This is a genomic window from Vibrio sp. vnigr-6D03, from assembly GCF_002835515.1.
In the GTDB taxonomy this organism is placed as follows: Bacteria; Pseudomonadota; Gammaproteobacteria; order Enterobacterales; family Vibrionaceae; genus Vibrio; species Vibrio penaeicida.
Genome location: NZ_PIZL01000001.1, coordinates 576,717 through 634,387 on the forward strand (window position 1 = coordinate 576,717; position 57,671 = coordinate 634,387).

The following is a 57,671-nucleotide window of genomic DNA, read 5'->3' on the forward strand; positions in this document are numbered from 1 at the left end:
TGAAGGCGGTATCGAGGCTCAAACCCGACAAACTTTCGCAAACTTAAGCCATACCCTTGAGTGCGCTGGCGAATCCATGGATTCAGTCTTTCAAGTTTTGATTTACGTGACCGACCGCGAGTATCTTCAAACAGTTAACCGTGTTTATGCCGAGTACTTTAACGCCCCCTTCCCTAACCGTGCAGCTATGGTTGTAGCAGGTTTGGCTAGAGAGGAAATGTTGGTGGAGTTCGTTGTGTACGCTTCTGCGACTCAGGCTCAGTAGCTTGTTTTTAGGCAGCAACCAATAACGTAAGCCTCAATAAACACGACATATATTCGAACACGCTGCAAAACGTCTATAACAATAAGAGATGAGCAGCCAAAGAACAGATAAGGACACAACAATGACGACTCAATTGCCCTACGAAAACGCACTCTACATTGGTGGTGAATGGCATACAGGTGAAAGCACTGTTGCTAACATCAACCCATCGGACATTTCCGACACCATTGGTTCCTTCGCACAAGCAAGCGAGCAACAAACTCAACAGGCTATCAGCGCAGCAAGACACGCACAGCCAGAGTGGGAAAAAGCCCCGATGGAGCGCAAGCAAGCTGTCTTGCAAGCGATTGGTGATGAGTTGATAGCGCGATGTGACGAATTGGGTACGCTGCTTTCTCGTGAAGAAGGAAAACCTTTTGCTGAAGGTCGTGGAGAAATCTACCGCGCTGGGCAGTTCTTCCAGTACTTTGCGGCGGAAGTTCTTCGTCAAATGGGGGACACAGCCGATTCTGTTCGACCTGGTGTTTCTGTTGAAGTCACGCGTGAAGCGGTTGGTGTGGTTGCCATCATTTCCCCATGGAACTTCCCTACCGCCACCGCCGCTTGGAAAATCGCGCCAGCGCTCGCGTTTGGTAACAGCGTCATTTGGAAACCCGCTAACCTCACTCCCGCCAGTGCCGTTGCACTGACTGAAATTATTCACCGCCAAGGATTGCCAGCCGGCACATTCAACCTCGTTCTAGGTAGTGGCTCTAAAGTTGGTAACACTCTGATTAATTCTAAAGAGATTAACGCGGTCAGCTTTACAGGTTCTGTTGAAACCGGTCGTAAAGTTGCTGCTGCAACCGCACCCAACTTTGTGCGCAGCCAATTGGAAATGGGCAGTAAGAATGCCTTGGTGGTTGCCGACGATGCCGATATTCAAACAGCGGTTGATGCCACTATTGCCGGTTCTTTCTCTGGTGCTGGTCAAAAATGTACCGCATCTTCTCGCCTTGTCGTCATGGATGGTATTCACGATCAATACGTGGAAGCGCTAATCAAACGCATGAGCGAGCTGAAAGTCGGCCACGCACTCGAAGACGGCGTATTTATGGGACCGGTTGTCGATGGTAATCAGCTGGACGCCAACTTCGCATGGCTTGATAAAGCCCGAGAAAGTGGTGCGGAATTGGCGTTTGGTGGAGAACGTCTAAACCTCGCTCACGAAGGTTACTACATGTCACCGACTCTGTTCTTGGATACTCAGAATCAATGGGAAGTGAACCAAGAAGAAGTGTTTGCGCCAATGGCAAGCGTCATTCGTGTTGCTAACCTCGAAGAAGCCATTGCCGTCACCAACGACACTCGTTTTGGTCTGACTGGCGGCATCATCACCCAAAGCCTGCGCACCAGTGCCATTTTCAAACAGCAAGCGCAAACGGGATGCGTCATGGTTAACCTGCCAACAGCTGGTACCGATTATCACGTGCCGTTTGGTGGGCGCAAAGAATCGAGCTTTGGTCCACGTGAACAGGGTCAGTACGCCAAAGAGTTTTACACCGTAGTGAAGACGACTTACCAGCGTCCTTACTGATCATATCGTGAACACCAACTAGGAAGGAATAGGCATGTATCAGCAAAGGATAGTGATTGATGGCTTGCAGTACTGCAACTGGAATCGCGAGTATTTTCAAACTCTAAAAGCCAGCGGTATTACCGCTGTGCACGCCACTGTGGTGTATCACGAAAACACCCGCGAGACGCTTACGCGTTTTGCGGAGTGGAACCTGAGATTCGAACAAAATGCCGATCTCATTATGCCTATTCACACCATGGCAGATGTGGAAGAAGCAAAAACCACGGGCAGAGTCGGTATTTTCTTTGGGGCACAAAACTGCTCCCCAATAGAAGATGAGATTGGGTTAATCGAAGTAATGAAACGCCAAGGTTTGCTGATCATGCAGCTTACCTACAACAACCAAAGTTTGTTGGCGACAGGCTGCTACGAGCAGCACGATATGGGCATTACTCGATTTGGTAAACAAGCCATTCAGGAAATGAACCGAGTAGGCATGATCATCGATATGTCTCACAGCGCAGAACGATCAACGCTAGAAGCCATCGATATGTCTTCTCGTCCGATTTGCATTAGCCACGCTAACCCAAGTTTTGCACATAAAGCCCTTCGCAATAAGTCGGATCATGTCATTAAGTCGCTTACTGAGCGTGGTGGGCTACTTGGTTTTAGCCTTTACCCTTTCCACCTTCCAAAAGGCAGTGATTGTACCTTGGAAGACTTCTGCCAAATGATCGCCAAAACCGCCGACATGGTCGGTGTTGAGCATCTTGCTATCGGGTCTGACTTGTGCCTGAACCAGCCTCAGTCTGTGCTGGAGTGGATGCGTAACGGGCGCTGGTCAAAAGCCATGGACTATGGTGAAGGCTCGGCAAGCAATTCGGGCTGGCCAGACTCACTGCCGTGGTTCGCTGGCAGCGAAGGAATGGAAAACATTTATAACGGATTACTACGTCATGGGTTCAACGAACCCGAGGCAGGACAAATTATCGGTGATAACTGGTTCAACTTTTTGAAAAGCGGGCTAGAGCCTATCACATAAAGCCTTTGTGATATGTAGAGCCTTGCCACACATAGAACCTGAAGCTCACCTAACAAGGAACAGCCTGCCTAACAAAATCAATAATAAGGGCAGGTGTTAAATACACCTTTGCAACGGCAAAGAAAACTTCTGGAGTCAGCACATGTCTGATCTAACCAATAGCATGAAAAATACTGAAGCTACTAACCCTGCATCTTCAGTATCGGACAACACCAAATCAGCACAAAGCGCAACGGATGCGTTAGGGCTGACCAACCCTGCATTATGGTACAGCGGCGGCTTTATTGCCCTGTTCGTTCTACTTGCTTTGTTCAATGGAGAACTGCTCTCCACGCTCGTGAACACGGGGTTTGCGTGGTCTGTTAAAGTATTTGGACCGTATTGGCAATTACTGCTTCTTTTAACCTTTGTGATTGGTCTCGGTCTTGCCGCAGGCAGAACAGGGAAAGTCATTTTGGGCAATATCTCTGCACCGGAAATGAACGGATTTCGCTGGATGGCGATCATCTTCTGTACCTTGCTCGCCGGTGGCGGTGTCTTCTGGGCAGCGGCAGAACCAATAGCACATTTTGTTAGCCCACCTCCTCTGTACGGCGCGCAAGAAAATGCCCAACAAATGGCGATCAACGCGCTTTCTCAATCATTTATGCACTGGGGCTTTCTAGCTTGGGCGATAGTGGGCAGTTTGACTTCTATCGTTGTCATGCACCTACATTACGACAAAGGGCTGCCGTTAAAACCTCGCATTTTGCTCTACCCTGTTTTAGGTGAACGCGCACTGAAAGGTCAAACTGGGGCACTCATTGATGCTTGTTGCATTGTGGCCGTTGCTGCCGGAACCATTGGTCCTATCGGTTTCTTAGGCCTACAAGTCAGCTATGCCCTTAATGCTCTGTTTGATATCCCTGACGGCTTTACCACTCAGCTGATCATTGTGATGTTCGCTATCGCTCTTTATACCCTTTCTGCCATCAGTGGTTTGAACAGAGGTATGCAGATGCTAAGCCGATTCAACGTTATCCTTGCTTGTGTATTGATGGTCTACATTCTGCTATTTGGTCCAACTAACTTCATCTTCAATGGCTACATTCAAGGCGTTGGCACCATGTTGGATAACTTCATTCCAATGGCAACATACCGCGGTGACGAAGGCTGGTTAAGCTGGTGGACTGTGTTCTTCTGGGGCTGGTTCTTAGGCTATGGACCAATGATGGCCATCTTTATCGCGCGTATTTCTCGTGGTCGAAGCATTCGTCAAATCATTTCGACCATCAGCATCATAGCGCCTTTGGTGACGTTCTTTTGGTTCACGATTGTCGGCGGCTCTGGTCTGGCATTTGAAATTGCCGAACCTGGTACCGTCAGTAAAGCTTTTGAAGGATTTAACCTTCCTGGAGCACTACTGGCAGTAACTCAACAGCTACCGTTACCAATGCTTGTCTCGATCCTATTTTTGATTCTTACGACAATTTTCATCGTAACAACAGGTGACTCCATGACCTACACCATCAGTGTGGTGATCAGCGGAGAAACTGAACCCAATGCCATTATCCGTACTTTCTGGGGCGTAATGATGGGGGTTACAGCGCTGATTCTTATCTCTCTTGGCTCGGGTGGGATATCCGCATTGCAATCGTTCATCGTGATTACTGCGGTGCCTGTTTCGCTGATCTTGCTGCCTTCTCTATGGAATGCGCCGCAAATAGCGATGAAATTAGCTAAAGAACAAGGCTTAAATTAGAGGCTGTAGACCTAGCCCAATATTCGGGTGGGCGTTTGCCCTCCCTATTTTTTATAACCATTTGTCTTATAAAAATTTTGACTTATAACAACATAGTGGTGAGCAAAAATGGATGCACATCGTTCAACTCATTTTAACGCCCAGTATCGCAATGCCAATGTCGTCATGGCGCCTGAACGCTTAGGCGCTATGCACCAAACCCGGATCAGTTTTGTTCGAACCTTGATCCGAAAAATGGCCAATCAAAAATGGAGCGTAACAAATCACCAGTGGGAGCTGTGTCCACAGGGCTTTGGTCACGTCGTTTATCAATTAAAAACACCGGAAAACATCTACCATCTGGTGGTGTTCTGCACTGAAATTGAAGACGATGAACGTAACGACAGAGTGATCGCTGAGAAGTGGGATGTCACTTTTGCACTGGTTAAAGGCGAAGTATCTCAGGTGCTCTTAAACAGGCTTCGTGAAAACGTGCCATTGCAAGAAGCTGGCCGCAACCCCAATAACGTTTTGGTGTTGGCTCGTGCGAACAAAAGCGTGCGAGTGTTCGACCACATTGTGTCAAGTTTATCTAATGGTATTCAACCTGAAGCGAATGAGTTAGCCAAAGTCGGCTACATATTGCGAACCACTGCGGTGTATGGCAATGGCAAATTTGGCATTGCCGATTTTAAGCTGCTAGAAAATAACCCAGACTTTAAACAGTCTTTCAGTGCGCAAATGTGTGCGGTTTACCTACTGCGTGAATTCAGCCTAGACTGGGTTCATTACCTCGCTAAACTGCAAGGCGGAGATCGTTTCGTCGAACTCGATCGCTCACTTCAACGCTACCTTGGTGTAGGCAATGCGACGGGGCTCGGCATGGCTCCGTACCTCATCAATCACCCTTGTATTGTCGACCAATGGTTAACCACGAGAGAGTCGGCATTGGCAGAAGTGCTGTGTCAATCGCCTGATGATCAAAGCCGCTCAAGGCTCGTGACTTTGTTAAATAAAGCCATTCGCCATTTAGATCAAGTGGTCACCATTGACGAGCCACAAAAGCAGCTTAACGTCGCAGCCGTTCAAGAGCTTCAACGCGTTGTAAGAGAGATGGATACCATTCCGGACACTCATCAAAGCTGGGGAGAGTGGCTAGAGCAGTGCACTCATTTCAGTTTAGAAACGCAGGAATCAATAACAAGCTGCTTAATGGAGCTGTACCCTGAAAAAGTAGACAAATACCAAGACAGAATGAATTGTGATGAGTCATTGCACTTGGAAGGTCATAGAACCGTTCAGCAGTTTATTGACTTGCTCGAAACACGCTATCACTGGGCAATTAACACCGATTATTCTCAGCACGACAACCGCTATTGGTTTTGGTATCGCTCGCAAGACAAAGAAGAACCACGGCTCGGTGTGCGAGATGAAGAGCCCGGTGAAGAGAAGGAACTGCCACTGGATATTGGGCGTCAGGTGAACAAACTTTATCATTCCCTCATCGCCGAAAATCCAAGTATATCTATGGCGGAATTTTCACTGAAGCACCCAAAACACCGTGCCATTGCTCGCAGAGCATGGACATTAGGGAACAAAGTGATGGGCGACATTCAAATGAATGTGTTGCACAAAGATGCACTGCCTATGCACTTATTAAGATGTAAATTGGCGATGTTCGGTGCGACTAAGTTTGACCCCAGGTCAGATCGCTGGGTAAGAGTAACGTTCTTTCAAGGCGCACCACTTCTTGATGAGATCAATGAAGACGAGTGGATCTTTCCTACGTTACCGTCATCAACCGAATACACCGGAGGCAAAGCGCCATGATAGTCTCTCATAACGAATTGGTGGCAACCGTCACCAAAGCATTTTTGGGAATGCGCAGAAACTGTGGTGAAGCCGATATCATCGCGAATATGGTCGCAGATTTGCAAATGGTTGGGCTAAATGGTGTCAAACATTTCAACAATGGCAGCCGATTCATGAGCAAGGAAGAAGATTGCCCAGTGGATGTTTACGAACTTGGTAATAGTAGCCTTGAAATTGATCTACATGGATCAAGCCTTGCGTGTCATTTACCCGTTGTATTGGATTTCGCACTAGAGAAAATGGTCAATCACCGTCAAATTACATTGAAGTTAACACGGTGCCATAACCGCTGGCTCGCCTACAGTGAATTAGCCAAACTGTCGTCTAAAGGCATTGCCTGTAAAGCCTATTGGGAAAACGGGTCTGATCCTAAAAAAGTGCTGCTGGTGCTAAACAAAGGGCGTATATCACCTGAGCTCTTCTTTTCAGAGCAGGCGTCGCCAGAATCGTTGATCATTCACGATATGACTATTGTTCTTTCGATTGATGACTTTGATTTTTCGGAAGTTGCCGACGGTTACAATATCCACATTTCGGCAAAGCAACTTTCTCGCACCCAAAAAGCCTCGTGGGAGAAAGGCATTGAAGTGGATGAACAAGAATGGCAAACGCTAAAAGAAACGGCGACAGAAATTCTGGTTGAAAATAGCGAACAATCAAGGCTTGGAGCAGGCGAATAATATAGGCGTATTAGGGTCTGATGACCTAGCCTAACGATCGTCGTAATTTCAACTGTTCTAACGCAACAATGGCCAACGCTACGATAATCGCAAGATAGGTTGGCCACTGGATCAACGCAATACGCTCCCCTAATACCAACGCAACACAAAAAACCAGCACAGGCTCCAAATACCCCAGTAGTCCAAATAGAGTCATTGGCAATAGCTGCGACGCATAGAAAAAGAGAATAATTGGGATAATACCCGTAAAAGCCAAACCGAGATAATACAGCCATGCGCTTGGTGCAATGGATCCCCAAGACTCAATTGGGTAAGTCAGAGCCATACCAATAATGGCAAACGGCAATAGAAAAACATTCTCTAAACTGAAAGACATGTCGCTGCTGATTTTATATTTACGGCGAAACATAAAATACATGGGATAACCAAAGCAAATCAAAAATACTATCCAAGAAACTCCGTCGGCCATCGCGTAAGCGTAAGCTACTCCACAGGCGGCGAAAGCGCATGCGATCAACTGTTTCCGAGTAATGCTTTCCTTATAAACAAAATGTGCAACTGCAGCTAATGTGAGGGGCAAGCAAAAATAGCCAAGCGCAACAGAAAGTGTTTCCCCTTGAAGGGGTGCCCAAACAAAAACCCAGAGCTGAGGGGCAATAAGAATCGCGGATAACATGTATCTCGGCCACAGTCGCCACTGGGAAAAGAAAGACCAAAACGTGGGTAATCGTCCAAATAGGGCAAGACCAAATAATAAGAGTATCGAACCCCATAATATTCGCTGACCAGCCAACCAATTCCCCATACCAAAATCGGTCGGAATGCCTGTAATCTCTGGCTGAAAAGTCACATAGGCGGGCATCATGGCAAACCCAATGGAAGCCATAATAGATGCCATTATTCCACGGGATTCATCGGTCGAAGTATTTTTCACTTGGTTCATTCTAGTCAGTCAGTTTTTATTAATATAATAGGGTCTGTTGACCTAGTAACTTACACTCAATTCTTAGAAGAGGGAATTGATTAAAAATAAGCCTAATTACGAAATTACTTTCTCTACATTGCTGCTGCTTAATTGGAGATTTTCGAGTAAATTGGCGACCTTTATTGATAGATGTCACAGAAAAACGTTCAATGCCACTTTGAGTAAAAAGTGATGTCACGCAAGCAAAGCCACATTGCACTTCGTATGGAAACCCCATATTCGATTTACCAATCAAATACTTAAGTATTCATGTCTTTCCTTTCTCCTCGCCACATTCAGATTGTGATCGGCTTCTAATCTCAGCACTTAACTATGATCCAAGCCTTATTTTATATATTTAAAACATCGTTTCTATTTTAAAAAACCACCGTTTTTATAACATTGTCAATGTGATTATTCACAGACTAATCAATAACTGATGGATATGGTTATGAATACGATAAACAAAGCACCACTTTCCCTACTCAGTACCTCCATTTTGGTTGCAATGGTGGCACTTCCTGTACACGCAAATGACAATGATCCAAATGATGTACTCAACCAAAGTGCTGCGGCACTGAACCTTGCCGATGAAGCAAAACAAGCCTTTTATGAAGACTCTTCATCCAAGCTGCACTCTTTCTTATACATCCGAGATCGTCAGCAAAAAGACGACAACGGTGAGTACGTTCCGAATATTGAAAATCAAACCCTACAATTGGCTTGGGATTACCGTTCTGGGTATTTCAAAGATACGGTTGGCATCGATATTTGGGCGAACACCAACTTGCAGTTAGGCGACACAACGGGTCAATCCGAAATTCTTTACTACGATCACACCTGTGAAAACAACCCATCTTACGATGGCAAAGCGTGCGAAAAATCTTATGTGGCAGTTCCAGTAGCGTCGCTTAAAGCCAAATTTGGCGACGACGATACAGGTCTTGCGCTTCGCGGTGGTTATACCCGAATCAATATCGGTACCATCCGTTCAAGCTGGGGATTAAACCCACATTCTTACCGTGGCCTAGAAGCCAAAGCGCACTTTGGTGATTTCGTTGTCGGTTACGCCATTGCGGACAAGTTCAAAAATGACTGGCGTAAAAACTTCCACGATATGACGACAACTTGGCACCAAAACCAGCACCCTGGTGGCAAACAAGGCAAGATCATCGACTACATTCACACAGTCGGTGGCATCTATAAGTTTGATGGTGGTCAGATTGATTTAGGCTACGGTGAAGGTAAAGACTACCGTACTAACTGGCAAGTTTTGGGTAAATACGGCTTCGACATGGGCGATGCAAAAGTCAACCTGACCGGTTTTTACCACGGCAGTATCCGCGCCGAAACTGAGCTGACAGGTCTTAAAGATCAAGAAGCGCAAAGTTACGTTGGCTTGGGCGCGAACATCAAAAGCGGTAACTTCACCTGGATCGCAGGCTTGAGTGCAACGGATACTAAAGGTCAAGAAGTTGGTTATAACTTCCGCCTTACGCCTTGGGCAAACTCTGACAACCGAAATTTCCAACAAACCACCTCTCAGCTAGAGGACTATAACGTTGATGGTACAAAAGCCGCGAAGCTTGCTGTGAACTACAACTTTGCTGATTTTGGTGTTGCAGGCTTAACCGCTGGTGTAGGCGCTAACTACGGGACGAATGTCATGTCTGATTTCGCTAAGAAAGAATACGACGCGACAATGAAATCACTGGACTGGAATGTTGGCTACAAATTCTTGGAAGGTGGGCTTAAAGGCTTGAACGTTCGTATGTTCCACGGTTACTACGATCATGGTGATTCCATTTCTCGTGGTCCGAAAAACAATGACCGCACAGACGTGAAGCTGCTTATCTCGTACAGTGTGAACCTGAAATAATTTCTATAGCTGCCTTTGTGCCCTGCATGGTTTCCCGCTTGCAGGGCATTTTTTATAGAAGAAGGCACTGGCTAAGCGCGATTCGCCATCATCTCTTTCAGTTCTTTAATCAACCAGCTTTTTACTTCGCTCGCTTGGCTATCAATTCGCTTTACTAGCCCAACTTCTACCATCATGTCTGCAAAAGAATCTTTACATGCCATGGTTTTGACCTGTCCTAAAAACCAATCTGAGTCAGCGATGTGCTGAGGAACAATAGCCCAACCTTGGTTACGCGCCACCAAATCGCAAATTAAATAATAACTGTCTATGTGCCAATGGTTCGGCGTTAATGCCTTATCGCCTCCCTCTCCGGAGCGGTCGCAAATAACGAATTGCCTGTCTCCATACAAATCCGATAACGAGACTTCTTGCTCACCCGCTAACGGATGATCTTCGCCAATAATCAGCACCTTTTCAAAGTACCCAATGGATTGAAAATCCACTTCTGTTGGTAAATCACTTTGGCGAAACATAAGCCCGATATCGGCTTTCTTTTCTGCAATCGCTACCGAGATATCATCACGCGAACCGTTGGTGATTGTCAGCCTAAGATTAGGAAAACGCTCTCCAAGGTTGGTGAATATTGAATGCGCGGTATCAAGTGGGATTGCTTCATCTACCGTGAGCTTTAAGGTGATAGGTTCACCAGAAGAAGCCGTCAGTGCTCGGCTATTCAGCTTTTGGCTTTGCTGTAAAAGCGCTTCTGCGTCGATGAGCATTTGCTTGCCCAACTCGGTTAAAACAGGAAAGCGAGCGGAACGATCAAAGAGTTCAAACCCCAGATCCGCCTCTAGATTTGAGATGGCACTGCTCACCCGAGATTGCGCCTTTCCCATTTTTCGGGCTGCGGCAGAAAATGACCCAGTATGAGCAGCCGTCACAAACGCTTCAATCTGATCCAAAGTCCAATTCACGTTACCACCTCAATCTATCCGAAATACGGATAGATAGTAACTTTATCTATCCATAATAGAAATATAATCGATTTCAAATTTGATCAACGTAATTAGGTATCGCGCCATGTCTCAAATCACTGCCTCTCAAAAAAATGACTCTGTAACGAGTACGTTTTGGCGTTACGCCATTCCGTCTATCGTTGCTATGGTAGTGAGTGGTCTTTATCAAGTCATTGACGGAATTTTTGTCGGTCATTACGTTGGAGGAGAAGGGCTTGCGGGGATCAATATGGCATTCCCTGTTCTAGCAGTTGTTATTGGGATTGGGTTATTAATTGGCATGGGTGGCGGCAGTGTTATATCCATCAAGCGTGGAGAGGGAAACACTCAGTCAGTTAACCATTCATTATTCACATCCATCTTTCTTGTTCTCATTACAGGGATTGTAGGGGCAATATTCCTGGTGATTTCGAGCGACTCAATATTGTCCATACAAGGTGCTTCAAATACACCAAGAGCATTCGCAGAAGATTACATTGACATATTAACCATGGGAACGGTGTTGACTATTGGCGCTGCCGCACTTCCGATGTTAGTTAGAAACGATAATAGCCCTAATCTAGCGACAGCCTTTATTGTCGTTGGAGCGTTAGCCAATATTTTACTGGACTATGTGTTTTTGGCGCACCTCAATATGGGATTAAAAGGGGCAGCCATCGCTACGTTAATAGCACAACTAGCAACGTGCCTTTTAGCCCTTTGGTATTTTATCAGCAAGCATTCCGAAGCTTCTTTGAACCAAGGAAAATTCTCATTCAAAATTGCTAAGCGAATCTTTGAATTGGGCGCATCTAGCTTAGTTATGTTCATATACTTCGGCTTTGTATTAGCCCTGCACAATAAGCTATTTATGATGTACGGCGATGCAACTCATGTCGCGGCCTTTGCCATCGTCGGTTACGTAGCCAGTTTGTATTACTACTTCACGGAAGGGATAGCCAATGGAATGCAACCCCCAGTGAGTTACTATTTTGGTGCTAAGCAATACGACAATATCATTAAGACAGTCAAGCTGGCTTTGGCAGTATCCGTAGGGTTAGGTATTGTTGTGGTGCTGCTGGTGAATGTATATCCATTAGCGGCTATTTCTTTATTTACCACGGGTGATGTGGCATTAACTGATGCAACAGCGCAGGGCGTTAAACTTCACTTGCTAGGCATTTACTTAGATGGTTTCTTATTTGCTGCTTCTGTTTACTTTATGGCAATAGGTCTTGGGGGCAAAGCCCTGTCTGTCTCAGCTGGGAACATGTTTATCCAACTGCCCTTTTTATGGATTTTACCGAAATATCTTGGTGTAGATGGCATTTGGCTATCAGTACCTGCTTCGAACATTGCTCTTACGGTTATCGTGTTGCCTATGTTAATTAAGAGCCTTAGAAACTTGAAAGAAGAGGCACAACATCCTGAGCCTTTGCCAGTCACATGATGGACACAAAAAGGGCACTTCACTGTGCCCCTATCAATATTCAAACCGTAAAGAGAACAGTCTTATGTTCTGCCCGAAAGTGGCAAGAAAATATCGGTAATTAATTCATGCTCAGCCACTTCCGGAAAGAAATTATGATAGTGGAAAAAGCATGGGAAATCTCCCGTCTCCTCACCACTCTCTGGTAACCACTTTCCGTAAAGATAGTGCACCTTCTCGTCCAGAAGATCATGAGATCCGGTGTGCCTTAAAACGGCTACTCGCCCTTGTGGTATGGTTTTGTTCACCACACTAAATTCATTATTTGGGATTGGCTTTAACACTTCACCACAGATATCGAAACGGAATTCATTCGGCTCAACGATTGCCGGATCATGATAAATAAGCCCAAACGTTCGGCTCCGAGAGATGGGAGATAACCCCGTCGATTTTCGCCATTGGACAAACTTCATCGCGGACTCATTCACTTTCTCAGCAGGTCCTAAGTGTTCTAATACAGCCACTTTTGTTTCTTTAAAGTCAGTAATATTTACATTCATCACGTTCACCGTTGGTATTGTTGTCTTCTTCATTTTCTGGTTCCATAACAGCCAATCCGGATTCATACGAAACGCCATTGGCGATATGCCAAACTCTTTTTTGAACGCACGAGAAAATGATTCAGAAAACTCATATTTCGCATCCATCGCAATGTCTGTAATGCTTTTCTCTTTCAGAAAACACAGCTCATAGGAGGCTCTTTTTAGGCGAGTTTGGGTAATGTATTTTGCTACGCTGACACCAAAATACGCACTAAACTGTCGATGGAAGTGATATTCAGAAAAATGAGCCACTTGGCTTAACCGTTTTACCGTCAAACATTGATCCAAGTTTTGATGGATAAACTCGCAAACGTTTTTCATTTTTCTATCGTATTGGTTCTTCACATCCTCTCCTTTGTTCGATTCCTAATATCTTATTTTGATGCTTATTGCGCCTGACCAATCTTGCTGTATTCTGCTCAATACGAACCTACCTGCTTATAAAATAGAGAAGAACATTGATGGATTACTCGCAATACTATGGAATAGACTGGCTCGCAATGGTGCTAACTTTTTTGGCCATTTGGCAGATTGGCAATAAAAACAGAATAGGCTTCATGCTAATGATGTGCGGTAACAGTAGCTGGGTAGTGGTTGGTTACCTCACTGACAGCCTAGCCATGATCATCGCCAACATTATTTTCTTATCAATGAATTTACGAGCCATTGTCAAATGGTCTCGATCGCCCAAAGCTTCCGTAGAATAAAGACTGACGCAATCAAATACTCCTTACGTGAAAATCGCGGCTACCCATTTGGTCTAAGATTACCTCTGGTTACTGTTACTTTTGTAAAAATTTGTATTACATTTTTATAAATTAAATACATGAAAAACATTCAAGATGGTTTGGCACAAAACACTGTAATTAAGAGGTTAACTATTTATTTACAGGACGAAATGCAGGTGAATGTATTTTATACATCTCATATGTAAGAACGCGTAAGGGTGTGACTATTTACAATAAGAATTTTTTTTCCTTTCTCACTCTTGCGATACAATTCACATTCTATATACTCACCTCGCAATGTATATAAAGACCATATCAAGATGCCAAATTGTAGAATTTTATTGGTTGAAGATGATAAGGAAATATCTCGCCTGACTAAGATGTACCTTGAAGCCGAAGGCTATAAGGTAGACGCTATCTGCGACGGTTTGGATGCTGTCGACGCGGTTAAAAATACTTCCCCAGATCTTGTGATTTTAGATCTCATGTTACCCGGAAAAGACGGCGCAACCATATGCCAAGAAATTCGGGAGTTTTACGACGGTATGATCGTCGTTCTAACTGCTTCTGAAGATGAACTTACTGAAGTAAGCCTATTTAAATTTGGTGCAGACGACTACATCACCAAACCCGTTCGCGGTCATATTCTTGTTGCTCGGATTGAAGCCCTTTTAAGGCGCTATCAAAAATCCCAATCAGCGCCGGATCCTCAATCTCTTTCAAACTACGGCATTTCGCTATGTCTAACCCGAAAAATTGCGTGCTATCACGAAACTAAGCTCAATCTTACTGAGTCAGAATTCGATATTTTGCACTTGCTGTTAGAGAACTCGAACAAGCCCGTTTCACGAGAAATTTTCTGCCAGTCTGCTCGCGGCATTGAATACAATTTTAATGATCGATCTATCGACATGCGCGTTTCTGGTTTACGTAAAAAGTTTTCAATGGCGAACGTTACAACGGCATTCATTAAAACAGTTAGAAATCAGGGTTACATGCTGACTCATGTTTAAAATTTTCAATTCCATGTTCACTCGGCTGTATCTTGGTATTATCGCCGGGTTAGGGTTAACCGTTATGGTTTTCCTCCATCTCGGTGAAGAATACATGCATCGCACTGATGTCGAGATATTCCTCAACGACGCGAGCTTTTTCGTCAATCAATACATTGAGGAAAGAGGGCAGCCCAACTCGTTATACAAAGAACTGGAACGAACCGGTAAGCAGCGCTTTTACATTTTTGATATGGCGCTGCTCAAAGACTGGGATGAGAGTAAACCCTGTGCTAACTGCGAATTCATGTTTTACATGAAAGGGTTACCGGTATACCTCATAAACGGTTGTCACTTTGCCGTTGTCATGCCCATACCTAACTCTTCGTCCAGCTTATTTTTTAGTGAGCATGGCGAATTTTTTGAACCGCAGTTTGAGTGGTACGAAAACTCAGAAATTCATTTCGTACTCGCACTATTAGCAACACTAGTGGTGAGCTTAGGCGCGCTCATTTACATGCCGGTCCGTAGGATTCAAAAGCAAATTAACCTGTTGGTCAGCGCTCAACGTAAGTTCGGTCAAGGATGTTTAACCACCCGTACTACGGAGCAGTATTCACATCCTATTCGAGAATTAGCCGACGGATTTAATAACATGGCGGAAGACATTGAGAGTCGAGTTCGCCAAAGCCAAATCTTCACCCAAGCCATTCCTCACGAAATTCGTACACCGCTAAGCCGCATACAGATGGCTTCCGATCTCGCAAGAATACAGGCCCCAATTCAAGATAGAGCTATCTTCAATAACATCGATACTTACGTCGACGACATAAAAGAACTGTCGACCAAAATTGTGCAGCTCTCTAAGTTGAATTTGGCAGGAAACATCGATAAGACCAGCAAGAACTCCGACATTTATATTTCCGATTTTTGCAGCGATCGTCTAAACAAAATTACGGAATGTCAGGGAGAGTTTGTTGTTAATTGTAAAACGGGCAATACGGTTCTCAATGCAGATGAAACACTCTGTCAGCTCGTAATAGACAACTTCATAACCAACGCTACTCGTTATGGTAAAGAGAAAGTTAGGCTAAGCCTAACCTGTTTCAAAACTCACTGGGCTATAGATATTGAAGATGACGGACCGGGTATCCCGCTTGATAAACGCAAAGAGATCTTTATGGCATTTTCTCGCTTAGATAGAAGCCGAAATGCAGACAGTGGCGGGTTTGGACTTGGGCTAGCCATAGCAGCAAGTGCCGCTAAGACCCTAAACTGGACCATCTCAGTCGATGACAGTGAATTAGGTGGCGCACGCTTCACCGTTTTGGTTCCGGTAGAAGTTAAGCCTCAACAGAAAAAAGTTGATATACAAACCTACCAGTTCGATACCACGACATTGTAGCCACCAGTGTAACGTCCATAAAAACCGGTGTAACGTCTATAAAAACCGGTGTAACGTCAAAAACTAGTGTAACGCTCATAAAAATGGCGGCATAATATGCCGCCATTTTTGTTTTCAGAATCTTCTGTATCTAACTTAACCGCTGCACGGAAGTTAAAATGCTGCTTCTGATGCAAATGCCAACTGTCTTTTCAGCGATTCAAAATCGCCTACCGCTTCGCCATTCACTCTAAACTGCGGATAGCTGCGCGCTGTTGGGAAGAGTTCAAATAAGGATTCGCGGTCGAAGTCTTTATCTAACTTCAGTTGATGAAGCTTCATACCCTGCTGAGCAATCCAATTTGCCGCTGTGACACATTGTGGACAGTTGTCCTTGCTAAACATCTCTATTTGCATTTTCCACTCCTGTTAGAAATCGGCATCAAATGCCAGTTGACGATCTTGTGGACGCTTATACTCGGTCACACGTTTTTCAAAGAAATTGGTTTTCCCTTCCATATCAAGAAGGCGCATGTAATCAAATGGGTTCTCTGAGCCAAAAACAGGGTTAAATCCAAATAGCCCAGCGATAACATCAGCAGTATGTTCAATGTATTGGCACATTAGATCCGCATTCATACCAATCAGATCCACGGGCAATGCTTCTGTCACAAACTCTTTTTCGATAGACACCGCTTCACGGCATATCTCTTCAAATTCCGCTTGAGTCACTTTACCTTGACCCAGAGTTTTAAATAGCAATGCCGAGAAGCTAAAGTGCAAGCCTTCATCACGTGCGATTAGGTCATTACTTGCAGCAAGACCCGCCAATAAACCGCGCTTGCGGAAATAGTAAATCGCACAGAAACTGCCAGCAAAGAACAACCCTTCCACCAAACCAAACGCAATAAGGCGCATCGCGAGTGGTTTGTCTGAGGAGATCCACTTCATCACCCATTGGGCTTTACGCTTCACCGTTGGCACGTTGTCGATGGCATTGAACAAACGCTCACGCTCTTCGACATCCGGTATGTAAGTTTCCAATTGAAGCGCGTATGTTTCGGCGTGAATAACTTCATTGAATGCTTGTAGAGCAAGGAAGCAGCGCGCTTCTGCAATTTCAATCTCACCGTAAAAACGGGTCAACAAGTTCTCATTAATCATGCCTTCACTTTGTGCGAAGAATGCCAACACGTGACGGATAAAGTGCTGCTCACCTTCTGTCAGTTTTTGTAGATCAGGCAGATCTTGAGCAAAGTCCAATTCTTCGGTGGTCCAAAAAGCGGCTTCATGGGTTTTGTATGCTTGCCAAATTTCTTCATACTGAATAGGGAAAAGGCTGAACTTGTTTTTTACTATCATGGTGTTGTCCTGTTAAGCAGGCGGATAGGGTATACCCGCCTTAAATCATTGTTCTATGTAAAACAAAGCGTTTTCTGGTTCTGGCGGTTTGACCTAAGCGCCACAGCCTACGCAATCTTCATCGTTGTTACCGACGGTCATCTTCACCGCGTTAGCAGAAGGTTTGGATCTCAGGTAGTACATGCCCGTTTTCAGTCCGCGTTTCCAAGCGTAGAAATGCATAGCGTTAATCTGAGCAAACGTTGGGGATGCTAGCCATAGGTTAAGGCTCTGTGATTGACATACATACGGGCCACGATCTGCCGACATGTCGATGATCGCTTTTTGAGAAAGTTCCCATACCGTGCGATAAACCGATTTTACGTCTTCAGGTATCGACGCAATATTTTGTAAGGAACCGTTGTTCAAAATGATGGAGTCACGAACGGCTGCCGTCCATAAGCCGCGTTCTTCTAGCGTTTTAACCAAGTGACGGTTAACAATAATGAACTCACCAGACAGTGTCTGACGCTTATAGATATTGCTGGTCTGCGCTTCAAATGCTTCATTGTTACCCAAGATTTGAGCAGTAGATGCGGTTGGCATTTGAGCAATCAACAGTGAGTTGCGAAGACCATGTTGAGAAATGTTGTTTCTCAGTGAAGACCAATCCCAGCGCTCGCTCGGTTGTTCATTCCATAAATCAAACTGGAAGATACCTTGGCTAACTGGCGAGCCATCGTAACTGCTGTAAGTACCCAGATCTTGTGCTAACTCACACGATGCTTCCAGAGAAGCGTGATACATGGTTTCAGCAATATCGCGGTTCAAAGCACGCGCTTCATCGCTGTCGTAAGGTAGGTGTAACTTGAAGAATACATCTGCTAAGCCTTGAATGCCTAAGCCTACTGGTCGATGAGCGTGGTTCGACTTTTCGATTTTGTCTGTTGGGTGGTAATTCACATCAATCACGCGGTCTAAATTCTTAATCGCGATTTTGGTGATTTCATGGAGCCTTTCGAAGTCGAACTCACCGTCAATAATGCATTTAGGTAATGCCAGTGAAGCCAAGTTACAAGCGGCGGTTTCATTGGCTGTCGATACTTCCATAATCTCAGCACACAAGTTACTCGACTTGATCGTACCCAGATTTTTTTGGTTCGATTTCACGTTACACGAGTCTTTATACAACATGTAAGGCGTGCCAGTTTCCGCTTGAGACTCAATAATTTGAGTCATAATTTGACGCGCTTTTACTGTTTTGAGCCCTAGCCCTTCACGTTCATATTTCTCGTACAAGGCAACAAACTCATCACCGTAAACGTCAGAAAGCCCTTTCGCGCTGTGTTCACTGAACAACGTCCAATCACCATCCTGCTCTACGCGCTCCATGAACAAATCAGGAACCCAAAGTGACAGGAATAGGTCACGAGCACGGAATTCTTCCTTACCATGGTTTTTTCGCAGGTCTAGGAAAGCTTCAATGTCGGCATGCCAAGGTTCTAGGTAAATCGCAAAAGAACCCTTTCGTTTACCGCCGCCTTGATCTACGTAACGAGCGGTTTCATTGAACACTTTCAACATCGGGATAATGCCATTCGAAATACCGTTCGTACCGATAATCGGTGCGCCGGATGCTCGAATATTATGGATATGTAAGCCAATTCCACCCGCCGATTTTGAAATCAGTGCGCAATCTTTTAGCGTGTCGTAGATCCCTGAAATGGAGTCATCTTGCATGGCCAAAAGGAAACAAGATGAAAGTTGCTGCATTTTGCAGCCGGCATTGAACAGCGTTGGCGTTGCGTGAGTGTAATAGCCCAAGCTCAACATGTCGTAAAGCTCTTTAATTTGCTCAATGTTGTCACCGGCCACTGCTATCGCGACACGCATGTACATGTCTTGCGGACGTTCAATAATCACACCATCTGCTTTTAGCAGGTATGAACGCTCTAACGTTTTGTACCCGAAGTAGTCAAACTGATAATCACGTTTGTAATCAATTAGTTCTGCAAGCTCAGGACCTTGGCGCGTCACTTGAGCAACATATTCGTCCGATAAAATACCAATTTCGGCCAGTTGCTTCGTCGCCCACTGGAAGCCTTGAGTTTCTTTTTGGAGTGAACTCACCAACACACGTGCTGCAAGTTTTGCATAATCTGGGTGCTCTGCTGCCAAGCTGGCTGATGTTTCTGCTAGGAAAACATCAATCTCTGTCACCTTAATGCCATCATACAGGCCACTTACTACTTTTTGAGCCACTGCTATAGGTTCTACCTTTAGACCGTCTGACAGTGCCTCTGCTCTTCGGGTAACTTTGTCCAGGCTAGTTTTCTCTTTTCGCCCGTCGCGTTTTATTACGTCCATAACTATATCTTGTATCCAGTTCAAAAATTAACCACTACATCTTGCTATATAGATCTAGTTGATAATGATTATCAATTCAAGACGTTTTACATATTAGAGCTGAACAAGCGAAAAAAATTTTGCAATTTCTAGATGCCTTACCAGACCAGAGGCGAGCAAAGTTTGGCGGTTTGAAGCACGAAATTTCCCACAAAATTAAACACCAGCCATGATTGGTTTATATCAATGATATATAAGAATTTTTTATGAAATTTAAGCGGAAATAAAGTTTCGTGATCGACCGCGTAATTTTTAAAACAAAAAAAGGGTGTAGATTTATCAATTGATAATGATTATCATTTAAAAAATACTTCACTCATTTGGGATGTTAAAGAAATGGATTCACTTCATCATCAGATTTTCCGCAATATCGATAACTATCGCTTGAAGGCTCAAGATTTAAAAACCGAAATGTATCTGTGTGAAGCTGTATTGACTAAAAGCAACGGCTGTGAGCGAGCACTTCATGCCTATAACGATGCCTGCCAAAAACTGGTGAGACGATCACAGGAAGTCGGTGACGACTATTGCGCCATCCGAGTATTGAAAAAGCTCCACTATGCACTGGTTAACGAGATGAACAACCCAGACCGCGGTCAGGCTTTTCGTCACAAAAGTTATCTTTTGGCATGCGATACATTGGTCGAAATGTGCCGCCTCTACCGTTTGTATGAAAATGAACCACGCGCTCAAATGTGTCAGGAAGAGTTCTCACGCTCCATTACCTGTAATCATCCTCCTAAATCACACTGAGTTTTCCCTCTCATTCCAAGCTTTCCGTCCATGTTAGGGTCTATTGACCCTAAGATTTGTCGCGCCCAGCCGTTAAATGAAACGACATTTCTTCTAGCCACAGATCCTTGTATCTAGGGTCTGTTTGATTATCCGTAGCAAAATGCATTTTTGCTACCCTGATGACTTATTCAGAATCTTGAGGAATAAGGCGAATCCCTTTTTTTAAAAAAAAGCATAAAAAAGTGAAATGAACCTGTGCTTTGCTGGGTCTTTTAAAACAAGTCTTCAAAACAGTGCTGTAAATGAGTACTCAAACTTCCTCAAGATGCTGGATTCAGAGCGTTATCTTCTGTTTCAGTTCAAGGAAAAGGACGTATTTGCCCTGTTTTTATTAGTCAGTTTCACTACACTTATAGCCAGACCACGTGATGGATATAAGTGGTTGATAATTTTGCCAACAACCTAATGAAGGAAATGTGATGAGCAAAAAAAAGATACTTCTCGCACTCGCGATTGTTGGGTTCATAGTTTTATGGTTTAGCCTAGATTTAGGTCGCTTCCTAACCTTGGAAACAGCAAAACAGCAGCAGGAACAATTGTCTTCTCTGATTGCTGAAAACCCTCTGCTTTCCAGTGTGACCTACTTTGTTATTTACGTCATCGTGACTGCGCTATCACTGCCTGGTGCAGCCATTATGACGCTACTAGGCGGCGCATTGTTTGGATTTGGCTGGGGCTTGCTATTGGTTTCATTCGCCAGCTCTGTAGGGGCAACACTAGCGTTCTTATTCAGCCGATTCTTACTGCGCGATTGGGTTCAAAATAAATTCGGCGAGCGCTTATCAGCTATTAACGAAGGTGTTGAAAAACAAGGTAAATTTTACCTATTCACTTTACGTTTAATCCCTGTATTCCCTTTCTTTGTCGTTAACCTTTTAATGGGTTTAACGCCAATCAAAGCTCGCGATTTTTATTGGGTAAGTCAATTGGGTATGTTGGCGGGCACAGCGGTATACGTTAACGCCGGTACTCAGCTAGCTGAAATCGACTCGTTAGCGGGTATTATTTCACCACCAATTTTGCTTTCATTTGTTTTACTTGGTTTGTTCCCATTAATTGCCAAGAAACTGGTCGATATTATTGCGGCTCGTAAAGTGTATGAAGGCTGGAAGAAACCCGCTAAATTCGATACCAACATGGTGGTTATCGGTGCTGGTTCTGGTGGTTTAGTTTCAGCTTACATTGCTGCCGCGGTTAAAGCGAAAGTCACCTTGATTGAGCGCCATAAGATGGGCGGTGACTGTTTGAACACAGGTTGTGTGCCTTCCAAAGCACTGATTCGTGCCGCGCACACAATGAAGGAAATCTCTCAAGCCAAGCGCTTTGGTATTGATGCCGGAGAAGCGAAAGCTGATTTTGGCGCGGTAATGGATCGTGTTCAACACGTCATCGCGGACATTGAACCTCACGATTCTATCGAGCGCTATTCTTCGCTGGGTGTCGATTGTGTGACTGGCGAAGCGAAAGTTCTATCCCCTTGGGAAGTGGAAGTAAATGGTGAGCGTCTCACCACGAAGAATATCGTTATCGCAACTGGTGCTCGCCCACTGGTTCCGGGTATCCCAGGTTTAAGCGATGTTGAATACCTCACTTCCGACAACGTATGGGAACTGCGCGAGCAGCCTGAAAAACTGTTGGTGTTAGGTGGCGGTCCTATTGGTTGCGAACTTGCACAAAGCTTTAGCTTACTTGGATCTGAAGTTACTCTGGTTGAGATGGCGGAACAAATCCTAATTCGTGAAGATAGAGAAGCGTCTGATCTCGTAGCAAGCCATTTGACCGAAGACGGTGTCAACCTATTAACGGGTCACAAAGCTGCGCAATTTGGCCGTGATGAACAGGGTCAGTTTGCCGAGCTTGAACACCAAGGCGAAACCAAACGCGTTTACTTTGATAAAGTGTTACTCGCACTTGGTCGTGTAGCCAATGTGAAAGGCTTTGGTTTAGAGGAGCTCGGCATTGAAGTTACGGATCGTGGCACGGTTGATGTCAATGAATACCTACAAACTAAGTATCCTAATATCTTCGCTGTTGGCGATGTGTGTGGACCATTCCAATTGACTCACGCTGCCGCGCACCAAGCTTGGTATGCAGCCGTAAATGGCTTGTTTGGGCAGTTTAAGAAATTTAAAGCCGACTACCGTGTGATGCCAGCGGCAACGTACACCACACCAGAAGTCGCTCGTGTTGGTATCAACGAAAGCGAAGCAAAAGCCAAAGGCATTAACTACGAAGTGTCGACTTATGGCATTGATGATCTAGACCGCGCTATTACCGATGGAGCAGACATCGGCTTCATTAAAGTGATCACACCAAAAGGAAAAGACACTATTTTGGGTGTCACGATTGTGGGGCACGGAGCAGGTGAATTGCTGGCTGAATTTACTTTAGCCATGAAGTACAACTTAGGTTTGAACAAGATTCTAGGTACGATTCACCCTTACCCGACGATGAGTGAAGCGGCGAAATACACTGCTGGGGTATGGAAAAAAGCCAACGCACCAGAAAAACTGTTGGAATGGGTTCAGAAATTCCACGGTTGGCAACGTGGTAAGTAAGCCAACAAGGTTTTAACCAAAAGTGCCCTGTTTTTCAGGGCACTTTTTTGTTTTTACACAGGTCATCAAATAAGAGCCAAGACAAGTCCAACGACAATACAAACCACCCCGACACCTCTTGTATACAGCCACTTTTCTTTCAAGAAAATAATTCCCAATAAAAGCCCAAATATGATGCTGGTCTGGCGTAAAGCAACCACCAAGCTGACGTTTTCAGTTAGCGTCATGGCATACAAAACTAAGGTGTACGTTACGCCCATCATGACGCCGGCGACAGTGGCAGACTTTTTCATTTCCCAACCTTTTCGAAAGACATGCCATTGTTTCGTCACGGCAAAGGTCAGGGTTAATGTCGCGGCCATAAATGCAAACTGAACACCCAAATAGAAAATAGCCACCTGTTGCGCGCTGTAAACTTCCTTCACTTCACTGGTAAGAATGTCTATCGCGACTTTATCCAGAATGGAGTAACCCGTTGTCCCCACTGCGGCGACAAGCGCCCAAGCCACACCGCCATTCATGTAATCAGATAGTCTAAACTGGCTGAATGTCACGAGTGGAACAAACAAGCAGCCAAGGGTAATTAAGGTGAAACCAATCCATTGAGCATCACTCAATGTCTGCCCTAACAATACCGTCCCCATACCAACCATCAGTACTGGCGTGGCTCTCGCGATAGGATAAATCACGCCAACATCGGCACGCTGATAAGCGTACGCTAACCCAAGCATGTAAACAGCTTGAAATACCGCACTCACACATACCCAAAGCCAAAATTGGGAAGGCAATGAAATCTCGGGAGAAGAGAGAAACCAAAACGTATAAGGGGCTAAGATAAGAGTTGGCGCATACGCCGAAGCAAGAAAAAACGAACCACCAGCACCTTGTTTAGATTTGCCAATGATATTCCAACTCGCGTGCAGCAACGCCGAGAAAACAACCAACGCAATAGCAAACAATGACATAAGCTATTTTTTCAGCTCCACACTCGATTCAATGCTGATCGCATCATGTCGCCAATATTCGATGCGACAATCAATGATCGCACCGGAACTGTCTAGGCTCGAGCGCTCAATCACCATTGCTGGAGCACCTGGTGTTGCGCGTAAAGACTGTGCAATGTCTCCAAGCAGTGAAGTAGTTCGTAGCCGAATTTGAGTCGATGCAGGGTGAATACCGAATTCACTCGTGCAAATACTACTGAGTGAAAGGGTAAGGTCGTGATCGAGCAGGCTCGGTGCATAGTCAGGCTGAACATAATGAGTCACATGCATGACGGGGCGTTCATCGAGGTAACGAAGCCTCTCAATTTTATGCACATCAGAGAAAGGTTGAAGATCCAAAATCTGAGAAGCGTATTTGGTCGCCAAAATGGTTTTCGATGTGAGAACTTCGGTTCTAGGCTTTCTTTCATTCGCCGTCGCTAATGCCGTAAAACTGAAGTCTTTACCCGGGTCGTAGCTTAGTGGCGGAGGCGAGATAAACCACCCTCGCCTATCTTCTCGGTAGATTTTTCCTTCAATCTCAAGCAGCGATAGCGCTTCTCGCAGTGTTACTCGAGTCGTGTTAAATGACTCAGCTAATTTACGTTCCGGAGGCAGTTTTTGCCCAGGAGGTAATAAACCAGACTCAATCTGCTCTTCTACTGCGATTTTAATCTCTACGTATTGCACCCATTCACCTATTTGTCAGACAACCGTTCATCTTCTTCCTCTTCTATTTTGGCCAATGCATTGGCTGCGCGCTGCAAAGCAGGAAGAAAATGTAGAGCTTGTTCTGGTTTTAGGCGAATAATCGGTGCTTGTATGGCAATACCAAGATTAGAACGTCCACGTTTTGAAGGCACTAACACAGCAACACAGAACAGACCGGGTAAAAACTCTTCGTTATCGATGGCGTAACCATTGTTCTTAACCAGATCGAGTTCTTCTTCCAAATCTTCAATGTTGGTTTTCGTATGCTGGGTGTAACGCTCTAATTCAGTGGTGGTTAACACACGTCTGCGCTGTTTGGCATTCATATTCGCGAGGAAAAGCTTGCCCGTTGCACTGCAATGCACAGGCACACGAGAACCGGGGTGCAAATAAAAGCGAAGTGGGGCTTGGGTTTCTACGCGATCAACATAGACAATCTCGCCCCCAGAAAGCGCCGTAAGGTTACAGCTTTCTCCCACTTCATTTTGCAATTGCAGTAACACGGCGTGCCTCGCACTGTGAATCGTACTGTTCAGTAGCAACTTTTCCGCAAAACGGCGTAATCGTATTCCGGTGCTGTAGTGCCTGTCATCATGGTCACGCTGCACAATGCCAGCACTCTCTAGTTGCTGGAGCATTCGGTGTAATGTGGGCTTCGGCAAACCCGTTTCTTCAACGAGGCTTTGTAATGAGAAAAACTCGTCCTTTTCCGCGATCACTTCGAGTAAAGCAAAAAGGCGCAAGGTGGGCGTATCACCCTCCACTTTAGGAGGCTGAGTGGGTGACTGGCTGTCCATATTTCTCCGATTTTCTTCTTCAACTGCTCACGTGACCACTTATAGCAAGAAAGCAATATGATTTATACCACATAGCGGATTTTAGATTGATCTATGGGGCATCAGTCGTTAGCATTGTCACATAAATACAATTTACGGAACAAATTGTATCGATAAACGGAATTTTATTATTATGAAAGCAATTGAAAAGATCATCGAATCCGCAAGAAACAACCCAAAAAAGATCGTGTTGTGCGAAGCACAAGATAAGCGCATCCTCAACGCCAGTTTAAAGGCTCATCAACTCGGGGTCGCTGAGATAATATTAGCTGGCAGCAACAAAGATCTTGAAGCGCAAGCTTTGGCACAAGGGCTATCGTTGTCTGGGTTAACCTTGATTTGTATCGACGATAGCCCACTTACCAAGCCGTTGACCAAAGCATTGTATGAGTTAAGGAAACACAAAGGGATCAGCCAACAAGATGCTGAAGCATTGATTCGTCAACCGCTCGTTTTTGCATCTATGCTTGTACGAGAGGGCTATGCTGATGGGCTGGTCGCAGGATCGGTATACACTACAGCGGATGTCGTTCGTAATGCCATTCAGTTAATTGGCACCAACAAAGCATTCCCGCTCGTGTCGAGCTTTTTCATCATGATGTTATGTGAGCCTTTCCACCAGCATAAAGGACCACTCATATTTACAGACTGCGGCTTGGTGGTGGATCCAAACGAAGAACAACTTGCTAATATTGCGATCACAGCAGCCAATAGCGCACAGCAACTTCTGAATGTTGAACCAAGAGTCGCGATGCTTTCATTCTCAACAAATGGAAGTGCACAACATTCTTCCGTAGACAAAGTGATAAATGCGTCAAAAAGAGTAAAATATCAACGACCTGAACTGGCAATTGATGAAGACGTGCAATTCGATGCCGCCATCGTCGCAGAAGTTGCTAATAAGAAGGCACCAAATTCAACCGTAAAAGGCAACGCCAACGTGCTCGTTTTCCCCAATTTAGAAGCAGGAAACATCGGCTACAAACTGGCAGAAAGACTCAGTGGCGCAAAAGCTATAGGGCCTCTTTTACAGGGACTGGCAAAACCCGCCAACGATTTGTCCCGAGGGTGCAGCGAAGACGATATATTCCATGTCATCGCCACGACGGTTGTTCAAGCTCAACATACCTAATTGAGGTTACCTCGCACGAATGGAATTAATCCTGTTACTCGTTATTATCGCCATTGGCACGTATTTCCAAACTGTAGCAGGGTTTGGTATTGCCATAATCATTATCGGCTTGACCAGCGCTTTTCAGCTCTACAGTTTACCTGTTATCGCTGCCATCATCAGTTTGATAACAATTGGAAATTGTCTAGTCGCCTTAAAAGGTGTTGGTCGGCAAACCCCTTGGCGTAAATGGGTGTTCACCATTTTGGGTGTTATACCTGGTATCTACATTGGTCTACTGGGCTTGAACCACCTCAGCGGTGAAGCCATCAGTACCTTGGAGTTTTTGTTGGGTTGTATCATCTTGTACAGCGCCATCAGTTTATTTTGGCGAGCGTCGGCAAAAAAAGAACTCTCTAGTGTCCGTAGTTTCTCTGCTGCTGGCTTTACTTCGGGGCTTTGTAGCGGAATGTTCGGGCTGGGCGGCCCTCCACTTGTTTACCACTTTTATCGCCAACCTATGGCAATGGAGCATATTCGTGCGCTGTTGCTTTCCACCTTTCTTTGCAGTTCGGTTTCTCGAACGGTGCTTCTTGCATGGGAAAACCAGCTCACACCTGAAATTCTGACCATTTCAGCCGCAGCGATTCCCTTAGTGATGCTTGTGACCTACTTAACCCAGAAATATCCAACGAATATCGCCCCCAATACCATGAGAAAAGGGATATCGATTGTGTTATTTCTGATCGCAATGCGCTTGATGGTGCCGTTCTTTATAGACATGCTCCCCAAGTGACTCATCTGATTAAACACTGATATGTGACTGCAGCTAACACACCAGCCTCACGCTTTACTTTTGGCTATTGTAGCTGTGTATAATTACGCGATATAAAACCTGAATCGAGCCAAATTTTGAATATCCTTATCATTGAAGATGAACCCGCTATTGCTGAAAATTTAATCCACGTTTTGGAAATGGATGGTTATCAAGTGGACTGGTTTTCAACCGCTGGCGAAGGGCTTGCCCATTTAAAAGCACAAAACCCAGATTTATTGGTTCTGGATGTGGGGCTACCGGATGGAAATGGCTTTGAGCTATGTAAAACCATTCGCGATTTTTCCGCGATCCCTATCATTTTTTTAACCGCCAGACATGATGAAATAGACCGAGTTGTCGGACTAGAAATCGGGGCTGATGATTACGTAACCAAACCTTTCAGCCCTCGGGAAATGCTCGCGAGAATCAAGCTTCGTATTAAGTCTCGCTCATTGGTCTCCCCCCCACCTGACGCGGAAAAATCGGTCGAGAACACCCAAGACTTATACCCTGAGAATTTTGACTACCGTGTGGGCAGCCAAAACCTAGGGCTTACCGCTGTGGAATTCAAAATCCTTCACAAGTTGATTGATGTATCGACCAACGTACTTAGCCGAGAACAGCTCATGATCGCTGCCGACATGACGCCAGATGCCATCTACGAACGTAATATCGATTCTCACATTAAAGCCATTCGCAACAAACTCAAACCCTTTGGTATGACAGATAGAATTTGTACAAAACGCGGGTTCGGATACTACTATTGCGCTCAAAATTCACACCGCTGTAAGGCTTAACATGACCGACAAAACGTCCAATTGGCCTAAAATCCCCCTCGGGATTCGTCTGTTCTTCCTCTACTTTGTGTTGGTGGGCATGACTGCCTATATCGTTAGCCAAACGGTCATTCAAGAACTGAAACCGACCGTACGCCAAGCGACGGAGGAAACGTTAGTCGACATGGCGAATTTGCTTGCTGTACTGGCGGAAGAAGAAGTTGCAAATGGTGAAATGACACAAAGTCGATTTGCCAGTTTACTGACTGCTTATGGTAAGCGAGAACCGGAAGCGAGAATCTGGGAAATCGGCAAAAAAGTCATTAATCATCGAATCTATATCACCGATAAAAATGGCATCGTTATCGCCGATTCTTGGCAACAAGATGTGGGCAAAGATTACTCTCAGTGGAATGACGTGTACTTAACGTTACGCGGAAAATATGGGGCTCGCAGTACAACCGAAAACCCCGAAGATCCTCTTTCTACGGTTATGCACGTTGCCGCCCCCATCTACCATCAAGGAGAAATTATCGGCAGCGTTACGGTCGCGAAAGCCAATCGGAGTGTTCAGCCTTTTATCGACCTTTCAAAACGAAATGTCTTATTCTGGATGATGTGGATGACAGGGCTGGTATTGCTCGCCGGTGCACTCATCGCTTGGCGTATTCACTCTGCCCTACATAAACTCGAAGATTACGCAGAAAAAATGGGTCGCGGAGAAAAAGTCACCAAACCGACTTTTCGAATCTTTTATGAATACGGCACGCTAAGTAATGCGCTGGAAAAAATGCGCAATCAACTCGACGGAAAACACTACGTTGAAGAATATGTTCAAACACTCACCCACGAACTCAAAAGCCCAATCTCTGCCATTAAAGGCGCGAGCGAAATCTTGCAGATGCCACTACCGGAAGAAAAAATAAGCCGTTTCGCTGGCAACATAGAACGCGAAAGTAACCGAATGCAATCGCTTATCGATAAACTGTTGGAGTTAGCTCGGTTAGAAAAAATGCCTCAATTGGAAAATACGCAGCCACTTCACCTACTCATGATGTTGGAAGAAATAGTGCACGCTTCAGACGCGAAGCTCAGTAAAAAATCGGCAACGTGCGAAATAACTGTGAGTGAACCAAGCGCGTCGGACAGTCCGTTAACCGTATACGGCGACAGTTTTTTATTGAAACAGGCGTTATTCAACTTAATGGAAAATGCCCTCGATTTTGTCTTTGAACAGGGTAGTGTTCATTGGTGTATCTCCTACAGTGGTGGAAATGCGATGCTCACCGTGTTCAATACCGGACCACACATTCCTGACTACGCACTGGAAAGAATCACCGAACGGTTTTACTCGCTGCCTAGGGAGAATGGCGTGAAAAGCACGGGGTTGGGGCTTAACTTCGTTGAGCAAGTCGCTAAGTTACACAGCGGTACACTCGAAATAGCCAACGTCGAGGGCGGAGTCAAAGTCACACTGCAGCTTCCAACCCCTTAAAAGCGTTTCTACCCCATAAAGGCATTAACAACTCCATAAAAACTCCACATAGCCTCCATTCACTCTCCAAGTTGCTGTTTTAGAGTGAGAACAACGTTTAAGGAGAGTGACATGAAAAAATTTATGAACAACCAACTCGGCATGAAGTTCGGCTTTGTGCTGTTTTTGTTTCTGCTACTGCAGATTCCAGTATCCATGATTGAAGACCTTATTTCTGAGCGCTCCTATCGACAACAGGAAGTTCAGCAAGACATTGCTCGAAGCAGCAGCGGTGAACAGCGAATAATGGGGCCTTTCATCAATATTCAGTACACGGAAACCATCACAAATAAAGACAAAGAATTCATGCTCGAACGTCAGGCGTTCATTTTACCCGATACCTTTAACCTGACCTCTCACCTTGAAAGTTTCGAGAAATACAGAGGGATCTATAAAGCTCGCCTTTATCAAGCGCAGACCGATCTCAATGGGGAGTTTGATCTCTCTTCACTGGATGATTTGAGCGAATTCACAATAGACAAGGTCAGCATGGTAGTGGGGATCAGTGACAGCAGAGGGCTCATCAATTTAGGGGAATTGTCACTAAATGGACAATCCATCGAAGTTGAACCAGGTACTGGGATGAACCAAATGACACAAGGTTTCCACAAAAAACTGGACATCGATACTTTAGATACATCTAAGCCGCTGACATTTGATTTGAACTTCTTGCTACAAGGTATGGGTAATCTACAAATCACCCCGATTGGCAACAATACCAGTGTTAAGCTTTCTTCTAGCTGGCCTCACCCGAGTTTTATTGGTGATTATTTGCCTATTTCTTCCGATATCCAAGAAACTGGCTTCACTGCTCAATGGGCAACCAACAACTTTTCAACCAACATTACCCAACTGTTTGATAAATGCATGTCAGACAATACCGAATGTTACGAACTCAACGGCAGGCAAATGGGTGTGGACTTGATTGATCCTGTCGACCATTACCTTAAATCACATCGAGCCGTTAACTATTCTCTGCTGGTCATTACCCTGATATTCGCAAGCTTCTTCTTGTTAGAACTGTTCCAAGCACGCCCTATTCACCCTATCCAGTACGGTTTTGTGGGTCTTGCTCTGGCACTGTTCTATTTGTTGCTGATTTCCCTTAGTGAGCACACAGGCTTCAATTGGGCATACTTAGTATCTGCTATTGCCTCCACTGCCTTATTAAGTGTGTACGTGGGCGGCATGCTGAATAATCGTAAGCATGGCAGCATCTTTGGCATCAGTTTACTCATTCTGTACGGATTGTTGTTTGGGCTGCTGCAAGCCGAAAGCTATGCCCTACTAATGGGAACACTGTTGTGCTTTGTCGTCTTAAGCTTCGTTATGGTAATGACTCGAAACGTCAATTGGTATGAACGAAGTGCCAAAGCCGCAAATGCAGAGCCTCAATCCGATCATGATGCTGATTTCGAAGACAGTAAACAGTAACCCGATTAAAACCAAACAAGAGCCGCAGCTTTGTGGCTCTCGTATTTTATGTGGTACGACAAATGAGAGACCTAGTAGCTAATGGGAAATCTTCACAACAAGCACATCTTCACCTTCAGCTACATGAACAAAAAGTGTCCTTTTTATGCGAAGTTGCCTCTGTTCCCAAAGATAAAGACAATATATTGAAAATAAACCTTTACAACGCATCTCTCTGATGTAATATTACGTGCGCTCTGTCACATAGAGTTATTTAAAAAAAACATTAAGTCAAAGCAAGTCTTCAGAATTCCTTCGTAACTGTTGAACCCTCTGTTACACCCTTAGCTTCATCGTCAAATTAAATAATTCCGGCTTTCAGTGCATTCGCCTATGGCGAACCTATTTAATTCAATATATTTAAGGGGCATTCCATGTCTAACAAAGTAACTGGTTCTGTAAAGTGGTTTAACGAAGAGAAAGGTTTCGGTTTCATTTCTCAAGATAACGGCGGTGCTGACGTATTCGTTCACTTCCGTGCTATCGCTTCTGAAGGTTTCAAAACTCTTAACGAAGGTCAGAAAGTGACTTTTGAAGTAGAGCAAGGCCAAAAAGGTCTTCAGGCTGCTAACGTAGTACCTGCGTAAGTTATGCTTTTACGAGCAAGCTTCGCGGCTTGCTCGTTTAGCCCTCCGGCTTTACCTCGCATCACCGCTTCAGCTATATAACCTTCTTTGTTACTACTTCAATTTCTTCCTGTGTTTTAACGTATCCATCGTTATGATGATCGTGTCATAGAACTATTTAGAAACATACAGTCTTAATACATCAAAGTGAAACATTCGAATACTTTAATGAAGGTATTGGTATGCGTTTACGCGCATTCAAACGTTCAGCCAATTTCAGCTTGAACAAAACTTAACTGCTATAGGTCAAAAGACCTTAGTGAATAGAAAAAAGGAAAAACCATGTCTAAATCGATTGGTCGACACCGTTTCTGGTTTCAGAAATGCCGCAACAAAACTGAAAAATCCAACTCTACGAAGAGGAAATAAATGAGAATAGAATTCAATATTTTTAAAAGTAACACCCAGTGGGGAGTCACGACCCACCAAATGAATAGCGATATTTTGCTGCGCAATGTTCTAACCAAAGGCAAAGTATCTGATTTAAATCTGCAATTTTCGTACGATGAGCACACCAGTAAAGGCACCATTGCCAACTCAAACAACCAAATCATCGGTGACTTTCTCGTCAGTTTTTAGATTATCAGCCGCCACTTACTGATGTCTTCCGCTCTCCATTCAGAGCATACTTGTTGAACACATTGATACTGCCGCCCGTATCATGTGATTCACCATTTACCACTCATAAAAACGACTTACCATTAAAATAATCCAACCATAACTTAACAAAAAAATAACAAATATTTGACACCAATCTCCTTATTAAATTTGTGCCTATGCATAATGTTTAACGAATTTAAAAAGGTGAAAGTCAATGAATATATACCAAACACTTATCGCATCCTGCGCGATACTGGGTGTTGGCTGTACCAGTACCGCATTGATTGAATCTAAAAACATAGATATGGAGTTTACGAATACCACCCCTTTACCTTCTTTCTGCCAAGAACAGAACACAAACTTAATTTCTGAATCACTAATAAAAACGTTTTTGATTGATCAAGTCGCCAGCTTTTTAGTCGATGCTGTAGATAAGCAATTAGAAAAGGAACTGAAGAAAAAAGTTCAGGTTTATAAAGGTGAGTACCTTGTTCAATGTGACTTAAAAGAACGGAAAGGCAAGGATGAATCCACGAAGAAAATAGCAAAAATTGAAGAACTCACTTTCCCTATGTCGATTCAGCTAAGTTCTGCTGAGACTGACCCTAAATTAATCATACCGATCACTTTAACAACATCGCCAATCTTCTATAAGGCATCCGTTAATAGTCATTCTTTAGCTGACGAAACATTTAGTGCCCTTCCCTATCAATGGCATCACCTAGTTAAGAACAAAGAAGATACAGCAAAAGCCTTCAAAGGTGCTGCTACTTTGAATTTGAACTGGGTTACGTATACACGCAATAAAGAGTCTATCTCTATCAATACCATTTTTGACGGTGAAGTTGCGACTTTGGACATCCCGACAACGACTCCCAGTAGCCAGATTTCTTTCGGCGAATTGTCAGGTATTAGACCGCCTAAAGATGTAGATCGAGTATTTGTTCAGACTCATAAAATAACGCTTACTTTAATCGTAATAGACAAATCAATCTCTGCAAAAGCGTTAGATAAACTGGCTGAAGCGCTTGAAAATAAAAAAGATGACAGCAAAGAAAAGTTATCCAAAAAACTTAAAGAAATATTGGATGTAAAAGAATAGGGATATCAAAATGAAACATTTATTTTTAATCGCCATCTGCTTACTTATAACAGCGTGTACATCTCCATACTCTCCTCCAGAAATGGAGAAGACAGCCACGTTTGAAGGGTTGATGGCAAACAAAACAAACAGCATTTCTTACCGCACTATTGTTGTTATGGTTCATGGCATGTGTGAAAAACCGTCCGATTGGGCCCGAAATCCTATTAAAAACATAGTGAAAAAGGCTGGGTACAATGGGGCTATTACAGCGAATGATTTAGGTTACTACTATCCCAAGGGAAGCACGTCGCAAGGTCTCCCTTACCTTAGAGAGTACAAAGTCAGTGATGAGAAATCTGAGTTGAAATTCTACGCATACCACTACTCTGCCTGGAATCAGATTCGAGACTCTGGCGAGCTGGAGATTCAAGGCAAAGCAGCCTATTTAAATAAAAAACTCAAAGACACTTTGGTCTCTGGGTGCCTTTCTGACGTCACGACCTATGCTGGCTCTAAGGGCATAAAAATCCGAGAGTACCTTGCGAAATCGATGGCTAAAGTTCAAGAGATTAATCCAGAATCCAGCACCATCAAGAACCGAATCTTCTTTATTTCATCCAGCTTGGGAAGCAAGGTGCTCAGAGATGTACTAATGTGCGCTCCTCACCCAAGTCAGCACTCTGATTATGCTAAAAATCAATCGACAACCAAGTCGCTTATTGCTCAATCGTCAACCGTTTTTATGGCATCGAACCAAATTCCACTCTTAAGCCCCTTGAACAATTGCAAACCCATAAAAACAAATAGAAGCGCTAAAACAGAGCAAGAAGAGTTTTACTCAAATAGCTTAGCCGCCGCCTTATCAGGTTCGATTGAAAGCAAGCAAAACGGGGGATCAAAAATTAACGTCGTCGCGTACACCGACCCGAGCGATTTATTGAGTTACCCCGTAAGCAGCTACGGTACCACCACGGCAACCAGCAAAAGTTCAGGTGATAGTATGGTGACAGTACACAATGTCAAAGTGAGTAACACTAGTACCTGGTTTGGCTTGATTACCAATATGTATAAAACCCACACGGGTTATTTTGGCAATCCCGATGTCATTGCGAGCATGGTTTGTGGGTCGGATGGGTGCCAATAACGGTAAGCATCTTCTCGCGTTGAATAACAGCTATCCAAAAACAAAAATCCCGATCAATTCGGGATTTTTCGTTATATATCGACATAGTCTCTAAATGCGAAGTTTAGAGGCTAACTACACGGCGACTGAATCGAACAAACGGATCTTAGTAAGCGCAGTGACTTCATCTATGTATTGTCGAACACGCTGAGAGAACTGAATACCTTTCACAACCGTTAGATTACGTAGATGCGGATATAAGTTCACATCGTCGTAACTGATGGTATTACCTCGCTCTGAAGGCAATGTCAGCCAATCCAGCTTTTCAAGCAACGCATTCATTTTTGGTAAGTATTCATCAGACTGAGAGAAGGCTTCTTCAAAACTCATCCCTATCATGGCGGATTTGTTTTTGGTAAACCACGCATTAGCTGCTTCACTGCCGTACTCTGGCAACTCAATCATCAACCAGCGCGGGTAAAGCAAAGGTCCACTAAACTCAAACGATTGCGCTAATATCTCACTAATTCTGTCACCAAATTTACCTTCGGTAATCACTGGAGCACCATCTGACGCATCCAAATATTTCGCGATATCCAAACTTTCTGCCATATAGCTACCATCAGGCTTTTGAAGGATCGGCACCATATTCGCACCCACTTTTTCAATACGGGCATCAACGTCGTCGTTTTGCAAAAACACTTCTTCAACGTCAAGACCTTTCAAGCCAGCGACCATCATTGCTTTAATGCAATACGGGCAATGTTCAAATACAAACAGCTTCATTTCTTCTCCTTAAGAGGCTGGTTTTCACAGCCAGTTTACCAAACCAAAGCAATTTCTCTAGTTCACCAATTTCGTTTTTTGTTGAAATAAAAAACTCAATACCGACAAAAAATTTGCTGGAAGGCAATTCACACTCTCAATGTCATGAACAATCAAACTCAAACATCAATTCAGTATTTAAGGTACGCACCACCGAGCCTTATTGATACCCAAGCTAATATGGTTGATTTTATAAAATGAACTTTGGAGTAGTTTAATTTATTTATTTTTGAGTTCAAAACATCAAGCCTCCGAATGTTCAGAGTGATTAAATCAAAAAAATTAGGTGACAAGAAATGAGAGATATCAAGTTTAAACAAGCCCTGTTATGCGCTGCCGTAAGCAGCAGCTTAATGGCATTCGCTCCTCTTTCGACTGCCGAAAGTCTCGCAATAACTAATACCGACATCAACCTTGAGCTCGCTAATGGCGCAGAAAGAGCTTCACGCGAGAAACGTGCCGCGATTGGAGCACTTTGGACAATAGGTCGTGCAATTCGACCATTAACAACTTTAGTCCGCCCTCTGTCATGGCATCGGTCAACACGTGTAGTCAATGTCGCTCGCAGAAAGCTTGCGAGCAGAAATATCACATTGCCAAGAGGGGCAACAGTTGCTACCGCTGCACAAGCGATAGGAACGGATGCCGCCGTACTCTTTGCTGAGACCGAAGCTGCGGCTATTGCAGTAGTACATAACCCAGGAGGCATTGCTTTACTAGAAGCAGCCGATGCTACTATTTTCACTCAGCTTCCAGAAATTACAGCTATTGAAGAAGGCGCGGCCTCTGAAGAAATCCTGCACGCTATCAATATTCCTATTGTAGAAACAATGGCGCTTGTAGAGGGAAGTGAACTCTACCCAATTGCAGAAAATGCCGGCGAAGCGATGAAACAAGTCTTTGCATCTTGGGAGGCTGAGTTTAACTCAGCGCTCCAGCAAGAAATTCAAAGTGGAAGCGGGTACGTTGGTTGGTCAAACATTAACGCAGGCTTCAACCCTGCTGGTGTTGTAGGCAATGAAGTTAGAGCACTAACTGGTCGTTGGGCAACTAATTTCGAACTTGGCGAATACAACGCCATTACTAAAAAAGTTGACCTTAGGATCAGAATTCGCGGTGGGATCGATACCGAAGTCCAAAAGGGTGCAAGATTCGCAGAGTCAAGGCATATACTTAACGTTGCCAAGAGGCTTCATCGCACAAACGTCTTCAACATCGAGAACTTCAACGAAGTAGCCACTGCCGCCACTCAAGCAGGTCAGTATTCGGGTGAATTAGAGTTGCTTGCTGATGCACAGCATGGAGCGATCACTAGGGGCTTTACTGAAGAGGCTGGAGCAATCATTGAACATGATGGGCGTCGTTTTATCGTCACAGATCAAGAGTACAAAGGATTTAAGAGACTTGCGGATGTGAATGGTAACCGTGTTCGCTCTAACCTCATACGTCGAGATCACGTATTCCTAGCGGAACATAATGAGCAAGCTATTCCTGTATTCCAAGAAAACGGAGGAAACGGGGTATACAGACTGTTTGACAATGCAAAAACACAACCAGAAATGCTGGGCCGAAATGGAAAGGTATTTAGTGCCATTGGTGAGCCTAAACCGCAACCCAACCTTACCTTTACCTCAGAGCAAGCTAACAACCTTAAGAGCATCGCCAGAAGCCATTTAAAGCAACTAAAAGAGGTTGATAAACTTGGGAAAAGAAAAATTGGTCCGGTAGTATCTGTCGCACAAGATCTCGAATCAGGTACGATATCCAAACCTTATATTAATAACTTTGAAGGCACTCAACCTTCAAACTTACACAACATTTTGGATAGAAGATTCAACATTCCTGATGCAGATCTTGAAGAGTACGCTTTCTCAAAAGGAAAAGGCTCTCATGCTGAGGTCTACGCTGTTAATGATCTTCTCAATCAAAGACCAAGTGCGACTCTAGATGACTTCGCTGTATTTACAATGGAAACACAAAAGAAAGGTTTTGTTGGGGAAATAAAACCGCCGTGTATACACTGTAAGTGGATTCTAGGTGATGTACAGTACGTAGATTAAAATAGGGGCTCGATGATTATGCGTGTAACCGAAGAAGAGTTAGAATTCGAAGATGATGCTCTTATTTACAATGGTGGTTTGTTCACTGGCGTTGTTTTTTCAACCTACTCAAATGGCACTCTAAGAGAAGAACATTCCTATGTGAATGGCTTCCTTGAGGGAAAGTGTAAAGAATGGCATGAAAATGGTCAGCTTTCGAAAGAGTGGACGCAATGTTCCGGTAACAACTCTATGCTGATCTCACAGTGGTATGAAAATAGTACCTGTAAATCTCGGGGAACCTACGAGCATGGTGTCGAGCTCAACTATATCGAGTGGGACAAAAATGGACATTTGATTGAAGAAAGGGAACTAGAGGTCGGGTCTAACTTGCACCAATATCTAGAAAAAATGCGAAAGCTATCTGCTAGATAATACCTTATTCACCAACTGGTCGGCTTGTCGAGTTGTCTCGGGAAGCCGATATTTTGGACATAACTTCAAAACCCAGTCACAAGCTGAACTCAGTGATATTCTATGCCCTACAGAAACATAAATAGGGTTAATATGATCTTGGGTTCGAAGAACATTCCCAATAATCTCTTGCTTATCAGTCAAACAAGTCTTTTCACCTCGGTGTATTCCAACCTCTTCGTGAGTACCAATTAAGCGTGTTTTTCCACACCCAATCGATGGTTTGTTAAAAATAACACCCAAATGACACGCCAATCCGAATCGACGTGGATGAGCGTAGCCCTGACCATCACATACAATTAGATCTGGCTGAATATTGAGTTTTTCAAAAGCTTCAATCAGTGGTGGGATCTCTCTAAAAGAAAACAATCCTGGTATATACGGAAATTGCTCCGAGCCTTCGGAAATTGAACTTTCTACCACTTCTAAAGTTTTGCTATCCAAAATAACGACGGCAGCAACGAGCATGTCGTCTTTTTTAGAATAGGCGACATCGACCCCAGCGATAAATCGAATCTCTTTATAATCATCCGTATGTGTTACTTTCCCAGAAAGTTCTTTTTGCAGACTTAGGGCTTCAGCTTCACTGATATCCCACTCGTGAATAATAGCTGGTTTCATGAATCTCACTTTGACGGTTCAATAGTTTTCGGCAGGTTATCCGATAAATAGAGCCCAATAAAGATTTTTATTCAATACGCGTGAACCTTATTCCCAAATAGCATAACCTCTCAAAACAACCTTATTCATTAAAAATTTGAGCCGTTATGTTCATTGCGGTACTCTCAATCCACGTAAAGTTTTCCTTAGACAATATGAGTCAATCGACCCTAAACAAGGAGAACACTAATGAAAACTCAATATCTTGCCCTTTTGCTTGCAGCTGCTTCATTTAATAGCGCAGCGTTTACACTGAGCAGCAGTGACATTCAGGAAGGAAGTCGAATGGATAAAGCTTTCGAATTCAAAGGCTTTGGCTGTGAAGGCGATAACCTTTCTCCGGCATTGAGCTGGAAAGACGCCCCAAAAGGCACCAAGAGCTTTGCAATTACCGCCTATGACCCAGACGCACCTACAGGCAGCGGTTGGTGGCACTGGGTAGCGACAGACATTCCCGCTGAAGTGACAAGCATTAGGCGTGGTGCATCTACGCAGGGTAAATTTGCAGGAAAAGAACGTAAAAATGATTATGGTTCGATTGGGTTTGGCGGTGCTTGCCCCCCAGAAGGACATGGCATGCACAGATACCAATTCACTGTGTGGGCACTGCCAACAGAAAAACTTGCGGCACCAGACAATGCATCCAATGCCATTGTGGGTTATATGCTGAACAGTTCATCGCTTGGAAAAGCCACATTAACCGCCACTTACGTGCGTTAAGTAAACTGAATTACATGGTATGGAGCAAACTCAAATGACTCAATCTCTGGTACAAGCTGGGCATTTTCATGCAAAGAAATCTCAGCCACTCAGAAATGTGCTGATTTACGCACCAACGATCATTTGGGTTGCCCAAGGTGAAAAACGCCTTTGGTGGCATGAGGAAACGCTCCGCTATACGTCTTCAGATTGGCTGGTCACCCCTGCCAGCCAATACCTAACATTTGTTAATGAACCCACACATACTCCGTTTTATTCCAGAACACTTACTCTGCTAGATCCCCCTCCCGAGAGTTGGGTAAAGCAATCCAGTACCCAAACGAATGACGATACCCTACGCATAAAAACCACCCCACAACTTGAGTACTGCTTCAATACGTTATTTGAAATGACAGGCAAAAATTTAGCTGAAGACACACAACGGCAGTTTTTGTACGGCATGTATGCTGAACTCAAAAATACGGGCGAACTTCATAAGCTTTTTCCTGAACAGCCGAATCAGATTAAAGAAAAGCTGGCGCAATACCTAAGTAGTAACCCAGGGTTAGACTACAAGATAGAAACCGTAGCCGAGCATTTTTTTACCAGCCGAGCCACACTAAACCGAAAGCTTGCTGCAGAAAATACAACGTTTAGACAAGTCCTGACTAACGTAAGAATGGTTTACGCATTAGGTTTGATGCAAAAAACTCGCAGCCAGCTGTCTGTAGCCTTAGCTTGTGGTTATAAATCGGAAAGCCGTTTTTCTAGTCGCTTCAAACAGACTTTTGGGCTGACACCAAGGGAGTATTTGCAAACACTTTAATAGAGCAGAGTTCTTTATAGAGTGAAGGTTTAAAGAGCTGGCTATTTAAAGAACGAGCTTTCTAAAATATGAGTATCGTTCGAGGTCAGTGCGCTATTTTGTCGATCAAATTGAAGAGTGTCTGTGTGTTAGTGTCCTGATCTAGATCGACGGCTAAGTGGTGAGTGTAAAATGCACTCAAATCCAACCCTATCCCCATACCTGTGACTAACGTTCCCTCTTGTTCGCATTGCGCAATGGCGTATGAAAGATGGCGTGCGAGATAAGCATCATCGTTCGCCAATTGAGTTGCGGTATCCATAGGGCAGCCGTCGGATATTACCAATAGCGCCTTCTTCTGGCATTCGCTGTTTGATAATCTTTTCTGAGCCCAAAGTATGGCCTCTCCATCAATCCCTTCTTTAAACAAATCGTGCTTCATCATCGCGGCTATCTGTCGTTTCGATTTCACCCAATTGTCTGACGCGCTTTTAAAAATGAGGTGCCTCAGTTCATTGAGCCGCCCGGGTAACTTCGGCTTTCTCGCCTTGAACCAATCTTGCTGCGCTCGCCCCCCATTCCATGAACGCGTGGTAAACCCCAATACTTCCGTTTTTACCCCAGATGATTGCGCCGCCCTAACTAGGACATCAACCATCAGTGCGACAGAACGAATTGAATTGCGCATCGAGCCAGAACAATCAATGAGAATCGTCAGTTGCATGTCTGGCTTCAGCATTTGAGGGCGAGTATAAAATACACGCTTCTCGTTATGGCTCGTCACGATCTGACTAAGCCTGCGCCCGTCAATCAAACCCGATTCCTCACCAAACTGGTACTGGGGTTCGCATGGAGTGGAAAACCGCTCCTTCATTCTCTGCGCAACTTTACGAATGGACATTCCCGACTGCATCCACTGCTTATCAAGGTCTTCCCGAAACTCGGCAAGTAATGCCCCCCTGACCAACGAAGCGGCAAAACGTTCTTCATCATAGTCTGTGGTAAAAGCCTGATACCCTGAAGCTCTCCCTTCAACAGAAGTACCCTCCCCTGCTTGAGCGACAGGTAATTCACTCTCAATCACGCCATCATTTTCCACCAGTAAATCAAAGGCAATGCGATTACGAGTAGGCGGTTGATTGGCATCTTCATCCTCTAATGTGCTGTCTACTAAATTCGCAATCACTTGCGCAATATCATTCGCAAACTTAGCGTATTCAAGCTGACTATTTGCTGATCTTTTTAATTTGGAAAGCGGGGTTCCTATAAGAGGCGCTAACGCCATTCTTGTTGACTCTATCTGTTCTTCAATGATCTCGGGGATAGGTAAGGATTGAACTCGAGAACGCGCCATTTGCAATAACGTAAACAACAATATGCCCACTTGGCTTTCCAGTAGCCCTGCCTTTTCATATTGCCGAGACCAATGCTCAAAGTACGTCTCTATGTTAACGCTCATCCCCTCAAACTCTTTTGAAATCAACGATTCCGCTCGAAGCTGTTCTAGCGCATCAAATACCCAGCGAGCCATTTGGTGTGTTGGCCGGCTTGCTAAAAAATCAACTTGATTGGTGTTAGTGAGATGAGCAACCCATCCGTCGACTAAACCTCTTTGAGTTGCTCTTTCACCTTCCAACGCGTTTTCTTGTTCAAGGTACATGACGCTTCCAAAATCCCTCAACTGCAAATGAGGAGCAAGCGTCAACAACGGCTGCGAGCGTTGAAACAAACGATCCCCTTTCAGTTCAATATCGGAATACCCTGAAAGTGAGCGCAACGTCGCCAATAAGTGTTCTCGATTTTGTTGATTGCGTTGTTTTTGGCTAATCGCTTGTTTTCCGTTATTCATCGTTACGCATCGACCCTGGCGATTCTTGTTCGGGCAATTCTTGATTAAGCAGTTCCCGACCAAAGCAACGCTGATAGTATTCTTTCAAAAGGGCTTGTTCCGATTCCTCACATTTATTGAAAAACGTTAGTTTGAACGCCAACTCACAGTCCTTGAAAATTTCACAATTCTCCGCCCAAGTTATCACCGTACGAGGCGACATAAGACTGGAAAGATCCCCCGTTTCGAAACCCTGTCGCGTAAGATTGGCGAGCTGCACCATATGTTCCACGATGGTTTTTCCTTGAGGTGTGTTTTTTTCTGGTACGCGAGCCAACACAATTTGCGCTTCTTGTTCAGCAGGCAAATAATTGAGCGTTGCTGTTAAATTCCACCTATCGAGCTGCGCATGATTTAATACTTGGGTGCCGTGGTACAGACCGTTGACGTTTCCAAGCCCTACGGTATTTGCCGTCGCAAACAGTCGAAATTGCGGGTGTGGGGTAATGACACGGTTTTGCTCCATCAAGGCGAGCTTGCCCTCTTTTTCAAGCAGCCGCTGAATAACAAACATTATGTCTGGTCGCCCTGCGTCGTATTCATCCAGTATTAGAGCCATGGGTTTTTGAACCGCCCAAGGCAAAATGCCTTCTTGAAACTCCGTCACCTGTTTACCGTCTTTCAATACAATGGCGTCTTTACCGACTAAATCGAGACGGCTGAGGTGTCCGTCTAAATTTATTCGCATACAAGGCCAGTTCAATCGTGCCGCAACCTGTTCTATATGAGTCGACTTCCCTGTGCCATGCCGACCTTGAATCAGCGTACGACGGTTGTGAGTAAACCCTGCGAGTATCGCTAACGTCACCTCAGGGTTAAATTGGTACGCCATATCAATGTCAGGCACATCCTGCGTGGGATGTGGGTATCCCATCACGTCCATATCCACATCAATCCCAAACGTATCCCTAACAGAGTAGCGGGTGGTGACTCGCTCTGTTCTCATATCCATCACGCAATCCTTTTCATTCACTTGTTTCTATTCTTTCGCAGCGCTCACAAGTTGAACACCATTCTTTCTCGTTTTTGATAGATAAATATCATTTTATGGAACAAATCATTCCATTTTAAATATTTCTATTGACGTTCAAAAATTGCACATCTAGAGTAATGTTAAATTTCAGTTAACGAAATGTATTGTTCCAATTTTTGAAATTCATTCTATTTCGTCAAGGAGACAGCGATGAGCGAAAACACAAGAAACGTGGTTGAAGGAAAAACGCGTATGACGCCTTCAGAGGCGTTTGTAGAAACATTGGTAGCAAACAATGTACAAGACATGTTTGGCATTATGGGATCCGCTTTTATGGATGCCATGGATATTTTTGCCCCTGCTGGCATTCGTTTAATCCCAGTCGTTCACGAACAAGGTGCGGCACACATGGCCGATGGCTACTCACGTGTTTCTGGCGAACATGGTGTGGTGATAGGACAAAATGGACCGGGTATCAGTAACTGTGTTACCGCCGTTGCCGCCGCCTATTGGGCGCACAGCCCAGTGGTGATTGTGACACCAGAAACCGGCACTACTACCATGGGACTAGGTGGTTTCCAGGAATGTAACCAGCTTCCTATGTTCCAAGAATTTACTAAATACCAAGGGCATGTAACCCACCCTTCGCGCATGGCGGAATACACCGGTCGCTGTTTTGATCGCGCAATGAGTGAGATGGGTCCGACTCAACTCAACATCCCACGCGATTATTTTTATGGCGATATTCAATGTGAAATCCCGAAACCCGCTCGTCTCGATAGAGGTGCAGGTGGCGAACAAAGCTTAAATGATGCAGCAGACATCTTAGCTCAAGCCAAATTCCCAGTGATCATTTCCGGTGGTGGTGTCGTTATGGGCGATGCTATTGAAGAGTGTAAAGCACTGGCAGAACGCTTAGGTGCGGCGGTCGTGAACAGCTACTTGCACAACGATTCGTTCCCTGCCAGCCATGAACTATGGTGTGGTCCGCTAGGCTATCAAGGGTCTAAAGCCGCGATGAAGCTGATCTCTCAAGCAGATGTCGTGATTGCGCTTGGCTCACGTCTTGGTCCGTTCGGTACTCTGCCACAACATGGCATGGATTACTGGCCAACCAACGCCAAGATCATTCAGATCGATGCCGACAACAAAATGTTGGGATTAGTTAAGAAAATCTCTGTGGGTATTTGTGGTGATGCAAAAGCCGCTGCTGTCGCCCTGACCCAACGTTTAGAAGGTCGCACGTTAACTTGTGATGCAAACAAACAAGAACGCTTCGAGAAAATTCAGGCTGAGAAAACAGCGTGGGAACAAGAACTGGACGATTGGACGCACGAAAAAGACCAATTCAGCCTAGACATGATCGAAGAAAACGCGCAAGAAACGCCTTTCTCTGGTGGCGAATACCTTCACCCAAGACAAGTTCTGCGCGAGCTTGAAAAAGCCATGCCAGAAGATGTCATGGTGTCGACCGACATCGGTAACATCAACTCCATTGCCAACAGCTACCTTCGCTTTGAAAAACCACGTAGCTTCTTTGCGGCCATGAGTTTTGGTAACTGTGGTTATGCGTTCCCAACCATCATTGGGGCTAAAGTGGCAGCACCTCATCGCCCAGCGATCTCTTACGCCGGTGATGGAGCTTGGGGCATGAGCTTAGTCGAGACCATGACTTGCGTACGCCACAATATTCCTGTGACTGCCGTGGTTTTCCATAATCGCCAATGGGGTGCTGAGAAGAAAAACCAAGTGGATTTCTACAACCGTCGTTTCGTTGCTGGCGAACTGGATAACCAAAGTTTTGCAGAGATTGCTCGCTCAATGGGTGCAGAAGGGATCACCGTCGATAAATTGGAAGATGTCGGTCCAACGTTGCAAAAAGCCATCGATATGCAGATGAACGAAGGCAAGACAACCATTATCGAAATCATGTGTACACGTGAATTAGGCGACCCATTCCGCCGCGATGCACTGTCTACCCCTGTACGCCACTTAGATAAATACAAAGACTACGTCTAAAGGCCGCTGGCTGGTGTCACCAATTCATTTCTCAGTTTATGGATTGGCGACGCCCGTCACGTTGTAAAAAACTTGTTAATTATTGGTATCTATATCTCAATATGGAACGTTATGTATCGCATATTGAAATGATAAGACTGTAATCTAGCAAAACAAACAGCTGTTGAATCTGAATTCATACCCTGATCTTTCTCTCATCGATTCATGTTTGTTCTGCCCACTTTTTAAGGAACAGAAAATGAACACTAGCAATCAAGATCAAATAACAATCCAAACTCTTCAAGGTTTTAGCGATGCTTGGAATGCCCACGACATTGACGCTTTACTAAGTTTCGTGACGGACGATTGCGTGTTCCACACCGCGGCAGGTGCCGAGCTACAGGGGAACACCTTCTCAGGGAAAGAAGTACTTCGCGACGCTTTCGCAGTGGTATGGAAAAACTTCCCAGACGTTCAATGGAAAGATCCGGTTCACTTTGTCTCTGGCGATCGCGCTGTTACTGAATCCACGTTTTGCGCAACCACACCCCATGGTGACCGAATTGAGGCGCGTATGGTGGATGTGTTTACGGTAAAAGATGGAAAAATTCAGGTTAAGAACGCTTTCCGTAAAGATCGTCCCGTCGTCAGTGGCGACGTCAAATAGTATCCGGAGGCAGACATGAACTCAGATTCCATGAATCCGCACGTATTGAATGGCGCTGCGTCTGTGCCTTCTGAAAAAGAGCAGAGCCGGCAAGCCTACGACCCTAGCTACGATCCACTCACACGACAAAATCCTGGTACTGGCCAAGCCTACGCGCCTACTTACTGGATTGGAACAGCGGGCGAACCGCCTCAAGACGATGGCCCAATTCTGTCGGATACTGATGCGGATGTCGTGATTATTGGATCAGGCTATACAGGGCTAACCGCAGCCATTTATCTTGCGGAACACTATGGAATCAGAGCCACAGTCTTAGAAGCCAACCGAGCCAGTTGGGGGTGCAGCACACGCAACGGTGGGCAAGCACAATGTGCCAGTGGCCGTTTAAAGCGCTCCCAATGGATTGAGCGTTGGGGGTTAGAAACCGCACTAAAAATGCACCGCGAATGCCTTGATGGTATGGAAACCTTCAAAGATCTTATTCAAGACATCGATTGTGAGCCTCAACCTGGCGGTCATCTCTATATTGCGCATCGCAGTAAGGTCATGCCGACACTAGAAAAAGAAGCTAAGTTGCTTCGCGATACCTTTAATTACGACGCACAAGTTCTTGATGCTGCCACGGTAAAGCGCGACTTTGTTGACGATAAAGAAGCGGCTGGTGCTATGCACGAACCAGAAGGTATTGGTATTCATGCAGGAAAATTAGCGTTCGGTTATTTGGAAAAAGCACTGCGTCTAGGCGTGAAAGTACACACCAGTAGCCCTGTGATCGGGTGGACATCGGAAGGTGACGTCCATTACATCAAAACACCGGGTGGCATTGTAAAAACCCAAGCCGTTGGCGTTGCGACAGGTGGATATACATCACAAGGGTTGCATCCAGAACTCAAAAACCGCCTGCTGCCTATTCTCTCTAACTCCATCGTGACTCGCCCGCTCACCGATGCAGAAATCGATGAATGCAATTTCAAAACTAAACAAGTCTTAACGGATACACGTGTTTTACGTCATTACTATCGCCTGCTCCCAGACAACCGAGTACAAATTGGCTCGCGCAGTGCGATAACCGGCAAGTCCGCACCAGAAGAAAAGTACAAGCAATTTCTTGTTAACGATTTACACCGTAAATTCCCCGCTTTAACAGGGATAGAGGTCGATTATTCATGGTGGGGTTGGGTTGATGTTAGCCACGACATGATGCCTAGGATTTACCAGCCGAACCATAAAGAATCGATTTATTACGCACTGGGCTATGGCGGTAATGGCGTGATGTACTCCGCGCAAGCAGGTAAGCGACTCGCCCAATGGATCGCAGGAGAAGGACAAAACCTCGACCTCCCTATTTTTCAATCCAAATTGCCGTTCCCAAACCTTCGGGAAGTGGTGGAATCGGAGGCATTTGCTCCGTTTCGCCGCATGGGGCAACGGTTCTTGTACAAGTGGTATCACCTAAAAGACGAAGTGCTGTAACTCGCTCTTCTTTGGCGATTCACTGCAAACCTATTTATTCACTACGCATTTTCTTAAGGAGAACAACACGCACGTTTAATCGGGGCGTCTTGCGGAAACATCTTCATCCAGCAACGGACGCATAACAGGCACAAGGAAGAAAGGTTAAAACAATGATACTTACCAAATCGAAATTCATTTCATGGAGCGCTTTGATTGCCGTCGCAATCGCGGCTCCCGTCACTTCTGCCAAGACCTTTAAAATGGCACTGGGTGATGCAGCTGGTGGTACACAATGGGAATTAGGCACCAAATTTAGCGAACTGATGGAAAAGAAAACCAATGGCAGTGTGAAATTGGATTTGTTTCCTAATGGTCAGCTTGGCAACGAGCAAGATACCGTCAATAACGCAGCCATCGGCTTGCTCGATTTTTCCGTACTCGCGATCAATAACGTGACCCCCTTTTCTCCGTCGGTGGGTTTGCTCACCATGCCGTATCTGATTCAAAGTGCGGAAGAAGCTAAAAAACTGACTCAAGGCGCTGTTGGAGATGAGTTAGTGAAAAACACCATTCGCGACGCAAACGTTCGAATTGTGGGTTGGGCGTATTCAGGATTTCGTGTTCTGACCAACTCCAAGCGCCCAGTGAAAACACTGGCAGACCTGAAGGGGTTGGTGATCCGAGTCCCGAAGAACGACATCATGATTTCGGCTTATCAAGCGTGGGGAATTAACCCAACGCCTATGGCCTGGTCGGAAACCTTCACCGGATTACAGCAAGGCGTGGTCGATGGTCAAGACAACCCTTATATCACTGTCCACGCAATGAAATTCAATGAAGTTCAGAAGTACGTCACCAACATTCGCTACATCTTTTCGATCGAGCCGCTGATTGTCAGTGAGTCGATATTCCAAGAGCAGTCCAAAGACATACAAGAAGCGATACTTGCGGCAGGTAAAGAAGCAACCGAACACAGCTATCAATTCTTACTGGAGTCGGAAGACCGAATCCGCAAAGACTTAGTCGCTAAAGGTATGGTAATTACAGAGCCAGCCGACGGCGAAAAAGAATGGATGAATAAGGTGACTGAAAAAGTATGGCCAAAGTTTTATTCCAGCATTGGCGGCAAAGAAAAACTGGATGACACATTGAAATCTCTCGGTCGTTAATTCATTAATCAGCGCCAATTTAGAGCGCATATAACGATAAAAACGCCTTACACAGAATACGTCTATTTAGAACGTTATTCGTCCCTACACAATGGCATCTAACCCTATTCGTTGGATGCCATTCTAGCTCGCAGAGACTCGTGTCATGAAGTCATTGAGAAAACATCTAAACAATATTGAAGAATACACATGCTGCCTTTTACTGGCTTCGTTTGTGATTCTTCTCTTTTCGCAAATTGTATTGCGGCAGACTTTCCAATATTCCATACCTTGGGGTGATGAAGTGGCCACATACATGTTCGTTTGGTTTGCTTATTTGGGCGCCGTTGTTGCAGCGAAGATGTCGGCACATAACCGTGTGAGTTTCCATTTCCGGTTCTTCCCGCCGATAGTCAAAACCGTTTGTGAAACCATTGCCGACCTTATCTGGGTAGCGTTCAATCTTTATTTTGTATACCTGAGTTACGACTTTGTTTTCAACAAAATGAACCTGTTTTGGAAGTCTCAAACCACAGGGATTCCAATGAAGTATTTCTATCTAATTTTGCCCATCGCTTTCTTCTTAATGTCGGTTCGCATTCTATGGAATAACTACGAAAAACTGGTGCTTGGCATTGAAGCAACAGACCCAGAAAGCGAAGAGATTCAAAAACAATCGTTAAAAAACGATTTTCTTAAAAACAAATTTTCGAAAAACAAAGCCTTCAAGGCTGAGTAAATGGAGCCCTAAGCATGGAAGCCTATTTAACTCTGATTCTATTTGGCGGCTTTTTAGTGCTGCTGATATTGGGAGCCCCAATTACCGTCTCGTTGGCGGGCGCCTCTATGGCGGCTTACCTACTACTTGATAAAAACCCGATTGCGTTAGTGCAAATCGCTTTTACCTCGGTTGGGAATTTCCCCCTAATGGCGCTGCCAGCGTTTGTTTTAGCTGGGGCATTAATGGAAGCGGCAGGCATCTCTAAACGGCTAGTCGATATAGCAGAAAATTTAGCTGGACCTGTAACGGGTGGTTTAGGTATGGCAACCGTGGTGGCCTGCCTGTTTTTTGGCGCGATCTCCGGTTCAGGTCCGGCTACCACTGCCGCGGTTGGTATGCTCATGATCCCAGCCATGGTGAAGCGAGACTATGAAAAAAGCTACGCCTCCGCCGTCACTGCTGCCTCTGGTGGGCTTGGGATCATCATTCCGCCGTCTATCCCACTTGTGATTTTTGGTATCTCTTCCATGGGGTTAATGCCACCACCCGAAGCGATTGCCGAGCACGGTACTTTTTCAACGGTTTCCATTCCTAAGCTCTTTGTCGCAGGTGTGATCCCTGGTTTGATTATGGCGCTGTCGCTCATGGCAACTAATTATGTTATTGCCAAAAAACGAGGCTACAAGGGGCTGAAAGAAGACTGGGACTCGAGAGAAATCAGAACAGCGGCAAGGCATGGTATTTGGTCCATTCTGGCACCTTTTCTTATTCTTGGTGGTATCTACAGCGGTATCTTCACACCGACCGAATCGGCCGTGGTGGCGATTTTTTACTCTCTGTTTGTTGGGTTGTTTCTACACCGAGAACTCACCTTTCAAAGCATCATCAAATCGCTTTCTACCACAACGTGGATAACAGGTCGTGTCTTGTTGATTCTGTTTGCGGCAACAGTATTTGGTCGCCTTCTGGTTGAACAAAAAATTCCAGTAGTCGTCGCTGATTCTCTGCTTAGCCTAACCGACAACATGTATCTGGTATGGGCGCTAACCATCAGCTTACTCATCTTCATTGGTATGTTCATGGAAACCTTAGCTGCCATCATGATCATTGTGCCGGTGCTGCTGCCGATCATGTACATGCTGGGTGCCGATCCAACTCACGTCGGCATTGTAGTCGTGTGTGTATTGTCGATTGGTTTTGCCACCCCGCCCCTTGGGGAAAACATCTTTGTCGCATCAGGGATTGGTGGATCAACGGTTGAACAGATAACAGCGAGAATTCATCCGTTTGTGATTACCTCGGTGATCGCGGTATTCATCATCGCCTTCTTCCCGAGTTTGTCACTGTATTTGCCTAAGTTAGTTGGGTTTCCATAAACCGCAATGCAAAACAACAGTATATTTTTTGAGTGAAAGGATAGCGCAGGTGAAAATAGACCTTTGCTACTAAACTTGTGCTTCCACACTCATAATCATGTTTAGAGTAAATGGATTATACCGCTATTTTCTTAGGTGTTGCCTTTTGAGCCTTCGATCAAGTCTCGGTAGTATCGGACGGTGTCTACATTGGTTAGTCTGAAATTGTAGTAACGTTTTCGGCAACCTGTTTCGTCGGCTATTTTATTTTCCGCTTCTATTTGCTCTAGCGGCTTGGTGTCGATAAACCATTTCTTCACTAAAATCCAAATGAAGGTTTGTCGAGTAGGAATGATGGTGCGTTCGTCATTGTCTCCCATGCCAAAGTTGGTTCTTACTTTATTCTTCTCTTTTTCATCTAAATTCGGGTGCAACTCTAGCTCTAAAGGCACCTGCGTCGTCCAGCTTCTATCTTGTTCTAAAACCTCATTCTGTTTTTGTTCCAGCGATTTAATGCCAAAGCACTCTTCTGTATTTCGGCAACGAGAAAAGTGAAAATTTTTGAAGTAAGTATTTTTATCGCAATCTCGATCATAGCCACGAAACATCCAGTTAGATCCATCATATATAATGGTTAACGGCAAAATGGTACGTGTACTTCTGTTGTCACTATTTTCAGACAGATAGGTACATTGAATAGCGTATTTACCATCAATTGCTCTTGCTATTTTAGCAATACAATTCGTATCTAATTGGTTTGGTATTTGCCCAATTTTTTCGAAAGCGAGTATGGTTCTTGGTGTGCTATACAATTTATTTTTATTAAAGCCATTAGCGAGCATCCCTAAAGCCGTTTCTGCATCAATATCGAACAATGGTCTAAATGTAGAACGAACGATTGTATTCAGTCGGGTCCTCGGATCATATTCAATATTTTCTGGACAAAGTTCTATGTATATTGAAATCACTTTAGAAGCTGCCGCAGTGCCTACATTAAACATTTCTCCAATCTCAGAGCGTTTTATGGTCCCTGTGTAACGAAGCTTGAAATCGATAAAAGCCAGTCTGTCTGCTAGGTTGGGATAAGCCAACTGCAAATCTTCAAAATTCTTCATAGCAAAGCCTCAATATTTCCCTTGTTAATAAGATAGCATGAACAACAAAGAGCGAACCATATGAAACCGAACAATAACTTCAAAAAAGCCAACAAAAGACCTCAAACACTAAAAAGTGCGATCTTTTTTGGTACGCACTATTGATTTATCATACTATTCCGTTATGATGGGACCGTCATTGAAATTGAGCATGCAGCTTAGTACTTATTAGGAGGTTCTTTTGGCAACTAACGGAAAAGCAGGCGACAACCGCCGTCATGGTATGGTTCGTGAGCGTTCACAAACTCAAACATCCTCGGGTCATTGGGTGAAGCGAGATGCGAATACTGGACGCTTTATGAATGTGAAGCAAGATGGCACACCATTTAAAGGGGTCCGCAAAGAAAAATAAAAAAGCACTTTCAGTTAAATACTAAAAGTGCCTTTTTACAGTGAGGTGAATTATAAGCACCGTTGGCGCGGAAAGCTTATAAGGTCCAACACTAAGAGGTTTCAAGCCCTATAAGAAAGGCCGATTGCTCTGACTTGTTCCGCAATCATACCTTTCTAATGTGTTCACCTCAATCATTGAATTCCCTCTTTCGCTTTAAATTGAGAGGAGTCTCTAATGAGAATTCGACCAAAAGTTGTTCCAGTTTGCGCTTATAAGCGCTACCGAAATGGTGTCTGGGAAGATGTGTGTTCTCACACTCGTTCACTTCCGCGTTAATTTTAAATTGGGGGCTTAGCGTGAGCTAATGCCTCCGGCCATTATTTTTGTTTAGAAAGGTTTTTTATGAATACAAGAAAAAAAGACGATGGTGATGAGGTCGTTGCTTTTACTATTATTTTTTTGGTTACGTGCTGTGTATTGGGTGTGCTATACGTTAGCTATCAAACTGTAGCAGTCTCTGGTTTGGTTGGGATCGTGGCGTTGGCGCTGCTGGTAAAATTCTATCGCATCGAAATCTGGGATAATTACACGCTGTTTGAAATCGGCTGCTTTTTACCAATAGTATTTTCCGCTTACTGGATCGTCGACGTTGAATTCCCGCAAAGCGTCGTCAACTCAGCAAAATCAATTGAACAATTTGAGGGAATGCAATTCATCATTGAATCCGCGAAGCTTGCTTGGCATACCGCTTTGAATATTAAAGTGATTGTACTTTGCCACATTTTAGCGCTTGGTGTAATTGTGACCGCTTGTTTTGCCAATATTATTGCTACAAATCGAGAAAGCCCTCCACTTACCTTTGGAGTGGTATTGTGCTCGTTACTCTCTATGGCGCTGACCAACTTAAGCATAATCCCAACTTGGCTCTACAACCACTTCCAAGTTTGATCCATGTAGTCATGTTGCTTGCACGCTAATGAAACAATACTTTATATATAAAACTATTAGTGTGCCTTTTCTAATCTAAAGAAATCCTTCTCATATTTGAACGAACCCTTAAAAATATCTACGAATTTCTTTATAAAGATACCAGTCAACCAGACAAAACCTATGTCGATGAAGCACTAGGAAAAGACATTTTGGCAGAACTTGAAGGCGCGATTGATCGCTCTGAAGCTGTTAAGAGAACCGTTTACCCCTATACATTTGCATGCCCTTCGATCATAGAAAGCACGCGCGCAGGCAATTTCGGTATAACGGAAATTAGCTCTCCGTGGGCAGATTGCGCCACTCAGTAGCGGAGTTCTCAATAAAACAGTCACCAACACTGTTTATTTTGTGAACATTTATGAATATGGAGTGAAAGCGAATGAGAGCCTCTGCCGATTAAGTAAGAAGTGCTCTCATTTGCAAACCTAGCTCGCTTGATTGCTCTATCATTAAACTCCTTCCTCAGTTAAATCTGTATGCGAACGCATCATGTGAAGTTTCTTCACTTTTGCTTTTGGCTAGAAAGTTAACAAGGAATAAGTTAATGAAAAATAAGTATATCCTCCCTATTGCAGCTATTGCGCTTGCATCCACCTCACTGACATCTCAGGCAAAAACGTTAGATCTTCCTCCTGGTTGTGAATACGGGCGAGTTAAATCTTATGACTTTAAATCTGAAGACGTACAACAAGCAGTAGACAACGGCTACGATATCTATCAAGACCCGGACTACCAAGAGAACCAGCAAGAGTATCAGGACTTTTTTGAAGCACTGGTTAACTTGTTTAACTCGTTCGACTACTTGCGCGTAGAAGTGCCAAAACACGTCGCCCAAAACGAAGTATTCCGAGCAAAAGGCAATCTGTTTGACCGCTTGGCATATGTGCGTTTTAACAACTCAGAATTTGGCTACGTCGGGAAAGATAAATCCAACTGGGATGCAAACTCATACCACAACATGAAGTTCTCTAAAACGTATGGATACGGCTTAGTTTGGATAAACAGAGCCAGCGGAATGTGTTCTGCAGAGGGGGTTTGGGTACAGAAGAAACCGAGGATCATCAGCGGTGATGCGTATCAATCTTCTGGGAGTGTGAAAGCCAACATTCAGTATTTGGTAGACAAATACTCGACCGCAGCAAAAGACTCAAGCGTAAATGCGCGTCTGACCATTCGCGTACGTGATGATCTTTACGGGCGTACAGCATCAAAATCATACAGTTTGAGTAGCCTAAGCGGCTCAAAAGTGATCAGTGTTGTACCAGCGAATGCCGGTATCAACAGCGTTTCGATCAGCTTATCTGATGGCAAATACTCCGACAGCTTATCGCTAGGCTATGTCCACGTTCCGGGTACACCGACTCCACCACCTAACTGCCCAAGGTGCCAACCACTATAATTTGGCAGGCATTATCAAATATTTATCAATTTTAAAGACCTCTCATTGAGGTCTTTTTCCCTTGTTAAGCCCAATCACTTCACACTGTAATTCTTAGTGTATAAGCTCACGTATTCACGCTATAAATATTTATAATGAGATCACCACTCACAGTTACTAATACTTACACCTCATTAACAAAAATCATAGTAATATCGAAACGTGGTTATAACGGGGAAGTTAAACAGGAATTCATGGCTAGAAAATATCTAAAACTCAGCGCGCTTTCTCTGACGATTGCGCTCGTAGGATGTGGCGGTGGCAGTGACGGCTCAGCAAATGGACAAACAGGACCAGCTGGGAGTACCACTAGCAAACTGGACGTTACCGCGATTGATGGGTATTTGAGAAATGCTAGGGTGTGGCTCGATCTCAACAATAACTTCTCGCACGATACCAATGAGCCGACTGCAACAACTGGGCTGAATGGTAAAGCAACGTTAGATGTTTCAAACATTACTTCCCCATCTTCCTACTCTGTCGTTGTGCAAGCTATTAAGGGCACAACAATAGATGAAGATAACCTCGCTCCGGTGACTCGAAACTTCCTTCTCAGTGCACCTGCGGGGGAGCTTATCGTTACTCCCATAACCACACTGCTTAAACAAAAAATGGATCGCGGTATTGCGATTGAAACCGCCAAGCAAGAAGTTGCGGCCGACTTGCAAATCGAGTTAGCCGATTTACTGGAAGACTATAAATCCCAAAACCTCTCAGATGTCGCGTTTGCGGCTCGTGTTTTGGTGCAAACATCGTTAATGCCAGAAAATCAGTCCGTTGCCAATGCTAGACAACAATCGTCAGACAGTACTATTGAATCGAAAATCAAAGCGATTGGAACCCTGATTAAAACAGAGAAAAGCAACTCAACGACTGATTTTGAAAACAAGACCGTTCAGTTAACCAGTCAGAATGGAGCTGTAACAGCGGTAATTCGAAATGACAGGGACAATGATGGCTATTGGGATCATACGGATTCACAAGGCAACTTGTTATCTGCAGCCAATTGGAATCGAAATACTCATGGAGCATGGCCTGTTGGTGCAGATTTGTTCCCTACCGACGCTAAAGAATACGCTGATACCGATGGCGATAAAGTAGGTGATAACAGTGATGCCTTCCCAAATGATGCTGCTGAATCGAAAGATTCGGATGGGGATGGCGTAGGCGATAATGCAGATGCGTTCCCTAACAATCCAAACGAACAAAAAGACAGCGATGGGGATGGCGTTGGAGACAATTCCGACTATTACCCGAATGATCCAAATCACTCAGTCATCAGAACACTTGTTATCAACGAAATTTCAACGTCACAGTACACTGACGATCGGCGTTGGATCGAAATTTACAATACTGGCTCCAAAGATGTGGATCTGAGTGATTATTCGTTGAAATCAGGAGCGCGAACCTCAAGCGGCTCGGTATTAAGTAGCCATACGTTTACCTTGCCTCAACAAACGCTCAAAGCGGGTGCCTACCTCCTATTGCAAGCGCGTGATGTGGAATACGCTTATGCAGAGACAGGTAGCTCCAGCCAAGTGATCACGTTAACTGCAAATTCACATGTCCCTTATTGGACGGATAGTGGCTTTGTCGAACTTGTCCAAGTAGCATCACAAAAAACTGCAGATTTTGTCCGATTTGGTGGCAACTACACATCACCAACTTCCAGCAAAAGCTGGACAGGAACGTCAACGATTGAACGTTTACCACGAACTCTTGGCAAGAGTCTGGCTCGTGCTGAAAACCACTCAGACACCAACAAAGCGGAAGATTGGACTGTCATTACCTTTCCAACACCAGGTGGAAAGAACGATGTGAACAACTGTACAGCCGATAGTGATAACGACAATATTCCTGACTGTGCAGAGCGTCCAGATAGCACTTACGCGGGCATGAACATGTACAACTGGGGAGCCAGAGAAGGGCAAACCGATATCTTCATTGAAATTGATTACATGGACGCAACGAATAACAACCGCCAGATTGCAGATGAAGGTATTATCCCGAGAAAAGAAGCACTAGATAAAGTGAAATTCGCCTTTCAAAACCGAGGTTACTCGTTGCACTTCGATACCGGTGCGCTTCATGGACAGGATCATAATTTAGGCGGTGGTAATGAAGTGCCTTATTCCGCCAGTATTGGGATAAACAGATACTATAATCCCACTACCCTTCAAAGCTACAAGATAGAACATATGGATGTTCGTCGCCGCTTAGTTTTCTATTACATGCTGTTTGCCAATAGCCAAAAAGCCAATGGAACCGCTGGTTCTTCAGGAATCGCTGAAATCAACGGAAATGATTCACTGATCACGCTTGGAAAATGGAAACTCAATAGTCGTTATCCTAGTACCCAAAACGAGCTCATCAATTATCAAGCCAGTACTATTATGCACGAGTTTGGACACAACCTTGGGCTACGACATGGCGGTAATGAAGACCTTAACTTCAAGCCCAACTACTACAGCATCATGAACTACATGTACCAGCTTGATGGCCTTTCCGTACTAGGGCAAAACGAGGGAGATAGATACCACTTACGCAATTACGATAATAAGCTAGCTAATTCTAAGTGCGCAGCGACTCCACAAGGTTATGCCACAAAAGCAAGTGATCTTATCAATGGTCCCTTTGGAGCGCATGACAATTTCAAAATCGATTATTCCGACGGCTCCGGCTCACCTCTAGATGAAAACAGCTTAGATGAAACAAAAGGTTTAGGCAGAAGTGTTACCGACAGAGTGGATTTTAATTGCGATGGTGACACCAACGACACCGCGCTTTCATTGGACTTAACCAACACCAACGCATCCAGTCAAAACAACGGTAAAACGGTGTTGAACGACTTTAACGACTGGGCGGCTGTGAGCTTAAAATTCCAAAGCACACCAAGCGGCAATACAGGCGATTCGCGCTCGTCATACAGCAGTAATATGCCAAACCAGCGGCAAGATTACCTGTCCAATGACCAGCAGGAATACATTATAGAAGAGACACCATCAGCAGCATTTTTTGAACGTTTAGAACAAGCAAGGAACCAATAACTGATGCATAAAATTATAATGGCCCTATGCTTGGTCAGCGGGTTAACCGCTTGCTCTCAGGCAGAGTCGGAACAAACAAACAATCAGTTTTCAGTTCTTAATGGTGTGTTGCATTTCAATCAAAAATTTGTCGAC

52 protein-coding genes (2 of these 52 cut by a window edge) are annotated in these 57,671 nt (G+C 44.5%); 38 read left to right on the forward strand and 14 right to left on the reverse strand.

What is annotated here, in order from left to right; all coding sequences use genetic code 11:
- The 6 genes from CW749_RS02525 to CW749_RS02550 all read left to right on the forward strand — a co-directional run.
- Window positions 1–265, forward strand: the 3' portion of a protein-coding gene (locus tag CW749_RS02525) for a RidA family protein (protein ID WP_101110320.1). It extends 134 nt beyond the left edge of the window; the window shows 265 of its 399 coding nt (coding positions 135–399); the start codon falls outside the window, past its left edge; the stop codon is at window positions 263–265.
- A gap of 121 nt (window positions 266–386) precedes the next feature.
- Entirely contained in the window at window positions 387–1,841 is a 1,455-nt protein-coding gene (locus tag CW749_RS02530; protein WP_101110321.1) for an aldehyde dehydrogenase family protein, read from the forward strand.
- Window positions 1,842–1,875: 34 nt separating this feature from the next.
- Complete coding sequence (locus CW749_RS02535) at window positions 1,876–2,865, forward strand: membrane dipeptidase (RefSeq protein WP_101110323.1); 990 nt, start codon at window positions 1,876–1,878, stop codon at window positions 2,863–2,865.
- A 142-nt stretch (window positions 2,866–3,007) separates the two neighbouring features.
- The gene (locus CW749_RS02540; protein ID WP_101110325.1) at window positions 3,008–4,606 is read left to right on the forward strand and encodes a BCCT family transporter; all 1,599 of its coding nucleotides are present in this window, start codon (window positions 3,008–3,010) and stop codon (window positions 4,604–4,606) included.
- Window positions 4,607–4,714: 108 nt separating this feature from the next.
- The gene (locus CW749_RS02545) at window positions 4,715–6,415 is read left to right on the forward strand and encodes a hypothetical protein (protein ID WP_101110327.1); all 1,701 of its coding nucleotides are present in this window, start codon (window positions 4,715–4,717) and stop codon (window positions 6,413–6,415) included.
- Window positions 6,412–7,137: a DUF3726 domain-containing protein gene (locus tag CW749_RS02550; protein ID WP_101110329.1), complete on the forward strand. Its 726-nt coding sequence runs from the start codon at window positions 6,412–6,414 to the stop codon at window positions 7,135–7,137. The genes CW749_RS02545 and CW749_RS02550 overlap by 4 nt, the downstream gene beginning before the upstream one ends.
- Before the next feature lie 25 nt (window positions 7,138–7,162).
- Here CW749_RS02550 and CW749_RS02555 read toward each other — a convergent pair whose 3' ends face one another.
- Window positions 7,163–8,080, reverse strand: coding sequence for an EamA family transporter RarD (locus tag CW749_RS02555; RefSeq protein ID WP_101110331.1), 918 nt, complete (start codon window positions 8,078–8,080; stop codon window positions 7,163–7,165).
- 472 nt (window positions 8,081–8,552) lie between these two features.
- Between CW749_RS02555 and CW749_RS02560 the strand changes: the two genes are divergently transcribed.
- Window positions 8,553–9,980: an OprD family outer membrane porin gene (locus tag CW749_RS02560; RefSeq protein WP_237322307.1), complete on the forward strand. Its 1,428-nt coding sequence runs from the start codon at window positions 8,553–8,555 to the stop codon at window positions 9,978–9,980.
- A 71-nt stretch (window positions 9,981–10,051) separates the two neighbouring features.
- On the opposite strand, the gene CW749_RS02565 is transcribed toward CW749_RS02560, so the two are convergent.
- Entirely contained in the window at window positions 10,052–10,936 is an 885-nt protein-coding gene (locus CW749_RS02565) for a LysR family transcriptional regulator (protein WP_101110334.1), read from the reverse strand.
- A gap of 106 nt (window positions 10,937–11,042) precedes the next feature.
- Here CW749_RS02565 and CW749_RS02570 point away from each other — a divergent pair, with 106 nt between their 5' ends.
- Window positions 11,043–12,407 carry an MATE family efflux transporter gene (locus CW749_RS02570; protein WP_101110336.1) on the forward strand — a complete coding sequence of 455 codons (1,365 nt, stop codon included), beginning with the start codon at window positions 11,043–11,045 and terminating at the stop codon, window positions 12,405–12,407.
- Between the two features lie 62 nt (window positions 12,408–12,469).
- Here CW749_RS02570 and CW749_RS02575 read toward each other — a convergent pair whose 3' ends face one another.
- Complete coding sequence (locus CW749_RS02575; RefSeq protein ID WP_201796986.1) at window positions 12,470–13,333, reverse strand: AraC family transcriptional regulator; 864 nt, start codon at window positions 13,331–13,333, stop codon at window positions 12,470–12,472.
- Between the two features lie 116 nt (window positions 13,334–13,449).
- On the opposite strand from CW749_RS02575, the gene CW749_RS02580 reads away from it, so the two are divergent.
- From CW749_RS02580 to CW749_RS02590, 3 genes are all read left to right on the forward strand, one after another.
- The gene (locus CW749_RS02580) at window positions 13,450–13,695 is read left to right on the forward strand and encodes a PnuC protein (protein ID WP_101110337.1); all 246 of its coding nucleotides are present in this window, start codon (window positions 13,450–13,452) and stop codon (window positions 13,693–13,695) included.
- A gap of 341 nt (window positions 13,696–14,036) precedes the next feature.
- Window positions 14,037–14,729 carry a response regulator transcription factor gene (locus CW749_RS02585; RefSeq protein WP_101110339.1) on the forward strand — a complete coding sequence of 231 codons (693 nt, stop codon included), beginning with the start codon at window positions 14,037–14,039 and terminating at the stop codon, window positions 14,727–14,729.
- Window positions 14,722–16,113: an ATP-binding protein gene (locus tag CW749_RS02590; RefSeq protein ID WP_101110340.1), complete on the forward strand. Its 1,392-nt coding sequence runs from the start codon at window positions 14,722–14,724 to the stop codon at window positions 16,111–16,113. The genes CW749_RS02585 and CW749_RS02590 overlap by 8 nt, the downstream gene beginning before the upstream one ends.
- Before the next feature lie 153 nt (window positions 16,114–16,266).
- Here CW749_RS02590 and CW749_RS02595 read toward each other — a convergent pair whose 3' ends face one another.
- The 3 genes from CW749_RS02595 to CW749_RS02605 form a co-directional block, all read right to left on the reverse strand.
- On the reverse strand, window positions 16,267–16,509 hold the full coding sequence (locus CW749_RS02595; RefSeq protein ID WP_101110343.1) for a glutaredoxin: 243 nt from the start codon (window positions 16,507–16,509) through the stop codon (window positions 16,267–16,269).
- Window positions 16,510–16,521: 12 nt separating this feature from the next.
- Window positions 16,522–17,454 (reverse strand): ribonucleotide-diphosphate reductase subunit beta, encoded by a 933-nt coding sequence (locus tag CW749_RS02600; protein ID WP_101110345.1) that lies wholly within the window; start codon window positions 17,452–17,454, stop codon window positions 16,522–16,524.
- A 93-nt stretch (window positions 17,455–17,547) separates the two neighbouring features.
- Window positions 17,548–19,800, reverse strand: a complete 2,253-nt coding sequence (locus CW749_RS02605; RefSeq protein WP_101110347.1) for a ribonucleoside-diphosphate reductase subunit alpha — start codon at window positions 19,798–19,800, stop codon at window positions 17,548–17,550.
- Window positions 19,801–20,175: 375 nt separating this feature from the next.
- On the opposite strand from CW749_RS02605, the gene CW749_RS02610 reads away from it, so the two are divergent.
- Entirely contained in the window at window positions 20,176–20,592 is a 417-nt protein-coding gene (locus CW749_RS02610) for a hypothetical protein (protein WP_101110349.1), read from the forward strand.
- 461 nt (window positions 20,593–21,053) lie between these two features.
- Window positions 21,054–23,192, forward strand: a complete 2,139-nt coding sequence (gene lpdA, locus CW749_RS02615) for a dihydrolipoyl dehydrogenase (protein ID WP_101110350.1) — start codon at window positions 21,054–21,056, stop codon at window positions 23,190–23,192.
- A gap of 65 nt (window positions 23,193–23,257) precedes the next feature.
- Here the strand turns inward: lpdA and CW749_RS02620 are convergent, their stop codons facing one another.
- The 3 genes from CW749_RS02620 to CW749_RS02630 are packed head-to-tail and all read right to left on the reverse strand — an operon-like array spanning window position 23,258 to window position 25,683.
- Window positions 23,258–24,157 carry an EamA family transporter gene (locus CW749_RS02620; protein ID WP_101110352.1) on the reverse strand — a complete coding sequence of 300 codons (900 nt, stop codon included), beginning with the start codon at window positions 24,155–24,157 and terminating at the stop codon, window positions 23,258–23,260.
- A gap of 3 nt (window positions 24,158–24,160) precedes the next feature.
- A complete protein-coding gene (locus CW749_RS02625) occupies window positions 24,161–24,865 on the reverse strand; it encodes a UTRA domain-containing protein (RefSeq protein ID WP_101110354.1) in 705 nt (234 codons plus the stop codon).
- An 8-nt stretch (window positions 24,866–24,873) separates the two neighbouring features.
- Window positions 24,874–25,683, reverse strand: coding sequence for an IclR family transcriptional regulator (locus CW749_RS02630; protein ID WP_101110356.1), 810 nt, complete (start codon window positions 25,681–25,683; stop codon window positions 24,874–24,876).
- Between the two features lie 172 nt (window positions 25,684–25,855).
- On the opposite strand from CW749_RS02630, the gene pta reads away from it, so the two are divergent.
- The 9 genes from pta (at window position 25,856) to CW749_RS02675 (ending at window position 34,887) form a co-directional block, all read left to right on the forward strand.
- On the forward strand, window positions 25,856–26,854 hold the full coding sequence (gene pta, locus CW749_RS02635) for a phosphate acetyltransferase (protein WP_101110358.1): 999 nt from the start codon (window positions 25,856–25,858) through the stop codon (window positions 26,852–26,854).
- 19 nt (window positions 26,855–26,873) lie between these two features.
- On the forward strand, window positions 26,874–27,629 hold the full coding sequence (locus tag CW749_RS02640; protein ID WP_101110360.1) for a sulfite exporter TauE/SafE family protein: 756 nt from the start codon (window positions 26,874–26,876) through the stop codon (window positions 27,627–27,629).
- Window positions 27,630–27,745: 116 nt separating this feature from the next.
- Window positions 27,746–28,447 carry a response regulator gene (locus CW749_RS02645; RefSeq protein WP_101110361.1) on the forward strand — a complete coding sequence of 234 codons (702 nt, stop codon included), beginning with the start codon at window positions 27,746–27,748 and terminating at the stop codon, window positions 28,445–28,447.
- 1 nt (window position 28,448) lies between these two features.
- On the forward strand, window positions 28,449–29,921 hold the full coding sequence (gene creC / locus CW749_RS02650) for a two-component system sensor histidine kinase CreC (RefSeq protein ID WP_101110362.1): 1,473 nt from the start codon (window positions 28,449–28,451) through the stop codon (window positions 29,919–29,921).
- Window positions 29,922–30,032: 111 nt separating this feature from the next.
- Entirely contained in the window at window positions 30,033–31,394 is a 1,362-nt protein-coding gene (gene creD, locus CW749_RS02655; protein WP_101110363.1) for a cell envelope integrity protein CreD, read from the forward strand.
- Window positions 31,395–31,807: 413 nt separating this feature from the next.
- Window positions 31,808–32,020 (forward strand): cold-shock protein, encoded by a 213-nt coding sequence (locus CW749_RS02660; RefSeq protein WP_101110364.1) that lies wholly within the window; start codon window positions 31,808–31,810, stop codon window positions 32,018–32,020.
- A 408-nt stretch (window positions 32,021–32,428) separates the two neighbouring features.
- Complete coding sequence (locus CW749_RS02665) at window positions 32,429–32,638, forward strand: hypothetical protein (RefSeq protein ID WP_101110365.1); 210 nt, start codon at window positions 32,429–32,431, stop codon at window positions 32,636–32,638.
- Between the two features lie 235 nt (window positions 32,639–32,873).
- On the forward strand, window positions 32,874–33,761 hold the full coding sequence (locus CW749_RS02670; protein WP_101110366.1) for a hypothetical protein: 888 nt from the start codon (window positions 32,874–32,876) through the stop codon (window positions 33,759–33,761).
- A gap of 10 nt (window positions 33,762–33,771) precedes the next feature.
- Window positions 33,772–34,887 carry a hypothetical protein gene (locus CW749_RS02675; RefSeq protein ID WP_101110367.1) on the forward strand — a complete coding sequence of 372 codons (1,116 nt, stop codon included), beginning with the start codon at window positions 33,772–33,774 and terminating at the stop codon, window positions 34,885–34,887.
- 114 nt (window positions 34,888–35,001) lie between these two features.
- On the opposite strand, the gene grxB is transcribed toward CW749_RS02675, so the two are convergent.
- Window positions 35,002–35,652, reverse strand: coding sequence for a glutaredoxin 2 (gene grxB, locus CW749_RS02680; protein ID WP_101110368.1), 651 nt, complete (start codon window positions 35,650–35,652; stop codon window positions 35,002–35,004).
- 335 nt (window positions 35,653–35,987) lie between these two features.
- Here grxB and CW749_RS02685 point away from each other — a divergent pair, with 335 nt between their 5' ends.
- Window positions 35,988–37,751 (forward strand): YwqJ-related putative deaminase, encoded by a 1,764-nt coding sequence (locus CW749_RS02685; RefSeq protein WP_101110369.1) that lies wholly within the window; start codon window positions 35,988–35,990, stop codon window positions 37,749–37,751.
- Window positions 37,752–37,769: 18 nt separating this feature from the next.
- Entirely contained in the window at window positions 37,770–38,165 is a 396-nt protein-coding gene (locus CW749_RS02690) for a hypothetical protein (protein ID WP_180958307.1), read from the forward strand.
- Here the strand turns inward: CW749_RS02690 and nfi are convergent.
- A complete protein-coding gene (gene nfi / locus CW749_RS02695) occupies window positions 38,151–38,825 on the reverse strand; it encodes a deoxyribonuclease V (protein WP_101110372.1) in 675 nt (224 codons plus the stop codon). The two genes, CW749_RS02690 and nfi, sit on opposite strands and share 15 nt — an antisense overlap.
- Before the next feature lie 228 nt (window positions 38,826–39,053).
- Here nfi and CW749_RS02700 point away from each other — a divergent pair, with 228 nt between their 5' ends.
- Window positions 39,054–39,584 (forward strand): YbhB/YbcL family Raf kinase inhibitor-like protein, encoded by a 531-nt coding sequence (locus CW749_RS02700; RefSeq protein WP_101110374.1) that lies wholly within the window; start codon window positions 39,054–39,056, stop codon window positions 39,582–39,584.
- Window positions 39,585–39,618: 34 nt separating this feature from the next.
- Window positions 39,619–40,389, forward strand: coding sequence for an AraC family transcriptional regulator (locus tag CW749_RS02705; RefSeq protein WP_101110376.1), 771 nt, complete (start codon window positions 39,619–39,621; stop codon window positions 40,387–40,389).
- 85 nt (window positions 40,390–40,474) lie between these two features.
- On the opposite strand, the gene CW749_RS02710 is transcribed toward CW749_RS02705, so the two are convergent.
- Both CW749_RS02710 and CW749_RS02715 read right to left on the reverse strand, forming a co-directional pair.
- On the reverse strand, window positions 40,475–42,217 hold the full coding sequence (locus tag CW749_RS02710; RefSeq protein WP_101110378.1) for a hypothetical protein: 1,743 nt from the start codon (window positions 42,215–42,217) through the stop codon (window positions 40,475–40,477).
- Complete coding sequence (locus CW749_RS02715) at window positions 42,210–43,208, reverse strand: AAA family ATPase (protein WP_101110380.1); 999 nt, start codon at window positions 43,206–43,208, stop codon at window positions 42,210–42,212. Before CW749_RS02715 ends, CW749_RS02710 begins: the two co-directional genes overlap by 8 nt.
- 231 nt (window positions 43,209–43,439) lie before the next feature.
- Between CW749_RS02715 and xsc the strand changes: the two genes are divergently transcribed.
- From xsc to CW749_RS02745, 6 genes are all read left to right on the forward strand, one after another.
- Window positions 43,440–45,248 carry a sulfoacetaldehyde acetyltransferase gene (xsc, locus tag CW749_RS02720; protein ID WP_101110382.1) on the forward strand — a complete coding sequence of 603 codons (1,809 nt, stop codon included), beginning with the start codon at window positions 43,440–43,442 and terminating at the stop codon, window positions 45,246–45,248.
- A 238-nt stretch (window positions 45,249–45,486) separates the two neighbouring features.
- Window positions 45,487–45,894, forward strand: a complete 408-nt coding sequence (locus CW749_RS02725) for a nuclear transport factor 2 family protein (RefSeq protein ID WP_101110384.1) — start codon at window positions 45,487–45,489, stop codon at window positions 45,892–45,894.
- A gap of 30 nt (window positions 45,895–45,924) precedes the next feature.
- Complete coding sequence (locus tag CW749_RS02730; protein ID WP_101110608.1) at window positions 45,925–47,367, forward strand: FAD-binding oxidoreductase; 1,443 nt, start codon at window positions 45,925–45,927, stop codon at window positions 47,365–47,367.
- Between the two features lie 152 nt (window positions 47,368–47,519).
- On the forward strand, window positions 47,520–48,518 hold the full coding sequence (locus CW749_RS02735) for a TRAP transporter substrate-binding protein (protein WP_101110386.1): 999 nt from the start codon (window positions 47,520–47,522) through the stop codon (window positions 48,516–48,518).
- Window positions 48,519–48,663: 145 nt separating this feature from the next.
- Complete coding sequence (locus CW749_RS02740) at window positions 48,664–49,236, forward strand: TRAP transporter small permease (RefSeq protein WP_101110388.1); 573 nt, start codon at window positions 48,664–48,666, stop codon at window positions 49,234–49,236.
- A 14-nt stretch (window positions 49,237–49,250) separates the two neighbouring features.
- A complete protein-coding gene (locus tag CW749_RS02745; RefSeq protein ID WP_101110395.1) occupies window positions 49,251–50,594 on the forward strand; it encodes a TRAP transporter large permease in 1,344 nt (447 codons plus the stop codon).
- A 131-nt stretch (window positions 50,595–50,725) separates the two neighbouring features.
- Here CW749_RS02745 and CW749_RS02750 read toward each other — a convergent pair whose 3' ends face one another.
- Window positions 50,726–51,688 (reverse strand): WYL domain-containing protein, encoded by a 963-nt coding sequence (locus tag CW749_RS02750; RefSeq protein ID WP_101110396.1) that lies wholly within the window; start codon window positions 51,686–51,688, stop codon window positions 50,726–50,728.
- A gap of 220 nt (window positions 51,689–51,908) precedes the next feature.
- Between CW749_RS02750 and CW749_RS28160 the strand changes: the two genes are divergently transcribed.
- From CW749_RS28160 to CW749_RS02775, 6 genes are all read left to right on the forward strand, one after another.
- Entirely contained in the window at window positions 51,909–52,079 is a 171-nt protein-coding gene (locus CW749_RS28160; protein ID WP_180958308.1) for a hypothetical protein, read from the forward strand.
- Window positions 52,080–52,463: 384 nt separating this feature from the next.
- Complete coding sequence (locus tag CW749_RS02755) at window positions 52,464–53,009, forward strand: hypothetical protein (protein ID WP_101110397.1); 546 nt, start codon at window positions 52,464–52,466, stop codon at window positions 53,007–53,009.
- Window positions 53,010–53,200: 191 nt separating this feature from the next.
- Window positions 53,201–53,359 (forward strand): hypothetical protein, encoded by a 159-nt coding sequence (locus tag CW749_RS02760; RefSeq protein WP_180958309.1) that lies wholly within the window; start codon window positions 53,201–53,203, stop codon window positions 53,357–53,359.
- Between the two features lie 236 nt (window positions 53,360–53,595).
- Entirely contained in the window at window positions 53,596–54,450 is an 855-nt protein-coding gene (locus tag CW749_RS02765) for a hypothetical protein (protein WP_101110398.1), read from the forward strand.
- Window positions 54,451–54,683: 233 nt separating this feature from the next.
- Window positions 54,684–57,536, forward strand: a complete 2,853-nt coding sequence (locus tag CW749_RS02770; protein WP_180958310.1) for a lamin tail domain-containing protein — start codon at window positions 54,684–54,686, stop codon at window positions 57,534–57,536.
- Between the two features lie 3 nt (window positions 57,537–57,539).
- Window positions 57,540–57,671, forward strand: the beginning of a protein-coding gene (locus CW749_RS02775; protein ID WP_101110400.1) for a hypothetical protein. 402 nt of this gene lie beyond the right edge of the window; 132 of the gene's 534 nt are visible here — the first part of the coding sequence; it begins with the start codon at window positions 57,540–57,542; its stop codon lies off the right edge, out of view.

What these genes read in the sequence shown, in the direction of transcription:
- CW749_RS02570 (WP_101110336.1), top strand. Translation starts at nt 11,043, where the DNA reads ATGTCTCAAATCACTGCCTCTCAAAAAAATGACTCTGTAACGAGTACG.
- pta (WP_101110358.1), top strand. Translation starts at nt 25,856, where the DNA reads ATGAAAGCAATTGAAAAGATCATCGAATCCGCAAGAAACAACCCAAAA.
- CW749_RS02585 (WP_101110339.1), top strand. Translation starts at nt 14,037, where the DNA reads ATGCCAAATTGTAGAATTTTATTGGTTGAAGATGATAAGGAAATATCT.
- CW749_RS02665 (WP_101110365.1), top strand. Translation starts at nt 32,429, where the DNA reads ATGAGAATAGAATTCAATATTTTTAAAAGTAACACCCAGTGGGGAGTC.
- CW749_RS02660 (WP_101110364.1), top strand. Translation starts at nt 31,808, where the DNA reads ATGTCTAACAAAGTAACTGGTTCTGTAAAGTGGTTTAACGAAGAGAAA.
- CW749_RS02620 (WP_101110352.1), bottom strand. Translation starts at nt 24,157, where the DNA reads ATGTCATTGTTTGCTATTGCGTTGGTTGTTTTCTCGGCGTTGCTGCAC.
- CW749_RS02755 (WP_101110397.1), top strand. Translation starts at nt 52,464, where the DNA reads ATGAATACAAGAAAAAAAGACGATGGTGATGAGGTCGTTGCTTTTACT.
- CW749_RS02745 (WP_101110395.1), top strand. Translation starts at nt 49,251, where the DNA reads ATGGAAGCCTATTTAACTCTGATTCTATTTGGCGGCTTTTTAGTGCTG.
- CW749_RS02685 (WP_101110369.1), top strand. Translation starts at nt 35,988, where the DNA reads ATGAGAGATATCAAGTTTAAACAAGCCCTGTTATGCGCTGCCGTAAGC.
- CW749_RS02610 (WP_101110349.1), top strand. Translation starts at nt 20,176, where the DNA reads ATGGATTCACTTCATCATCAGATTTTCCGCAATATCGATAACTATCGC.
- CW749_RS02640 (WP_101110360.1), top strand. Translation starts at nt 26,874, where the DNA reads ATGGAATTAATCCTGTTACTCGTTATTATCGCCATTGGCACGTATTTC.
- CW749_RS02750 (WP_101110396.1), bottom strand. Translation starts at nt 51,688, where the DNA reads ATGAAGAATTTTGAAGATTTGCAGTTGGCTTATCCCAACCTAGCAGAC.
- CW749_RS02550 (WP_101110329.1), top strand. Translation starts at nt 6,412, where the DNA reads ATGATAGTCTCTCATAACGAATTGGTGGCAACCGTCACCAAAGCATTT.
- CW749_RS02535 (WP_101110323.1), top strand. Translation starts at nt 1,876, where the DNA reads ATGTATCAGCAAAGGATAGTGATTGATGGCTTGCAGTACTGCAACTGG.
- CW749_RS02670 (WP_101110366.1), top strand. Translation starts at nt 32,874, where the DNA reads ATGAATATATACCAAACACTTATCGCATCCTGCGCGATACTGGGTGTT.
- CW749_RS02770 (WP_180958310.1), top strand. Translation starts at nt 54,684, where the DNA reads ATGGCTAGAAAATATCTAAAACTCAGCGCGCTTTCTCTGACGATTGCG.
- CW749_RS02590 (WP_101110340.1), top strand. Translation starts at nt 14,722, where the DNA reads ATGTTTAAAATTTTCAATTCCATGTTCACTCGGCTGTATCTTGGTATT.
- grxB (WP_101110368.1), bottom strand. Translation starts at nt 35,652, where the DNA reads ATGAAGCTGTTTGTATTTGAACATTGCCCGTATTGCATTAAAGCAATG.
- CW749_RS02715 (WP_101110380.1), bottom strand. Translation starts at nt 43,208, where the DNA reads ATGGATATGAGAACAGAGCGAGTCACCACCCGCTACTCTGTTAGGGAT.
- CW749_RS02560 (WP_237322307.1), top strand. Translation starts at nt 8,553, where the DNA reads ATGAATACGATAAACAAAGCACCACTTTCCCTACTCAGTACCTCCATT.
- CW749_RS02595 (WP_101110343.1), bottom strand. Translation starts at nt 16,509, where the DNA reads ATGCAAATAGAGATGTTTAGCAAGGACAACTGTCCACAATGTGTCACA.
- CW749_RS02700 (WP_101110374.1), top strand. Translation starts at nt 39,054, where the DNA reads ATGAAAACTCAATATCTTGCCCTTTTGCTTGCAGCTGCTTCATTTAAT.
- CW749_RS02530 (WP_101110321.1), top strand. Translation starts at nt 387, where the DNA reads ATGACGACTCAATTGCCCTACGAAAACGCACTCTACATTGGTGGTGAA.
- CW749_RS02605 (WP_101110347.1), bottom strand. Translation starts at nt 19,800, where the DNA reads ATGGACGTAATAAAACGCGACGGGCGAAAAGAGAAAACTAGCCTGGAC.
- CW749_RS02705 (WP_101110376.1), top strand. Translation starts at nt 39,619, where the DNA reads ATGACTCAATCTCTGGTACAAGCTGGGCATTTTCATGCAAAGAAATCT.
- creC (WP_101110362.1), top strand. Translation starts at nt 28,449, where the DNA reads ATGACCGACAAAACGTCCAATTGGCCTAAAATCCCCCTCGGGATTCGT.
- CW749_RS02730 (WP_101110608.1), top strand. Translation starts at nt 45,925, where the DNA reads ATGAATCCGCACGTATTGAATGGCGCTGCGTCTGTGCCTTCTGAAAAA.
- CW749_RS02545 (WP_101110327.1), top strand. Translation starts at nt 4,715, where the DNA reads ATGGATGCACATCGTTCAACTCATTTTAACGCCCAGTATCGCAATGCC.
- CW749_RS02540 (WP_101110325.1), top strand. Translation starts at nt 3,008, where the DNA reads ATGTCTGATCTAACCAATAGCATGAAAAATACTGAAGCTACTAACCCT.
- CW749_RS02740 (WP_101110388.1), top strand. Translation starts at nt 48,664, where the DNA reads ATGAAGTCATTGAGAAAACATCTAAACAATATTGAAGAATACACATGC.
- xsc (WP_101110382.1), top strand. Translation starts at nt 43,440, where the DNA reads ATGAGCGAAAACACAAGAAACGTGGTTGAAGGAAAAACGCGTATGACG.
- creD (WP_101110363.1), top strand. Translation starts at nt 30,033, where the DNA reads ATGAAAAAATTTATGAACAACCAACTCGGCATGAAGTTCGGCTTTGTG.
- CW749_RS02735 (WP_101110386.1), top strand. Translation starts at nt 47,520, where the DNA reads ATGATACTTACCAAATCGAAATTCATTTCATGGAGCGCTTTGATTGCC.
- CW749_RS02675 (WP_101110367.1), top strand. Translation starts at nt 33,772, where the DNA reads ATGAAACATTTATTTTTAATCGCCATCTGCTTACTTATAACAGCGTGT.
- CW749_RS02765 (WP_101110398.1), top strand. Translation starts at nt 53,596, where the DNA reads ATGAAAAATAAGTATATCCTCCCTATTGCAGCTATTGCGCTTGCATCC.
- CW749_RS02600 (WP_101110345.1), bottom strand. Translation starts at nt 17,454, where the DNA reads ATGATAGTAAAAAACAAGTTCAGCCTTTTCCCTATTCAGTATGAAGAA.
- lpdA (WP_101110350.1), top strand. Translation starts at nt 21,054, where the DNA reads ATGAGCAAAAAAAAGATACTTCTCGCACTCGCGATTGTTGGGTTCATA.
- CW749_RS02725 (WP_101110384.1), top strand. Translation starts at nt 45,487, where the DNA reads ATGAACACTAGCAATCAAGATCAAATAACAATCCAAACTCTTCAAGGT.
- CW749_RS02710 (WP_101110378.1), bottom strand. Translation starts at nt 42,217, where the DNA reads ATGAATAACGGAAAACAAGCGATTAGCCAAAAACAACGCAATCAACAA.
- nfi (WP_101110372.1), bottom strand. Translation starts at nt 38,825, where the DNA reads ATGAAACCAGCTATTATTCACGAGTGGGATATCAGTGAAGCTGAAGCC.
- CW749_RS02580 (WP_101110337.1), top strand. Translation starts at nt 13,450, where the DNA reads ATGGATTACTCGCAATACTATGGAATAGACTGGCTCGCAATGGTGCTA.
- CW749_RS02690 (WP_180958307.1), top strand. Translation starts at nt 37,770, where the DNA reads ATGCGTGTAACCGAAGAAGAGTTAGAATTCGAAGATGATGCTCTTATT.
- CW749_RS02630 (WP_101110356.1), bottom strand. Translation starts at nt 25,683, where the DNA reads ATGGACAGCCAGTCACCCACTCAGCCTCCTAAAGTGGAGGGTGATACG.
- CW749_RS02555 (WP_101110331.1), bottom strand. Translation starts at nt 8,080, where the DNA reads ATGAACCAAGTGAAAAATACTTCGACCGATGAATCCCGTGGAATAATG.